Below are 57,671 nucleotides of genomic sequence, written 5' to 3'. Positions count from 1 at the left end.
GCTACTAAGCAACGTCCACCATTTCCGCACATGGAACTTTGGTTTCCATCGGAATTGTAATAGACCATTTTAAAATCAGTATCATAATCGTTTTCTAATAAAATTAGTCCGTCACCACCAATTCCAAAACGTCGATCGCATAGATGAGCAATAAGTTCGACATCTTCCTTTGGAAAAATATCCATTCGATTATCAATCATTACAAAATCGTTTCCTGTTCCTTGGTATTTATAGAATTCTATTAGCATTACATTTTAATTTAAGTTTTACAAAAATACAAATATTGCAAGTATTTAGATTCGTTTTACAACTAAGAAAACAAAAAAATTACTTTAAAGACCCAAAAATAATATTTGGCAGTTATAAGTAATCTACCCGATTAAACAAGATTTATACTGATTTACTTGAAATAAAAACCTGTCCTTTGCAACTTTGAGATAAAAACACTATCAATTTTAGTACTAAACTTCAATATATTAATGATAAGTTAAAGATTGTTAAACGAGCGTTAAACTGTTTTTTTGAAATATCAAAAAACATAACTTTACATTGTAATACTTTAAAAACGAATTAATATGAAACGATTTTCAACTCTTTTTTTAGTGTCATTGTTAAGCGGTGTCACTACACTCGGCGCCTACAAATTGTTGTTTGACGACAACGGCTATTTTTCAAAAAACCATAACAACATTACCACTTTGGCTTCAGAATATGGAGTAAAAACAGTTGGACTATCTGCTAATACGGTAGATTTTACCGAAGCTGCAGAAAAAACCATACACACGGTGGTTCACGTAAAAAATGTGTCTAGAACCACTGTTTCAAATCCATTATTAGAATATTTTTACGGCTTTAGAGGCGGTCAAGAGCAAGAACAAGTGGGAACTGGATCAGGTGTTATTATTTCTGAAGATGGGTATATTGTTACCAATAATCACGTGGTAAAAGATGCTTCGCTAATAGAAATCACATTAAACAACAAACAATCCTTCAAAGCAAAAGTCATTGGAACAGATTCAAAAATGGACATTGCTTTATTAAAAATTGATGCTGGCGAAAAATTACCTTATACGACTTTCGCAAATTCCGATTCTGTACGAATTGGCGAATGGGCATTAGCCGTTGGGAATCCGTACAATCTAACTTCGACGGTTACAGCGGGAATTATTTCGGCGAAAGCCAGAAATTTAGATACGAGTGGAATTCAATCTTTTATTCAAACTGACGCGGCTGTAAATCCAGGAAACAGTGGAGGTGCATTAGTAAATACGCGGGGTGAATTGATTGGTATTAATACCATGATTTCATCTCCTACCGGAAGCTATACAGGATATTCATTTGCAATCCCGTCGAACATAGCTCGTAAAATAATTCAGGATTTAATGGAATTCGGAAATGTACAAAGAGGAATTTTGGGTGTTGAAGGAGGTGAATTGAATGCCTTAGCATCAAAAGAATTAGGCGTTAAAGAAACCGAAGGTTTTTATATTAAAAAAGTATCTAAAAATTCTGGAGCTGAAAAAGCAGGTCTAGGCAAAGGCGATATTATTATAAAAATCGATGATCAAAACATTGCTACTTATGCCGATTTATCAGGTTATATCAACGCTAAAAGACCAAACGATAAAGTTGAAGTTACTATTATTAGGAATGAAAACACAAAAGTAGTGCCAGTTATTTTAAGTAAAAATGAAATTTTCAACACTGAATTCAAAGGATTGGAATTAGAAAATATTGATGGTCTCGACAAAAAGAAGTTCCATATTGATTATGGAGTAAAAATAAAATCGATAACCAATGAAAATTTAAAACAATATGAAAATGACCTAAAAGGAAATATCATTCTAAGTATTGATAATATTAAAGCCAAAGATTTAGAGACGGTTTCAAATATTCTAAAAAATAAAGATGAATCCCAAAGCATTCAGATGGAGATGATTAATAAAAATGGACAAATCATTAGAATAATAATTTAAATTAACAAACACAACAAACTATAGCCATCTTGAAAATAAAGGTGGCTTTTTTTATTTTAAAAAAAAGTTACGAAATCGTTTTCGTGAAAAGTAATTTAATTATACTTTTGCATTAAATTTAAAAAAAGCATTCATTTATTGCAAATCATTTTCTATATGAACAATACCCTTTTGTACGAAAAAGAAGTTTCAACTCAAACTGCCAGACGCAGAGCTGGTGTCGAATTTATTAAAATAATAAGTGACTTATGGTACGATAAATCCATTGAAATAGTTTTGTTTAGGAATCAATTAATTGATAGAAATGTAAGCGAAATTATCAACTTACACGAATATGCAAGAGAATTTGTAGGCAAACCCATTTCTATTTTTGATACGGTTGAAATTGCAAATGCAATAGTGTCATTAGATTTACCTCCTTCGAAATTAGACATTGGCAAACTAGCTTATGAATATTATTTAGAAAAAAACAATTATCAAAACGCCATTGATTTCACAATTGACAAATTAAAAGACGCAAAAGATTCCGAGGAAATACAACCGAAAGATGTTGTTCTTTATGGATTTGGTAGAATTGGGCGATTATTGGCTAGAGAATTAGCTTCAAAAATGGGAAATGGAAACCAATTGCGATTGAGAGCTATTGTTACACGCGACAAAAATGATGTGGTTTCATTAGAAAAAAGAGCTTCATTGTTGCGATACGATTCTATTCATGGCGATTTTCAGGGTTCTGTAACAGCTGATCATAAAAACAATGCTTTAATAATCAACGAAACAACGGTTCATATTATCACTGCAAATAGTCCTGAAGAAATTGATTATACCAAATACGATATTGACAATGCGCTGATTATTGACAATACTGGCGCATTTACGACGCAAGAAGCCTTGTCAAGACATTTGACTTCAAAAGGCGCTCATAAAGTTTTGCTTACCGCTCCAGGAAAAGGAGTTCCCAATATTGTACATGGCGTAAATCAAAACGAATACAATCCTGATGAAGTCGATATTTTCTCGGCGGCCTCATGCACAACTAATGCTATAACTCCAATCCTAAAAGCAGTCGAAGATACTTTAGAAGTTGTAAAAGGACATTTAGAAACCATTCATGCCTATACCAATGATCAAAACTTGGTCGATAATATGCATAAAAAATACCGTAGAGGAAGAGCTGCTGCCTTGAATATGGTAATCACCGAAACGGGAGCAGGAACGGCTGTTGCCAAAGCTTTACCTTCACTTGAAGGCAAACTGACATCTAATGCCATTCGAGTTCCTGTACCCAATGGTTCCTTAGTTGTTTTAAGTTTGGAGGTAGTTCATAAAACATCCATTAATGAAGTCAATGCCATCATAAAAAAATATGCTTTGGAAGGAGAATTAGTCGAACAAATCAAATATTCATTAAATAATGAATTAGTTTCTTCTGATATCATTGGCACATCGGCACCAGCAATATATGACAGCAACGCTACTATCGTATCAAAAGACGGAAAGAATATTGTGTTATATATTTGGTATGACAACGAATACGGCTACAGTCATCAAGTCATTCGATTAGCCAAATATATTGCCAAAGTAAGACGCTTTTCGTATTACTAAATCGCATACATTAACCAAATTTTATTAAACCAGAAAATCCGTCCTGATCACTTAGGACGGATTTTTTTTTATACTTTTAAATTGGCAAAACCGTTGTGCTTTTCACTTCTGAAATAATGAAAAAGCTACTAATCAAGGAAACACCAGGTATAACGGACAGCTTTTTTTGATGAAAATGGTGGTAACTTTCCATATCTGGCAAAATTATTTTTAGCAAATAATCAAAACTGCCTGAGATAAGATTACATTCGACTACCTCGGGCATATTCATAATCACCTGATTAAAACCTTCGGACAAATCAGATGTTTGTCTAACTAGGGTTACTTGACAAAATACCATAATGTTTTTGCCTAATTTTTTTTTGTTTAAAATCGAAACATATTTTTCAATAATCCCCTCTTTTTCTAACCGTTTCACGCGATCATGAACAGGTGTAAGCGAAAGATTTATTTTATTAGCAATATCTTTTAATGTAAGATGGGCATCTACTTGAAGTAAACGCAGGATTTTTTTGTCGGTTTCATCTAAAATCATAGTGCAAAAGGTATTAAATGAGTGATTTTTTTATATCTGAAATCAGATTTTTTTTCTTTTTTAAATGCAAAACAAAACCTAATTAAGAAAATTTTAATGTAAAACTAATAATTAAAATTAATATTTTCTGAAATGATCTTCATATAACATAAGTATTTCTTTAGGTGCTACATTTGCTTATCAATTCATTAACTCAAAAACCTGCAATTATGATAATCGGAATCCCTATAGAAATTAAAAATAATGAAAACCGTGTTGGTATGACTCCAGCAGGTGTTACCGAATTTATAAACCACGGACATCAAGTCTTTATACAAGAAGGTGCTGGTCTAAATAGTGGTTTTAGTGATGAAGCTTATATTGAAGCTGGAGCAAGATCGTTACCAACAATTGAAGCCGTATATGCCATTGCCGAAATGATTATCAAGGTAAAAGAACCTATTGCATCCGAATATAATTTAATCAAAAAAGACCAACTCTTATTTACCTATTTTCACTTTGCTTCATCTGAGCCTTTAACATTGGCAATGATAGAAAGCAAGTCTGTTTGTTTGGCTTATGAAACAGTAGAAAGAGTAGATCGCACTTTACCTTTATTAGTTCCAATGTCTGAAGTAGCAGGTAGAATGTCGATTCAGGAAGGTGCAAAATATCTAGAAAAACCATTAAAAGGAAAAGGAATCCTTCTAGGTGGCGTACCAGGAGTTCCGCCTGCAAAAGTGGTGGTATTAGGCGGAGGAATAGTAGGAAGTCAAGCAGCAAAAATGGCGGCTGGACTTGGCGCTCAAGTTACCATAATCGATGTGAGTTTGCCTCGTTTGCGCTATTTAACAGAGATAATGCCAGCAAATGTTACTACTCTAATGTCTAACCATTATAATATTTGCGAAGCCATTTCAAAAGCCGATTTAGTTATTGGAGCGGTTTTAATCCCAGGAGCAAAAGCACCGCATTTAGTTACTCGTGACATGTTGAAACTGATGAGTCCAGGAACTGTAGTAGTTGATGTTGCAGTTGATCAAGGAGGTTGTATCGCAACCTGCGTTCCTACAACTCACGAAAATCCAACTTTTATTATTGATGATATCGTTCATTATTGTGTAGCCAATATGCCAGGAGCCGTTCCTTATACTTCCACTCTTGCATTGACAAACGCAACTATACCTTATGCGTTGCAATTGGCAAATAAAGGTTGGAAAAAAGCCTGTGACGAAAACGAAGAGCTTAAAAAAGGACTTAATATAGCCAATGGAAAAGTAGTATATAAAGGAGTTGCCGAAGCTTGGGGCTTACCATTCCATGAAGTAGAAAGTGTTTTCTTTGAACCTGTTTTAGTCTAACAAATTTATTATAATCAAAATTTAATCCGTCTCCATTTTTTTGAAGACGGATTTTTTTTGGAGCTAATCCTGCTATTCGTTTCAATCTCCCGAAAAAACGGGAGGATTTCCACTGCTATCAGGGCTAAGGTATCGGCCTTGCAACTACTCTTTCTGTTTTGTCAAATAATAAACTGGAATTCCAATCAACATAATAAAAACACCCCAACCACATGTACTTGTTTTTGTAACCAATAAGGTAATCGAAATGATGGAAGAAATCACAATAAACAACATAGGTAAAAACGGATATCCAAAAGCTTTATAAGGCCTTTCTGCATCTGGCATTTTTTTACGAAGGATAAAAATACCATAAATGGTAAGAATGTAAAATATCAAAACAACAATCACAACAAAGTCTAATAAAGCCCCATATTTACCCGTTAGACACAAAGCCGAAGCCCAAATACACTGTGCCCACAATGCCCAAGCAGGAACACTCGCATCATTTAAATTTGCCGCTTTTTTGAAAAACAAGCCATCTTTAGCCATCGTATAATATACTCTTGCACCAGCCATAATCAGTCCATTATTACATGCAAAAGTCGAAATCATTATCATAAGGGCGATAATTATAGTTCCAATATCTCCAAAAATTACTTGAGAAGCCACTACTCCAACACGGTCAGATTTCGCTGTAGCAATATCTTGTAATGGCAATACGGCAATAAACATCACATTGGCCATCGTATAAATAACGCCAACAATCAATGTTCCCAGAAAAAGGCTCAAACCCACATTCCTCTTTGGATTTTTAATTTCCTCGGCAATAAACGTAACTCCTTCCCATGCCACACTCGAAAATTGAGAACCCACAAAAGCAGCCACAAATCCGGATAATAATGCGGTCCCACTTATAGGTAACCATGAACCTGTATTTACATCCAGCGATTTTGAAACCCAAGCATCTGTCCAATTCGCATTCCAAATTTCCGCTTTGGCAGCCAAGATAAAACCAAAAATAATTAAACCCAATAAAGACGATATTTTTATAACCGTTAAAACTGTTTGCATAATTTTGCTGTTTTTCACTCCGCGACTATTAATATAAGTCAGTAAAATAATAGTAATTATAGATACAATTTGAGCCGCATTGAGCACGAAACCTCCCAAGTTAATCAGAATATTTTCATCACTAAAAGAAGGAAAAATATAAGCGGCAAATTTTGAAAAAGCTACACCAACGGCAGCAATGGTACCTGTTTGAATGACGGCAAAAAAGCTCCAACCGTATAAAAACCCAATAAGCTTTCCATAGGCCTCCTTGATATAAACATATTGTCCGCCCGCTTTAGGAAACATAGCACTCAATTCACCATAACTCACCGCGGCGATAATAGTCAATAAAGCAGTAATAATCCAAATTGCAATTAGCCAACCTGCAGACCCTACTTGGCGCACCATGTCCGAACTTACTATGAAAATTCCCGAACCTATCATCGAGCCTACTACGAGCATTGTTCCGTCGAGTAATCCCAGTTCTCTCTTAAAATGATCTTGACTGTGGTCTTGCATAAAATTTAGTTTTTGGTGGGTTAAAGTTATACTTTTTTAGAAAACAGCGATGTGTTTATAACTATAAAAACTAACATTTTTTTTATTTAAATTAACCTGAATATTTTTTAAGAAATCTATTAATATTGTATTATCGTCTTTTATTTTATCTACTTTTCCCTGCTTTCCAAAGTGTTCCTTGAAAAATAATTAATCTTAAAAGTCGAGTGCGCTGCTAAGTTCATGGCTGTTACCAGTAACTTTTATGCTAAACCGAAAAAAATTGAATTTAATACCAATTATTGGTATCTTTGATAAAAAAATTTATGGCACGAAATACATCAATATTATTAGGCGACCATTTTGAAAACTTTATTAATGAACAAATTGCTACAGGAAAATATAGTTCAGTAAGTGAAGTTGTTAGAACTGCTTTACGATTTTTTGAACAAGAAGAAACCAAAACAAAATCTCTAATCAATGAGCTTAAAATTGGTGAAAAGAGTAGTAAAATCAAAAATTTTGACCGCAATAAAAATCTTGAAATGCTAAAAGCTAATTTCCAAAAATAATGTCAGAATATATAATTAGTGAAAAGACATTAGATGATATTAATAACATTTGGATTTATACAGCAAAAAATTTTTCTGTTGAACAAGCAGATAGATATTATAACTTAATTTTTGACGAAATTGAATATATCGTACTTAATATGGATATGGCTCATGATATTGGAAAAATTAGAATCTCATATCACTATTCAAAAGTAAAATCACATTTAATTTTCTTTAAAAAAGACAAAACTAATAAAATTGAAGTCGTTAGAGTTTTACACGAAAGAATGGATATCGAAAACAGATTAGCGGAATAACTAAAAAAGCTACTGCTAACACAGAGATGCTCTCTCCGAACTGTTCCTTAAAAAATAAACATACTAAAAATCCAGTGTGCTGGCGAAGTCTTCCGACTTTGTACACAGCTGTTAAAAAATTAAAATTATGGCTCTAATTAATCCTCACATTAACTTCAATGGCAATGCCGAAGAAGCATTTACATTTTATAAATCAGTATTTGGCGGAGAGTTCACAATGATTATGCGTTTCAAGGATATGTCAAGCCTTGAATTTCCAGTCGCTGAAAATGAAGCAAATAAAATAATGCACATTGCTTTGCCTATTGGCAAGAACGTTTTAATGGCCAATGACGTTCCAGAAAGTATGGGACGGACAAATGAAAATGAAAATAGAAGTAAAATTTCAATCAGTGCAGAAAGTAAAGAAGAAGCAGACAAATTATTCAGCGGACTTTCTGCAGGTGGACAAATTGAAATGCCTATTGCCGACAGCCCATGGGGTTCTTACTTTGGAATGTTTAGAGACAAATATGGAATTGAATGGATGGTTGACTTTGACCATAAATACAAAGGAAAAATATAAGCGGACCAAACAACGATTCCGCTCTTTGAAGTGTTGCTTAAAAATAAATTCACTAAAAAAGTCGCGTGTGTTGTGCATTCTATTACTACTCTAATTATTTTTGAATAACCTAAACAAATTAAAATATGAAACAAACAATTGCTAGTGTCTATATCCTTTTACTAACCTTTGGATTTAATGGATTGGCACAAAAAACGGTTACAACTGCTGCTCCAAAAGTAAAAGTAGCAGACCAAGAAAAAACGTTAAACTCACAATGGCAAGGCAAGAAGGTCGCTTTTCTGGGCGACTCCATGACAGACAAACGCCGCATTGGAACTACTTGTGTGTACTGGGAATATCTAAATGAATTGCTAGGAACAACACCTTTTGTATATGGTGTTAGTGGAAATCAGTGGAATGACATTTATAAGCAATCGGTGAAATTGCACGACGAAAAAGGAACGGACATTGATGCCATACTGATTTTTGCAGGTACGAATGATTATATGCACAATACGCCCTTGGGTGAATTTTTCAGTGAAACAACAAAGCAAACCAACTTCAACGGAAATGAAGTGATTAGAAAATACCGCACTCCAAACCTGAATGACACCACTTTTTGCGGACGAATCAACAAAGCGATGTCGTACCTGAAGAACAATTACCCACAACAACAAATTATTATCATGACTCCTATTCACAGGGGTTTAGCCAAGTTTAACGAAAAGAATGTGCAACCTGACGAAAACTATGCTAACAGCCAAGGATTGTATATTGATGCCTATGTTGCTGTTTTAAAACAAGCGGCTTCTTATTGGGCGGTTCCTCTTATCGATCTTTATTCGGAAAGTGGTCTGTTTCCAATGGCGGATTCGCAATTGCAATACTTTCATGACAAAGAAATGGATAGATTGCATCCCAATGCCTTGGGTGATTATCGCTTGGCAAAAACTATTCAATATAAATTATTGGCATTGCCTTCAGGTTTCATTACAGAATAAGGAACAAGAATGCAGCTTAACTCGAGTTTTTAATTACTTGACCAAAATCTTTTTAAAAAGTACCCCATACGCTACAGGAATTAATTTGGCAAATAATTCCATTTTGTAGCCATCGGATTTACAATTGAAATCCCTATATTAGTAAAATAGTACAGGGATTTTTTGCGTAAAAGAAATTGTTTTTAGTTAAAATAAAAACAAAAGCTGCTAGAAAACGAACCATAAGTTGATTTGAAATACATTATTAATCAAAGCAGCTTTTATTTATTATGTAAGTCCACTACGTATTTAAACTTATATTATATCCTAGTGTACATACACTTAGAACCATTTTATGCGAAAACACATAAAAAAAAACTTTTTTTATGTGTTCCAACTTATGTTATAAAAAAGCATTTTACTCTGTCTTATAACATATATCTAAGTATTACTACTTACGTACATTTGTTTCATACTAATTTAAACAATTAAATAAATATGGAACAGAATAACACTAACCAATCAAGATGCATTACATTAAATAATAAAGTAACATCTAGTAAAAACATTTCAAAATCCTTTTTTTTAGGTCTAACCTTATTAGTACTTGGTCAAAATGTAGCTCAGGCACAATTAGTTGCTACGGGTCAAATTAGAGAAAGAACCGAAGCTAGAGGAGGTCAAGGTACTTTACTAAGTAATGGCAAAAAAGGAGCTTTATTTACTTCTCAAAGAACAAGATTAAATGTAGGTTTTTCAGGATATAGATATAAAGTGTATGCTTCTTTGCAAGATGTTCGTGTATGGGGTCAAGATGCTTCAACCATAAACAGAACTACAACTGAAGCGAATGATGGCATCATGTTTCACGAAGCATGGGGAGAAGTCTTTTTAAATGACACCATTAGTACAATTCAAAATTTATCTTTAAAAATTGGACGTCAAGAAATTTCTTATGATGATCAAAAAGTTTTAGGCGGCTTAGATTGGCTGCAACAAGGACGCCGTCATGATGCCATTATCTTAAAATTTGCCAACAAAGGTTGGATTGCCGATTTTGGAGTAGCATTTAACCAAAACAAGGAGCTGGCCTCAGGAACTATTTATAATGGATTACCATCTGCAACAGCTGGATACACCGCAGGCACAAATGGTATTGCGCATGAATATAAATCTTTCCAATACGCTTATTTAGGTAGAAAATTTTTCTTTGGAGACGTATCATTCTTATTCTTCAAAGATGATTTTAGCAAATTTACCGGTACAGCAGCCGCACCAACTTTTACTCAAGGAGTTAACGCTAGAACTACAACAGGTTTCTATTATAATGTAATGCCAAATAGAAAATTGAACTTAACTGGTAGTTTATATTACCAAGGCGGTCATGATAAATTTGGAACTTCAATTAGTGCAAAATTAGCCTCAATTACAGCAACTTACCAAGTAAACAGAAAGTTTTTTATTGGACCTGGAGTTGACTTCGTATCAGGAAACGATGGTACTACAACAGCAACTCAAAACAATCGTTTTGATCCTTTGTACGGAACACCACATAAATTTTGGGGAACAATGGATTATTTTTATGTAGCAAGCCCTTTTGGTAGCCAAGGTTTATTGAACTACTTTATCAAAACCAAATACAATGCTAGTGACAAATTCACTTTATTATTAGACATTCATGGATTTGAATCTGCTAATAAACTTCCTGGAAATTTATCCAAATATTTAGGTACTGAATTTGACTTAACAGCACGATATAATTTTACAAAATTAATCAATATTGAAGGAGGCTATTCACTGATGAATGCGACTCAAACAATGGCATCAACTTCAGTAAAAAATGTTACAAATCCAAAACTGACTGCACAATGGGCTTATATATCGTTGAAAATTTCTCCAAATTTCTTGGCAACCAAAAAAATATAATTAAAATTTAAATAAAATAAAATGAAAAAATTAAACAAACAAATAGCAAGTCTTATAACGACATCGATACTAACGATGGTAGTAGCGCTAGTTTCATTCTCATCAAATGCACAATCTAAAGAGCCTATAAAATTAGGATTTATTCCACTTACCGATTGTTCTCCGATTGTTATGGCAAAGGAACTCGGATTATTCAAAAAATATGGAGTTGAAGTAATTGTAACTAAAGAATCTTCTTGGGCAAATGTTCGTGATAAAATCTTAACTGGCGAACTTGACGGAGCGCATTGTTTATATACTATGCCTTTTTCAGTATACACTGGAGTTGGTGGAAAAGCGGGATCAGAAATGAAAATTGCAATGATGTTGAGTGAAAATGGCCAAGCCATCACACTTTCAAATGATTTTTGTGGTAAGGTAGCTTTTAAACAAATGAATAAAATTGCTCCAGTTGTAGCCGCAAAAATAAAAGCGGAAAAAGAAGTAACATTCGCAATGACTTTCCCTGGTGGAACTCACGATTTATGGTTAAGAAACTGGATGGCAATTGCAGGATTGAACCAAAAAGCGGTGAAAATAATCACTATTCCGCCTCCTCAAATGGTGGCCAACATGAAAGTGGGAAATATGGATGGATTTTGCGTAGGTGAACCTTGGGGTGGAGTTGCCGTAAAACAAGGAGTTGGTTTTACTCAAATTGCAACACAAGATATCTGGAAAGACCATCCTGAAAAAGCATTGGTTGTCAATAAAGAATTTAGTGAAGACCGTAAAGAAGATCTGAAAAAAGTTATGAAAGCTATTATGGAAGCCTGCATGTGGCTAGATGTACCTGCAAATCGTAAAAAAGCTGCATCAATTATCGGAAAAGCGCCTTATGTAAATGCACCAGCTGATGTAATTGAAAACAGACTAATGGGGAATTATGATTTAGGTTGCAACCAAGGAACAGAAATTTACGACAATGATTATATGGTATTTTACAAAGGTGGAACTGTAAACTATCCACGAAAATCTTATGCAATTTGGGCGATGGCACAATTTGTTCGCTTTGGATATTTGAAAGATGCACCAAATTATAAAGCAATTGCTGATAAATTGATCCTTCAAGATTTATATGAAGAAGTAGCCAAAAGCATGAAAGTAAAAATACCTACTGATGATATGAAACCCTTTTCATTGACTATGGATAAAACCCTTTTTGACCCTTCAAATCCTGCTGCTTATTTAAAAGTAGTGAAAAAATAATTCAAACATTATATTCTATTCCCTCTCTTAAGGTGAGGGAGTAGCATACAATTAAAATACAATATTAAACTAAATCAAATATTATGTCTGACAAAAACACTTTAACCCTACAGGAAAACGACGAAACAATCAACATTTTTGAAAAATCAAATGTAAAAAGCTCAATTAGGGATTTTAAATTTAAATCAGCATTAAGCACAATACTTTTAAAAACAAAATCGTTGATTTTGGCTTGTATTGGTTTACTCTTATTTGGTGGATTATGGAGTTTATTAAGTCTTTACACCAAAGACGCACTTCCTGGACCAACAGCAACATTAACTGTTTTAAAAGAAATGATTAGTGATCCTTTTTACGATTATGGACCTAACGACAAAGGAATTGGTTTACAACTATTTAACTCCATAAAAACGGTATTACTTGGCTTTACTTTAGGTTCTTTAATTGCAATTCCAATTGGAATACTAATGGGAGCAAGCACAATTAGCAAACAAATTTTATATCCTATTGTACAATTACTTAAACCAGTATCCCCTTTGGCTTGGTTCCCAATTGGCTTAGTTGTATTTAAAGACACGGGGCTAGCAACTATTTTTATCGTATTCATAACTTCTCTTTGGTCTACCTTAATCAATACTTCGTTTGGAGTTGCCTCCATTCCACAAGATCATAAAAACGTGGCAAAAGCTTTTGGATTTTCAACAACGAGATATTTAACTAAAATATTAATCCCTTATAGTTTGCCTCATATTATTACTGGGCTACGATTGAGTATTAGTGTTGCTTGGTTAGTTATCGTTGCAGGGGAAATGCTATCAGGTGGATCAGGAATTGGATTCTTTGTATGGGATAGTTGGAATGCACTGAGTTTAGAAAAAGTAATTTCTGCAATAATCATTATTGGTGTTGTTGGATTGCTTTTCGACAGAATATTTACTTATATAGAAACTAAGGTAGCCTATAAAGCTTAACAAATTAAAACATACGACTATGAGTTATTTAGAAATTAAGGATTTGGAAATTTCGTTTCCAACACCAAAAGGAAAATATGTTGCTGTAACAGGTATTAATTTATCCATAAAAAAAGGAGAAATAATATCAATAATAGGTCATTCAGGTTGTGGCAAATCAACCATTATGAATGCCATTGCTGGAATGATAACTCCAACTGGAGGAACAGTTGTATTAGATGGTAAAACAATAAAAGGACCTGGACCAGATAGAGGAATTGTTTTCCAGAATTATTCACTTTTACCGTGGTTGTCTGTACATGAAAACATTTTTCAAGCAGTTGATTCCGTTATGGATTGCTCTAAGAAAGAAAAGCATGACATTGTAGATCATTATCTTAAAATGGTTAATTTACTTACCCATAGAGATAAATTACCCGGACAATTATCAGGTGGAATGAAACAAAGAGTGGCTATTGCAAGAGCATTCGCCATCAATCCAGGAGTATTATTATTAGACGAGCCTTTTGGCGCTTTGGATGCATTTACCAAAAGTACTATGCAGCTGGAAGTGTTGAAATTATGGAACTTAAATAATAGAGACAAAACTATTATCATGATTACACATGACATAGAAGAAGCCTTATTTTTATCCGATAGAATTGTGGTATTAAATGATGGTCCAGCTTCAACTATTAGAGAAATAGAAGAGGTTCACTTACCTAGACCTAGAAACAAAATAGAAATTGTAAAATTACCTGAATATATAGAACTAAGAGATCGATTATTACACTTATTAACAGACACCTTTTCTATTGAAGATATGGGAATGGTGTACAAAAGTTAGCGTAAAATTGGTTTTGTTTAGAATTCCTGTGATGCACTGCATTATGGGAATTTTTTATATTAAAAAAATACTGTAATTAATTTAAGAAATAGTAATGACAAGTACGATATATGATTTCGTCGGTGATAAAACTGGAGACTGGAATGTAACTTCAATGGCAACTCTTATGGGTAATCCAATACCATTAGTTTCTCACCTTTCAAAAGTACCTAGCAATTTAGCTCAAAACAATACATGAATCTCGACTCTCAAAGGAATTATCAGCAATTTATGTTACACTGAAAAAGATGACAAAGACAAATTGACTTCAATTCAAAAAGAACTTGATAGATCAAATGCTAGCCTAGCTGCTTTTATTCCGATTAAAAAATCAGAAACTTGGTGGAGAATCTGGCGCAAGATGAACGGAGGAAAATAATGGAAAACAAATCACAACATACGCAAACGGGAATGAAATATCTTCCAGCAACTGCACGCAAATTATTCCATTCACTAGATATTGGTGAACCCTTTGATTTTTTAACTTGGTTCGAGTATACTCATGCTGATGCCGATGCTTTTGAACAACTTTTATACACACTGAGGAAAACTGAAGAATGGACTTATGTGGATAGAGAAATTAATATTAGATTGGTGAAAAATAATTCCTGAATTTTATAAAACTCTACATAAAATGGTAATCGCTATCCTAAATTTTGTCTGGTCATAGAAACCGAAGAAATGGGCAAATCTGTCTTCGAGTTAAACAAAAAGTAATTGGATATAATTAAGGAGTTGTAATCAATTAATTGATTCCTTATTAAAACACAAAAGCCTTTAAAATTCTTCAAAGGCTTTTGTGTTAAACATTTATTAAAAAATTTATTTCTTTTTTGAAGATTGACGCTCCATTTGTAAGGATAAATCTTGTTGTTTTTCGTTCATCATTTTAGTAATAGTTCTGTGCATCCAAATCAAACATAACGATGAAAATACTAATACAAACATCCATGAACTCGCCCAGAAACCAGTGGCAGTCAAGAGATATCCAAAGATTATTGGTCCAAAAAATCCACCAAGTCCTCCGAGTAATCCTACCATTCCTCCTACTACACCCACTTCATTTGGAAAATAATCAGGAATGTGTTTGTAAACTGCTGCTTTTCCTATTCCCCAAGAAATACCTATTAAAATCACTAAAAATAAATACACCCACACATTTGCATCAAAATGAATATGAGTTACGCCTTTAGCTAACAATTCCTTCTTCTTCACTTCTTGGTTCTGAGCTACAACAACCTCTTGCCAAGAACTTTTAGTTGGAAAAATAGATCCTTCCATAGTTGCATCATCCTTTAATTTAACTGGAAAATCTTTGTCTCCTACTTTTATATTTGTAGCTGAAACTTCAGTAACAATTCCTTTTTTACCTGCCATAACTCCAGGACCAGCTGTAAAAACATCCATTCTAGGAATCATCAATAAAAAACTTAAAATTACCGTTGAACTAAGTACCCAATACATCACTTTTCTGGCTCCAAATTTATCCGACAAATAACCTCCAAAAGCCCGGATGACACCCGATGGCAAACTAAACATAGTGGCAAACATACCTCCCATAACAAGAGTGGTGCGATACGTATTCATAAAGTTAGGCAACAACCATTGTGAATAAGCTACAAAAAAACCAAATACTAGAAAATAATACGCTCCAAATCTCCATACACGTGGACTTTTCAAAGTCGAAAGCATTTCAGGAATTGTTTTATTCGATTTTTCCACTTTTTTGTTGGTAGTAAATATTAAAAATATTGCTCCAATAACCAATAAAGCTACACCATAAATTACAGGTAATATTTTCCAACCATTTTGAGGATCTTCTATTGCAAAATGATTCAATAAAGATGGCGCCATAAAGGTTGTTATGGCAGCTCCTGCATTTCCCATTCCGAAAATACCCAATGCTCTACCTTGCCATTCTTTAGGATACCAAACGGAGGTAAAACCAATTCCAACAGCAAATCCAGTACCTACCATTCCAAACAAGAAACTTAAAACAGCAAACATTGCAAAACTATCTGCATAAGGCAGAAGAAATAAAGGTATAGAACACAATAAAAGTAATAAACCAAATACATATTTCCCACCAAATTTATCTGTCAAAATACCCATTGGCAAACGCATAATAGATCCTGTCAAAATTGGAATTCCTAAAAGCCATCCCACTTGAACTACACTCCATTTGAAAATACCATTGTCAACCAAGAAAGTAACTAATACTCCATTTAAGGTCCAACAGGCAAAACATACTGTGAAAGCAAGTGTATTTAAAAATAAAATTTTGTGTGATTGAGATAATGATGTTTCACTTTTCATAATACTTATATTTTTTTTACAAATATAAGTAGTAAGACTTATTAAAAACCTGCGAAAACGCAGCTTTTCAATAATAATTAAGTATTTATACGTACTTTTTTAAGTTTTCATACGTATTTTTAAGTTGCAATACCTCAGATTAAAGAATATTCAGACGCTTTATTAGAAAGTTCCATTAAATTTTTTACTTTCAATTTTTTCATTAAATTAAAACGATGCACTTCTGCAGTTCGTTTGCTAATATCTAATGCCTCTGCAATTTCTTTATTTCCTTTACCCGATAATAACAAAGTAAGTATTTCTTTTTCTCTTTTGGTTATTTGCATTTCTTCGTTGATTGTCACTTTTGTCTCAGCAGAAATTGCAGTAGGATGAACCAGTTGACCTATCAAAATAGAGGAGATGTCACCACTAAAATACTTACCACCATCAGCAACGGTATTCAAAGCCTTCAGAAACTCCTCTTTGCTAGATCCTTTCAACAAATAACCATCAGCTCCTGCTTTTATTGATTTAAGTACATATTCTTCCGACTCATGCATCGAAAGCATTATTATTTTGACTTGATTGTTTTGACTTCTCAATTTTTCTACAACTTCAATACCAGTCATGTTTGGCATTCGAATATCCAGAATCAACATATCAGGTTGGTGGATTTCAACAATTTTCAATGCTTCCAATCCATCTGTGGCTTCGCCTACAACAACAATATTTACTTCGCTTTCTAATAATGATTTAATACCATCTCTTACAAAAACATGATCATCTGCTATAACAACTCTAATGGGATTATTCATAATTTACTTACTGTTAAATTTTATTATTACGTATATGTAGCTATTATATTGCTAAGATACGTATTTTCAATAACATTTTCAAAATTCAATTTCAATGGCAAAATCAATGGCAAAATCAATGGCAAATTCAATGGCAAAATCAGCGGCAAAATCAGTGGCAATATCAATGGCAATATCAATGGCAATATCAATGGCAATATCAAAAAATAATGGCAATGACAATTTAAAAAAAAACTAAATAATTTGTTCTTTGAAAATCATTTCAATATTAAAATTGTCATTGCTTTTGAAATTGAAAGTTCTTTGTTTTAAATCGGAATATTGAAAGTAATGCGAGTTCCTTCATTAACGATAGAATTGACAAAAACCCTACCATTGATATACTGAATCCGTTCTTTCATGAACAAGAGTCCCATTCCAGATTCGCTGTTTCTCTTTTTTTCTACTGCTGAAACATCGAAACCTTTTCCGTTATCATCTACTATAATACTCAAAATTGCATTACTATGAGAGAGCTGAACAACTATATGTGAAGAATCAGCATATTTTATAGCATTGTTTATCGCTTCTTGAGTCAAACGATAGATATTAATTTCGACTAACGAATCCATTCGAATATCAAAATTGGTTTTATTAATAAATAGAATATTTTTTCCAGTGAGTTTTGACAATTCTTGCGCAAGTTTGGCCAAAGCCGAATTGATGCCATGATCGCTCAATTCAGGCGGCATCAGATTAAATGTGGCCGTTCGAACACCCTTAATAATATCTAATGACAGTTTTTTGAGGTATTCAATTTTTTGAGCTGATTTTTCCTTATCATTAAGATCGATGCTTTCTAGACTAAATTTAAGTCCTGTCAGCATTTGACCAATTCCATCATGTATTTCTTTAGCAATTCTATTCTGTTCGTTTTCTTGGTTTTCGACTATCTTACTCGAAATTATCTTTTGTTGATTTATTTTGTCAGCAATATTTTCAGCATTTAATCGCTCAACTTCCTCTTCAGCTATTTTGCGTTCCGTAATATCAAAACAAATAATCAACAATTCTGACTCTTCTTTTCGAATGATTACTGGAACCATGGACATATCCAACCAAATTGACTGTCCTCTTCTTCCACTAATACTGAGTTCTCCTTGCCAACCAGTACGTTGCTTTTCTGAAATTATCCTTTCTATTAATTGCTGTTCTTTTTCTATTGGTGTCAATACCTGAGCAAAAGGTTTTTCCGATAAAAAAGGATTATAATCCAGTAGTTTAGAGAATTTTTCTCCAATATGAATAATAGAACCATCAGGTGCTACACGGCAATAAAGCAAGGTATTCTCCATGGCATAATTCAGCGACTTCAATTCTTTTACTGAATTTTCTTTTATCTCGCTTATTAATTCAGTGTCATGAGCTAATTTTATAGCCTTTTTTTCAGAGGATAAAAGTTTAGAAATTAAATTTTCAACTTTTTTGTTGGTAGGTTTGAAAATAAACAAGAATTCTAATAGTAATACTAACAGCGTAAAGAAAAGTATAAAATATTCCGTTTTGCTTTGAAGGGTTACTTTCTCATGGGCTTCCTTGTCGTATTCGCCCACAATTTGATTCATTTTATTAAGAAAAACATCTCCATTTTCTAAAATAATTTGAACTAATTCTTGATTCTCTTTGTAGTACAACCCTGCAGTTTGATTGTTTTTAAATTGTATTGCAGCGGTAACAATAGCATCAAAATTAGGTTTTATAGCAACAAATAAATGAGACAATTCCTTGCTCATTACTTTTGGAAATCCAAGGCTATCATTACCCTTTTCTAAAGCATTTTGATTAAATTTCCATAGTGTAATGATGTCATTTATGCGTTTAATTCCTTCGTCCTTTTTGTCTTTGTTGGGCACAAAGTTTAGAATCAAAATTTCTTTTGTCAATTTTTGACTCAACATACGTTGTCTTCCCGAAATATTGATAATTCGGGAGTCACTCAACTGACTTTCAAGATTATATTGTATTAGAAATTGGCTCAAAATCACCGTTACAGCAATAGTTAACAAGGCGAAAATATAAAATCGCCTTAACTTATTGAATGTAAATGTATCATTAGATAATTTGATTCCGTTTTTCATAGTAGACCAAATTACAATCCAAGAGCCTCTTTTATTAACTCAAGGTTTTCAGCACTATAATTTATCTTTAAAGCTTCTTGATGTCCATTGTCTGACATCTTATTCCAAGTTTTTAGAATAATGTTTTTCATTTTTTCTCTATCGTGTTTGTGCACGAAAGGGTCAAAATAATGCTCTAAGAAAACCAAACAAATTACATCTTCTAGGAGTTGTGTTTCTTCGTCTTTTTTAAGTAATTTTTTCTCGATTAGAAAAGAAACTCTATCGATAAACTCTTGGCTATAACCACATTCTTCAAGTATCGTTGCAGTTGTTTTTGCATGAAATTTTTTCAAATCCTCACGCCATTTTAAATAGCCAATACGATCCATTGTATAGGATTCTCGAGGCATTTTCCATCGGCAAATGTGTTGTGCTTTTGCAGCAATTTGCACTTCCTGAGAGGCATTAGGAAAAAAATCCAAAAGCTTTTCATACATTCTAGTCGAATATAATAATTCTTTTGGATATGTTTTTGATTGAACTATTTCACTGTTAGGATCTTGTGCATTTTCTGCATCAATCCTTTGACTGGCGTTCTGAAATGGTGTCATTGTCTTTTAAATTGTTTAAATTCAAAGATACATAATTATTCTAAAAAGCCAACGAATACTTCATTATCAACAATTTTTACTGGGTATGTAGCAATTGAATAATCCTCATCATTTAAATTGGTACCGTCAATCAATGAAAATGTTTTTTTGTGCATTGGGCAGGCAATTTTTGGAATTTCATTTGTAGATCCAATCATTCCTCTTGAAAGTACCATCTCCATTTTATGTGGACAAACATTCTGACATGCATACCATTCATTTCTGCGAGAGAAATTGATAACAGCAATCTGCTTATTTTTATATTTGATACATCCACCACCATCTATAGGGAAATCAGTAGTTTCTCCAGCTTTGAACCAAATTTTTACGTCGGTTAGTTGAACCGTTTCGTATTGATTTAAAATTTCTTCCATAATGTTTGTTTTTAAAATTTCCATCACTTCAACATTTTTAAATATTGACTGCGATTTGTCCGTATTAATCTGTTGAAGTTGATGGAAGAATTTATATTTATTTATTAGTTTACCAAAGTCTAGGCATTTTTTGATCTCTCATTGGGACAAAAACAATGTTTTCATCTCTTTCGTCTGTATTAATAAAATGACTGAAACGTTTTTGCATTTCAGGATCTTCGACAACTTGAGTCCATTCACATTCATACGTATCAACTAATCCTTGCATTTCTATGTCTAAAGTATTCGCAATTCCTAGGCTATCCTCTATCACTACTTCTTTTAAGTAATCCAATCCGCCTTCTAGTTTTTCCAACCAAGTAGAAGTACGTACTAATGGTCCTGCTGTACGGATATAAAACATCAAGAAACGATCTAAGTATTTCAAACAAGTTTCTTTGTCAACTTGTTCCACAAATAAAACAGCATGTTTTGGATTTGCACCTCCATTACCACAGATGTATAAATTCCATCCACCATCAACAGCTATTACACCAAAATCTTTTCCTCGAGCCTCAGCACATTCCCTGATACAACCTGAAACACCACCTTTAATTTTATGTGGAGAACGCAAACCTTTGTACCTGTTTTCCAATTCAATTGCAAAAGTAGTACTGTCATCCATACCGTAACGACACCAAGTATTACCTACACAGCTTTTTACTGTACGTAGTGATTTTCCATATGCATGACCACTTTCGAAACCATTGTCGATAAGTATTTTCCATATTTCTGGCAAGTCATTTAATTCAGCACCAAACAAATCGATACGTTGTCCACCAGTAATTTTGGTATATAGATTGTATTTTAACGCTACCTCACCTAGGACGATTAGTTTTTCGGCTGAAATTTCTCCACCAGCTACTCTTGGAACAACGGAGTAGGTTCCATTACGTTGAATGTTTGCCAAGAATCGGTCGTTTGAATCTTGTGCTTCAACATGTTTGTTAGCGGTGTCATTATAAATACTGGAAAAAATAGAAGACAAAACAGGTTTACATATTTCACAACCATCCCCAACTCCGACTGTTCCCAATACTTCATTGTGATTTGTGAATTTATTGATTTTAACAATGTCATAAAGCTCTTGTCTGTTGTAAGCAAAATGCTCACAAACCACATCCTTTACTTCTTTTCCTAATGATTTTTGAGTTGCTTTTACTAAATCAACCACCATTGGTTTACAACCACCACAACCTGAAGTGGCTTTAGTAGATTTGACTACATCTGAAAGAGTTTCGCAACTTCCTTCAGTAATAGAGCAACAGATACTTCCTTTAGTTACATTTTCACAAGAACAAATTACGGCAGTATCAGGCAAGTCCATAGCACTTCCCATTGCTGAACTTCCCCCTCCTCTTGAACCCAAAATTAAATCTTCTGGATTTTTCGGCAATTTCATCGCATTACTATAAATCTGGAACAAGCTGTTGTAATCACTCGAATCACCTACAAGAATTCCACCTAACAATGTTTTTCCGTCTTTAGTAACATTGATTCTTTTATATATTCCGCTAAATTTATTTTCATAAACAATTGCAGTTACGTCTTCATTTTCGATAAATGGGTCGCCAAAACTAGCCACTTCAACACCAATCAATTTTAATTGAGTTGACATATCAATGGTGTCTCTCATCTGCTTATCGCCCTGCATGATTTGATCGACAGCAACATCGGCCATCTCATAACCTGGAGCAACAAGTCCATAAATCATATGATTGTAAAGAGCTACTTCACCAATCGCATAAATGGATGGGTCAGTCGTTTGCATTTTATTATTTACTACAATTCCACCGCGAACTCCAACTTCTAAACCAGCAACTCTTCCTAGTTCATCTCGTGGTTTTATCCCAGCGGAAATTACAAGCATATCCACTTTCAGAAGTTTTTCACCTTCAAACATCATTCCTGTTATTGCATCTTCACCAGCGATAAATTGAGTAGATTTGTTTAGATGAATTCCAATATTAAGTTCCTCAATTTTAGACTGCAGCATATCACTAGCTCCTTTATCCAATTGTCTTGGCATTAATCGAGGTGCAAATTCAACTACATGAGGATTCAGACCTAAATCACGAACCGCTTTGGCTGCTTCTAAACCTAACAATCCACCACCAAGAACAGCGGCTTCAGTTGATCCATTTTGTTTTATTTTTTTGGCATAAGCCATAATTGCATCCAAATCTTCGATAGTCCTATACACAAAAACACCTTCTTTATCTACCCCTTCAATAGGTGGTACGAATGCGGAAGAACCGGTTGCTAAAACTAAGTAGTCATAACTGTGTGTGTTTTCTAAATGTGTATGAATCGTTTTATGCTCTCTACTAATATCTGTAATTAACTCCGAAGTATTTAAAATAATATTGTTATCTGCATACCAATTGGAAGTTGACATAGACAAATCATCTGCGCTCTTACCTGCAAAGTACTCACTTAGATGCACTCTATCATAAGCACGTCTTGGCTCTTCTCCAAAAACTGTAATTTGAAAATTTTCTTGTCCTGATTTTGCAACAAATTTTTCACAAAATTTATAACCTACCATGCCGTTTCCGACTACTATTACTTTTATCATTTCGCATTAATTAAGTATTACGTAGCAAAAGTAAGTATAATTACTTAATTATAATACTTAATTAATGATTTTTTTTTGAATTACCATTAAATAACTTAAAACATTGCACTACTTACTGTTAAAATAAAGATTAACAGTTTTTTATCGTAAAGATTAATAAGTAATTTATTATAACGATTAAAGCGCAATCAGTAATATATATGTAAGTGACATACTTATTACTGATTACGAGCATCATTTTATGATTGGAAGTAAATTATTGGACGTAGAAGTAAATAAAAATAAGTATTCGTAACTAGAAACTTGACTTCCTACTTAGTGATTATTGTGGAATAGCATTAAAGCCAATTAATTTAACGAGGTTTTCGATATCGACAACAGCGACTATTTTCGAAGTATAAACGGTGAATTCTCTTGGAAAAACAGTATTATTTATTTCAACGCGTTTTACGCCATCAATTTCTAATATACGCTTTTTGATATACAATAAATCCTGTTCTTCTACTGTATTTGTTCCAAAAAGTTTACCGTAATTTCCTGGAATAATATTATCTGATAATAAACTCATTTTATTTGTTTTAAATTAATTAAAAAGAAACCCTATTAATAGTACTTAAAGTTAGTAATTTTACTTGAATTATAAAATAAAATCTACTAATTTCAGTGTAATTTACATCAATCATTATGTCTTATATTTTTGATTTGAACAGCAGGCAACTATTAGAATAAAAAAGAACCTAATTTAAAATAATCATTTGAAATATGCTGTCTTATCGATTTTTTATTTAATATTAATGAATATTATTAAAGGTATATAAGGCTGAAAGTATCACTAAAACCGAAAGAATCACAATATTAATACTAATTATCAAGCTACTTTTATATAAGGATTTTAAAAACCCATGTTCATAAAATCGACGGTGAGCAGGAAAAAAGTAATAAATCATCCAAAAAACACCAACTGATTTTACACTTAAATGTATCCATTCTATAATTTGCGTGGATTCAAACATTAAAATGATTTTTTCTATCAAAAAAAGAATTAATGTTAATAGCAGTAAAAAGGAAAAATAATGCAATGTAAAAATTCCGTGATCAAAATAATACCATTTTTTCTTATCATGGAACAACCAAAGAACAAAGGCAAAAACAGGCATATATAAAAACAAAACTTTCGGAACATTATTCATAAAAGAATATACGAACTTTTCAATAATTTGTTCATTTGTATTTTCTTCTTTTACTTCGACATATTTTTTAAGAAACCAATATTCAGAATCACTTATTATTGGATTATTAATACTGGTGCTTTGAACCGAATCCAATTCTTTGATAGATTTGTAGCCAAAATCTGTTTCTTCTGCTTTTTTGGCTGTTTTTTCAACGCCAATTTCGTTTGTTTGTTGTAAAATCTTAATTATAGTATCCTTGTTCTTCTGGGATATAATTCCGACCTTAGTAAGACCACGAATACCTTTTTCTTCTATATGAAGAGAATCAATAGTTGGAATTACAACTTCTTTTTGATTTACCTTAATCGATATGGGCTCTACGTTATTTACAGGTAAATTTGGAAAAAGAGAAAATGTTAAAAACGTTACAAAACTAATAAAAATATACAATCGGACAGGTGCTAAATAAGTCAAGCGTTTCCCTGCCATATATTCCTTAGTTAGAACAGCAGGTTTAAAGAATAAATAAATTATGGTTTTCCAAAAGGAATTGTCATAATGAGTTAGATCTTCAAAAAAATGAATAAATATATGATGGAAAGATTTTTTGCTTTCAACATTTTCTTGTCCACAGTTTGAACAGTACCTATTTACTACTAAATGATCACAATTAAGGCAATTGTTATAATCGCGTATTTTTTCTTTTGACATCTAAACTTTATAAAATAAATTTTAAGAAGCAAAATTATAGCGTTTTGAATACTTATAAGTTACTTAATTACAGCTATTCATTGTAAAATTTACAGGTTTTATTTCAGTTATTTACCAAAGCTCAATTAAAAACAATGTTTTAATTTGTATTTAATTTAACTATAAATTTCAATTAATATAACTACATTACCCACCTCTTAATCAGATAAATAAGTAGAACAATGAAAAAGAAAGAAAAACTACCAGACTCTTTAGTTTATCCCCCAAATGAGGATATTTACAATAAATTAAAAAAAGAAATTGATATTAATCCAGAAGATATTTCCAAAAGAAAAATCTCTATTGAAATTAATAATTCTAGCAAAATGAATCAAAAAGATTTTGAGGATGATATGTCTGGGGGAGATTTAGATATTCCTGGAGCAGAATTAGACGATCAACAAGAAAATATTGGTAGCGAAGATGAAGAAAACAATGGCTATAGTATTGGAGGTGATAACCACCATAATTTAGAGGAAAATAAAGAGTAAAAAATTTTTTATAAATTGAAATATCAAAGAGACATTCCAAAACAGTAGTAAGCTCCGATTTACTACTGTTTTTTATTGCTTTAAAAGTACTCACAATCTAATTTACTATGCTAACCCAACAGTTTGCAAAAATCCATTCGAAAATAAATCATACATATCTGTAGATAACAACTTCTTCCTTTCGTCAATCCATTTTACAGCATTTTCAGCGTACATGTGATTCAATAATCCAGAAAATGCCCAGCCATTATTTTTGCCCCAATGTAATGTAAAAGGGATATTATTTTGCTGCAAAACTTCGATCATACGTATAGAAAAATGCTCTAAACTCATGATTTTCTCGCTCTCAGACCAGAGAACACCATCTATTTCTAACATGCAGGTAATAGGAAATTGGGTAAAACCCAACGTAGCTTTAGTTTGTTTGACAAATCGCATGGCAAAAATCCCCGGAATAGGCCCTTCATCACGTGTTAATTTACCAAAAAGCTCCATGGCTTTAGGAGAATCTTTATGATCTATTCCAAAGGAACACGCAAATGCTGGCCCTTGATAGGGTGCGTCCCAAAATATTTCTTTAAGCATTCCTGTTGTTTCTTCATTTACTGTTGGAAGTATCGTATTTCGTAACTGCTTTACTAAAAACGGAATGCTTTTAGGCAAATTTTCTGCTAATTTGACAAACAGATAGATAAGATCTTTATAAAGTGATTCTTTTATAATTGGAAATGGATCAGGATAATGCTTTTGATACGCTTTTTTATACATTAGTTCAACGACACAATTGGGATCATCACTATATTGATTGATGAATATTTTAAAATGATAGGGTCTTTTTCCTTTACCATCAGAATCCGTTTCTTCAGGAATAGTGAATACAGCATTTTTAAAATCCATTGTACTAGCCAATTCAAAAGCGATGTTCTTATCCATTTTTTTTACGTAGCGCTTCAATAAAAACATTGGCTCCGCCTCAATTACAATTCCGTGCAAAAAACCAAAGCCACCTAATCCAACCAAGGCGGCATAAAACATATTATCATCTCGTATCACTCTTGCATTTAACTTAGTTGCAAATTCATCACTTAATGCAGGTTTTGAATGAGGTTCTATATAAACTATATCCTCTTTGTTTGGTCCAATAATTAGATTCAATCCAACTACATAATCTTGTACTGAACCAACATCTAAAGCGGAGCCATGTACCCCAGTAGAAATACAACCAGCGATTGTTTGTCCATTACTAGCACCAGATGTTTTTAGTGACTTACCATTTTCTGCTAAAGTTTCAGATATTTCTTTTATTGTATTTCCACATTCAAATAGAAATAAATTTGTGGGATCATAATTGGAATTTAAATGGCAATCCACATCATGAATAGGCATTGAAATATTCATAAAACCATTATAATGCATTCGGTCTTTATGGCTAGCAATATTATTTAGTGACCATGCAGATCCGTATGCACGAAAACCTTGTCCAGCGTCTAAAGTTTCTTTAATTAAACGCTGTATTTCCGTTGCAACATCATTATAACGATCCATTTTATTGGGCATTACCCTTGCTTCTTCTAATTTAGTTTGATATAGAATCTTTAACGCAAATGGACCATTATTATGTAAAGTATCCCATTCTGCTAAGAATTTTGTTTTAGTGGTAGCCTTACATTTTAATTTGAAGGTTTTTCACAGACATACTTAATAGTTACTTTCCGTTTTTTTCCAAAAGTGATTGCACTTAATAATACACCACCGAAAGTATTACGATATTCAATAATATTTAACTTTCCAGATTCACAAGCTTCTTTTTCTTTGATGAGATAAGTAAAATCTTTTGAAGTAATTTTAATACTTATGATCGTATCTAATTCTACAACAGCCATACCTCTATAATAATCTTTTCTATTTGAAAACGGGTCTGGTTGAGGAGTTCCATTAACATTTCGGAGCCGCACCGAGTAACAAGAAGTTAGTATAGCGCAGCTAACAATAATTAGTAACCATTTTAATTGTTTCATTATTAATTGCTTTTAGGATAAATAATTTAACGATTTCATAAATAGTCGAATTAAAGTTTTATTAAAAATATAAATTCAATTCCAATTAAGTAAAACACATTCTACAGTTATAAGTCTAGAAAAAAAAAGAAAAAACAGACTTAGACGACTTATTACCAAGTGACTATACCAAATATAAGAAAAATTATAAATCAATTCTACATGTTCTGGGGAAATAGTATAAAGTAATTCCAATAAAAAAACCATTCATTTCTAAATGGCTTGCTTAGTAGCGGGAACAGGACTCAAACCTGTGTCTTTCGCGTTATGAATATGAAGAATCTTTTTTATTCTGTTGATATAATTAAAGTAATTTTAGGCAACTTTTTTCAGGACGAGACAGTTGGCTTATTTATGAAAATGGTTTACTTCATTTTTATACCTATATTCCTAACGCATCGTAATTTTGGATTTCTTTAAATAATGAACGATCTAAATCTACATTTAGTATAAGGAAGCATTATGATATTAAATCGAATTACGTTCGATATAATTAAATGGATTTTTGAAAATTTCTTTTTTATTATTTAATATAAGTTCCGCGGCATCTTCCCCCATTTTTTTGAAATCGGTACTGATAACCGTAATTCCTAGAAGGGCTTTCAAAGGAGTTTCATTATAGGATATTAGACCTACATCTTTGCCCATAACAAGATTTTTTTCTCTGATTTGCTGTATCAAATAGACCAACTCACCATCTTCTACTGTAATATAGACTTCTTTTGATTTAAATTCTAAATCGCCATCTATTCCATCAAGGATTTCATAATCAAATTGATGTTCTTCGCAAAATTGTTTAAAACCCACCATCACACTTGTGGGGTATGGAAAGACAGCTTTAGTAGAATAAACAAGAATTATTTTTTTATATTTTTTTAATTTTTCAAGTCCTTTTTCCAATGCATACATGATATCTTCTTTGAAATCTTGATAGATAGCCGCAAAGGAACCTGAGATTTCATTGTGAGAATTGTCAAGTATAATGAGTTTGTCTTTTGGTATAGTTTCAATAGCCTTGATTACTTTTGAGGTATAATTGACATGATTTTTTACTTTACTTCTAAAATGAGGCATGATAACAAAATAATCATAATGGGCGATGTTTTTCTTTAGCGCATTTATAAAAAGTGTCTCATCACAATAATAAAGATACATATTCACATGTCCATTGATTCCTAGAGTATCTACAAAGGCATTATAGACTTCCATTTTATAAGAGCTGGGTTTGTTAATCAGAAAAAAAACATCGATTTTGGACTCAGAAATGACATCAGTTACAAAATTACCTACGCCTTTGACCGAAAATATTAAGTTACGATCTCGGAGTATTTTATATGCTTTTTCAATAGTATCACGAGACATTGAATACTTATTACTAAGTTCTCTAATCGATGGGATACATTCTCCTAATTTTATTTTTCCTGATTTTATTTCATCAGTGATTCTATCAGCTGCCTGAATAAATTTTGGAATACTCGATTTTTTGTTTTTTTTAATTATTATGTTTTGCGGCTCTTGCTTCATATCATATAATTGTAAAGGTATATTTTGAGGTATAAATTTAGGACATATTATAGTACAGTTAAAAAATATTCGTGCTAAATATGTTTTCAGACCCATTTATTAGTTAAAATAAACTTCATTCAATTCCCATTTCCAATCCTCTTAATTCTGCCAAACCTCTCAAACGACCAATTCCTGAATACCCTGGATTTGTTTTTTTGTCCAAATCGTCAAGCATTTGATGTCCGTGTTCGGGACGCATAGGAATGATTCTTTTGGTTTCCTTTTGTTTTTTAAGAATTAATTTTACCACTTCATACATATCCACATCACCTTCTAAATGATTGGCTTCGTAAAAATTCCCTTCGGCATCTCTCTGTGCTTCTCAAATGAATAAGCAACTGGTATGATTTCACGAAGGAAATAATATAGATTTTCTTTTAATTTTGCTGCACTATTCCATCATATCCTTTCAGCACTTTCAAGAAATCTTCTACTGAATAGGATTCTTCAGCACCTGGCAAACCTGCAATTATGTTTTGTTGCAATTTGATTTTATCAGCATCAGTCAACTTTTCAAAAGTCGCTTTTGCTTGCACTTTTTGTGCTTCTGAATAGGTGTTTTCTGCTCCAGGTCTTTTTTAAATAAACAATTCAAAAGCAGCAAATTCGTTGACATCAAATCGTAATGCTTTGGACCCATTTGACTTTTCATACGCCAAGTCCGTTGTGAACCAGTCTAAAACACGCATGAAATTATAGCAAACTACATAAATACCACACTTTGCCAAATTTTTGATGCTTTGTTTATAGTTTTCAATATATTTCAAATAATCACCCGATTGTTTTTTGTTGTCTTCATGTACCGGTATATTTTCGACAACTGAAAAAGTCAATCCTGCCCCTTCTACATCATTTTTCCGTTTCATGATTTCATCTATTTCCCATACCTGCCCATTTTTGATATGATGCAAAGCTGTTACGACACCGGTTGCTCCAGCTTGTCTGGAATCTGCTAATTTTACTGGATCGTTGGGTCCATACCATATCCATATTTGTTCCATAATATTAATATGCTTATAAATTTTATTAAATACTTGAAGCTGCAAATCCACCATCTACGTGAACTACAATTCCACTTACAAATTTTGACATATCACTGCATAAAAACAACAATATACCATCTAAATCTTCTGGCACACTAAAACGTCCCATTGGGGTGTACTCGATAATTTTTTCTCCTCTTGGAGTTAAACCTCCTTCTGGTTTCAGCAACAAAGCTCTGTTTTGTTCTCCAATAAAAAATCCTGGCGCGATCGCATTTACTCGTAATCCTTCACCATATTTTCCAGCTAATTCCACTGCCATCCATTTCGTAAAATTATCAATTGCTGCTTTTGAAGCAGAATACCCTACTACTCTTGACAATGGTCTTTGAGCCGATGCTGATGAAATATTGATGATAATTCCCGATTTTTGCTTAGCAAAAACTTCCGAAAACACCTGCGAAGGCAACATCCAATAAAACCGTAAGTTGATTCATCAAGTTTTTTATTAGAATTAATAAAAGCAAATAGCTTTCAGTAGCGTTTCTCAACATATAAAAGAGATTCTAGTATTTGTGGAATCCGTTTTCAATGCTGATTTGTACGAAATCAAAACAGTTAAAACACTATGAAAAATGATTTTGAGAAATTTGAATAAATTTAAAACTTTATTATTTTTTAAAAGTTTCCCTAGGGAATGCATAGGAATTTTTCCATCCTCCCAAATCAATTAAAATTTGGTCTAACATGACACCCGAATCGACCATCCAAATTTTCAAGGTATGTTTTCCTGCCTTATTTATTATTTGTTTCGCCGATTGTACACTGGCATTTTTTAGCACATTTTGCATCCATTGATCACTTCGCCCAAAGGTTTGAAAATTCACAATGACAGGTTCTGCATTATCAATGGCTATTGCACAACGTACTCCTCGCCCATTATAATCCGCATGTGTAGGTACGGCTTGAATTCTAACATCTGCCTCCCCAAAATTGAAGCTGTAAAAATCATATTCTACCACAGGACTATTTTGCTGGATTGTTTTTAAATCAGTTTCTGGACCGGCACTTCTTGGTAAGGCGGCAATGACTTTTCCGCTATACCCTAGTCCTTCAAAAGTTTCCCATTTAGCCTCTTTTCCTGATTGATTTCGAGTGAAATTTTCGGCATTTATAGAAACAAAACCTTTGTCTTCTATAAATCCAGAATAATTTTCTAAAGCTTCAAATTTGGGATTATACACCGAAACACCAATGGTAATCGTACCGTCTTTCGTAACAAAATCAATCGCATTGTTTACTTTATAACTTGGCGGAATCAATTGAAAATCGTGTCCCAAAGGGGCTTCTTTTTTATTTTCGCCCTGAGGTACTTTTTCCCAGTCAATACTTACCCACAATCTCTTTTTTTGATTTCCAGAGCTAGCACTCAAAGTACCTTGCGCTTCTGAAATGCGAATCCAATCGGCTTTGGGAACTGCTTTCCAAGAAATACTTTCTTCTCCTTTTAAATAGACATCAATAAAATAATGATTATCAGTATATCGATTGAAAACGGGGAGTACATCGGCAAAACAATTCACAATTTCGTGATTCACTTCCATTTCATAGCCTTCCAAAGCCAAGCCTAAACTCGCTTTTTCTTTCGGATGAACCACAACAAAAGAAGGTTTGCTAAATGCTGGCAAAAATCGTGGTTCCATCGTCATGATGTGATTCCATTTCCCCTTACTCACCGTCTCATTGTAATGCTGCGTTTCTTTAACAATGCGCTCGTACGCTTTGATAGCTTGTTCGCCATCGTCATTCGCACTACGTTTATTTTGCTTGGCATCAAAATCGTTTTTGAAACTGTACAACCATTTTTGATTGATTTTTGAAGCCGCAATTACCGGGTAATACACCAATTGATAAAAAGCATCTTTGCGGAATGCGGGAATATCCGCATATAATTTTTCTACCGTATTTTCTATCGCTTGATAGTCATTTATGCGAGTGGAAACCTCATCTCCATAATGAAATTGATTCAATTCGGTTACGCCTGATTTGGTCACAGGTTCTACTTGGCTCCAAGCCATAAACTCGGGACGTCTTATAAATGCCAATCGGTTATTTTCGAATAGTATATCGGTAACTGCAGTGGCATTTTCGTTTCCAAATTCTCTTGCAGCCCAAGCATTCATATGATTCTTTACCGATGTGCTTTTTTCGAAAGCATCCATATTCCAAGCCATATCTAGGAACAATTCGATATTGTATTCGTGGGGTTTAATGTCACCACAATTCAAAATCCATAAGTCACGGGATTGAAATTCATAAGCTTTAGACATTTCCTCCCACATTAAAACTGGATTAGTAGAATTCAACCACAAATAATCATGCGGTCGTCCCCAATACGAAGTATGGTAATACACCCCTGCTCCACCTGAACGGGTTTGTTCTTTTGGATTACTAAGCTGGCGCATGTAACCGTAATTGTCATCGGTCCAAACTAAGGTGATGTCTTCAGGAAGTTGCAAGCCTTTTTGATAATAATCTAAAACTTCCTTGTAGGGAACAAAGGCTTGCGGAATCGTATTGGGTTCTTTTTTTATTTCTTTCTTTAAAATCGCTCTTTGGTCCGTAATAATATTTTCCAACAATTTCACTTGCTGATCCGTATCATCTTCGCCCACAATCATAGGTGAATCGTGTTCTCCACGCATACCTGTGGTATAAATATTTTCGAATTTTGCCGTTTCTTTGACGCGTTTGCTGAATAAATTTTTAATCACAGTAGAATTGGTGTCATAGCGGTATTCTCCCATGGTTTTATGATTCCACTCTGTATTAATATTACTTAACATCGGTTCCGCATGCGAGGTTCCAATTACAATGGCATAATCGTCGGCAACAACTTTATTTTGAGGATAGGAATAAAAAGGCTTGGTACTCGAATGCATTGCTGGCCAGATGGTATTGGCTCGCAAACGCAACAATAATTCAAAAACTTTAGCGTAGGTTTTTGGACCAATATCGCCCGTTTCTGGTTCGAAATTGAGCGCAGCCCAACGTTGTAAACCCCAATCTTCATCATTTAGAAATACTCCTCTGTACTTTACGGAAGGACTTTTGGAAACTTTATTTTCAACTGAAATTACAATCTCTGATTTTTTCTCTGGACTAACATCGGCCCACCATTCCCAAGGAGAAATTCCCATCATTCTAGACAATTCTAAAATCCCATAGGCAGTTCCTCTTCGGTCGCTTCCAACAACAACCAATGCTTTTTTTAATCCCTTCATTGGATTTTGAACGACTTGAATCGAAAAACGTTCCCATTGTCCCTTAAATTCTGAAACATCCAATTTTTTATTGGCAATCATAGCATCAATGGTGCTGTTTTTACCAATCGTTCCGGCTATAATGGTAATGTCCGACTTTTGATTTTTTACAGCAGCCGTTACTACTTTCCTACCAGAAATTTGAAACACATCATGAGCAAAAATGCCAGCGGCTATTTGAACTACTTTAAAATCTTTTTCATCTGTTAAAATGCAAGTTGATTTATTGTTTTCGACAATAGAAAACTCCGATTTAGGTTGTTGCGCCTGAACAAACAAACTAAATTGAAAAACTACTAGAAATAGAAAGGTATGTTTACACATATTAAAATTGTATCGTTTCTGGGTTTAACTTGAAATTCTTATTTTCAATTGGAATTAAATAAAAAGAATAGCTATAAACGCCTCCTTTAATTTTATATTCCGCATGCGGTTCCGCTTTAAAAGACCAAGTATTATCTCCTCCCACTCCCATCTGCATCAAATCTACATTTACAGTAAGCGCTTTTCTATCTATTAATTGATTGACATGAGTAGCATCATTAATGTTTTGTGTGCTATAAGGCCACACACTAAAATTGATTGGATTTTCGCCTTTAACTAAAAGTCCTTTGTCCGATGAATTTAACAGTTTAAACCAACGCGTTTCCATATGATTTCCATATTCTTGAGGCACAATATAGCCGTAACTCATCGTATTAGCGTTGCCTTTGTAAATTCCCATCAAAGCACCTGTATTTTTATCTTGATAATTGGCTTGTGGGCCTTTACCAAAATAACTGACATCTTGATACGCATTTGAAACATCAAACTGCATTCCTATTTTAGGTATATCTGGACTACTTTTATCAATAGTTACAGTGCTTTTTACTTTTACATAACCCTCTCCTAAAACCGTATACACCAAATTCACTTCTGTTTTAGGTTGGACAATAATCCCAGTGACATTAATTGTAACTTTTCCCTTTTCTGAGGCTACAGAAGTTTGAGTAACTTTAAATTGCTCTCCCGCATGCATCCATTCTAATTCATCACTTTTATTCATAGATCTTCGATAGGCTTTGTCATTCTCCGTTTCGGGTCTCCAAAAGTTCAATTTTAAAGGTTTTTCTAGGATATTAATTCCGTTGACTTTGTAAGTTGTAATACATCCTGTTTTCTTATCAAAAACCAACTCAACTAGCTTATTTTTTACCTCAATAGCATCTTCAGTTTGTGTTGTTGTCAATTCAATTTTACTTTGAATAGAATGTATTGCAACTGAGGGAACGTCTAATTTGAATTGCTCTTCAAAAACTACATAGCCTTTGTTTCCCCAAAGTGTATTTTCTTTCAACATTCCATTGATGTTGATAAAGTACTCACTTCCAGTTTTTGGTTTTATGTTTTTAAAATCAATCGTAAAAAGTTCCTCTTGATAAGGTTTTGTACTCATAGAAGGAATGGCTCCTGATTGAATAATTACTCCATTTTCGGTTATATTCCAAACCAAATTATAATGGGACAAATCGGAAGCATGATGACGGTTTAGAATTGAAAAGTTTCCCTTTAAAGCATCGACCGCTTTTATTACTACTGGCTGATTTACCTTTTTTGCTTCATATATTTCTGGCTTGGGAGTCCTGTCTGCTGCTACAATTCCATTGATACAAAAGCTACCATCGTTGGGAATGTCTCCAAAATCGCCACCGTAAGCAAAAAATGCTTTTCCGTTACTGTCCTTTTGCAAAATACCTTGATCGATAAAATCCCAAATAAAACCGCCCATGGCTCTATCATACTTATAAACTACATCCCAATACGTTTTGTAGTTTCCTAAAGAATTCCCCATAGCATGTGCATATTCACACATTAAAACGGGTCGTTTATCAAATTGAGTGTCTACTATTAGTTCTTCTAATTCTTCCGGTTGAGGATACATCCTACTGAGCATATCTACCCATTTAGGATCCGTTGGATTGCCTTGATTAGATGGCCAAAAGTTCTTTATGTACCTCTTATCTGATGGGTCTCCTTGCGCTCCTTCATAATGCACATATCGTGTAGGATCCAGCCCTTTTATCCAGGCCGACATAGCTGCATGATTGGGCCCCATTCCCGATTCATTTCCTAGTGACCAAATAACCACACTTGGATGGTTTTTATCCCTTTCGACCATTCTAATTCCTCTTTCTAAAAAGGCGTTGGCCCAAGCGGGATCATTGGCTAGTTTCCCTCCTAGACCATGAGTTTCAAGATTGGCTTCGTCCATCACATAAATTCCATAGGCATCGCATAAATCATAGAAATAGGGATCATTAGGATAATGCGACGTACGAACTGCATTGAAATTGAATTTCTTTATCAACTGCACGTCTTTTTCCATGTCTGCTCTTGAAACCGTTTTTCCATTGGTCATGTTATGGTCATGACGGTTGACTCCAATTAATTTTACTGGATTTCCGTTTACTAAAAACCGCCCTCTATCATCGATTTTTATGGATCTAAAACCAACTTTAGTACTTGTAGCCTAAATTAGATTCCCTTTATCATCTTTAACAGAAAAAAGCGCGGTGTACAAATAAGGTTCATCGGCCGACCATTTATGCGGATTTTTAACATCCATTTCAATCATCCCAAAACACACTTGATCTCTGGCAGGATGTTTTTCGCCTAAAGAGGTTCCTAGTTTTAGAATATTTTCTTTAATTACAACATTTCCATCAGTATCTATCAATTGTGTAGTTAAAGTCCAATCATCAACAATTGTTTTTAATGGAGTCGTATTAAAATAGCCTACTTTTTCTATAAACTTATCTGGAATATTTACCGTAAATTGAGGTCTTATTTGCAATGTCGCATTCTCGTAATTTTCATCTAAATTGGTTCGAATGGTAAAATCTGATAATCGTACTTTTGGCACTGCTTGTAAAAAAACTTCTCTTTCTATTCCGCTCAAACGCCATGTATCTTGATCTTCAAGATAACTTCCATCTGACCATCGGTATACTTTTACGGCAATTTTGTTTTCGCCTGTTTTGAGATATTTCATAATATCAAATTCTGATGGCAATCTAGTGTCTTCACTATAACCAACAAATGCACCATTTATCCAAACATAAAAAGCCGAAGAAACCCCTCCAAAATGAAGAATGACATCTTTATTTTTCCAAGATTCGTCAATGGTAAAACTTTTTACATAATGTCCAACGGGATTATCACTATGATTAATGTTGGGATAATTGCTAAAAAAAGGATAGGTAATATTGGTGTAAATGGCTTTTCCATAGCCTCTCATTTCCCAATTGGAAGGAACGTCAATGCTTTTCCACTTAGAAACATCAAAATTATTTTCCTGAAATGTATCGGAAGATTCCTCAGGTGTAGCGACCCAATTAAATTTCCAATCCCCGTTAAGTGATTTAAAAAACTTTGATTTTTCACGTTGGTTTGCTATTGCTAAATCTAAATTTTCGTAGGAATAAAATGTAGCTTTTGAAGGCAATCTATTAATTTGATTAATGGCTGGATCTTCCCAAATATTGTTTTGCGACAACAAAACATGAAAAGTCAAAAAGCAAAATAGTAATGGAATTCTTTTGATCATCTTTCTGTTTTTTTTTGTGTTTTAGTTTATTTCTATTAGCTCTGACATACCATTATCTACATGATTTTGCGAGCTATTTTTTAAAATTATTTGTCCTTTTTTGCTATCCGGTATGGCTATTTTGTTCATCGTAATATCTTGAACATCGTCAAAAACAAATGCTGGTCTAAAATCCGAATTATCCAAGGTTAACTTTATATTTTTCATAGTAATTCCATTTACATGTCTAATATAAAAACCATAAGCAGGCAATTCACCAAACATTGAAAACTCAGGATAACTTTTTACTTCTTCTGGCACTTGTTGCAAACGACTTAATGGAATATACGCCATCCCTTTTGTAGCTCTACCCGGTAAATTTATTTCTATATTTTCTAAAACCACATTTTCTATTGTATAACCTGGAATCCCCACAATAGAAGATGGAAATGGATTGTGAAAAAAGTCGACTTCGGGTCCTCTTAAATCATAATTATTATCAGGACGACCGAAAGGAACCTGCACTTTTACATTACTAATCGTAACATTTCGTATTACTCCTGGTTTTTCGCCATCTCGATGTCCCAGGCGTATAAAAATAGCATTTCCTGTATTCAATGCAGTAATATTCGACACAGATATATTTTCGATAATTCCTCCATCAACAGATTCAATTGCTATTGCAGATCGAAAAGTATCAAATACTTGAATATCTTTTATAACTACGTTTTTAAAACCTCCATAAGAGGCTGTACCAAATTTTATAGCGCTGGCGCTGGATCTTATGGTACAATTGGCAATATAAATTCCATCATTGGCATAACCTGGATAATAGGATTTTAAGCAAATACCATCATCGGCAGTGTCTAAATTGCAGTTTATCACTTTAACTTCTTTGCAATCGGTGATATCAATACCATCATTATTCCAATACGAACGGTTGACAATCGTTAATCGATCTAAAGTAAGATTCGTACATAATTCAAATGACAATCCCCAACAGGAAGCAGCACCAAGCTGTAAATCAGTTATGGTTATATCATTGCATTGCGAAAATCGAAACAACTTAGGGCGCATGGTTTCATTGGGTCTGTTTCTTCGGATGCTATAATTAGGATCAATAGCTATTCCAGCATGATGCAAACTATCAATAGTAAGGGCTAATTGCAACCCTTGTCCATCAATTTTTCCTTTTCCAAAGAGCTTTATAGCATTTGCTTTGTGGGCTAATAGTAAAGCCAACTGTGAATTATCATCTTTTTTAGGAGAGTCTGGTCTTCCTGGGAAATCCATTTTTTTATAATCTAATGGATTAGTGCTTCCTAGCAGTACGGCTCCTTCTTGCAGATTCAAGCTTACATTGCTTTTTAGTTGAATACTGCCGGATAAAAAGGCGCCTTTTGGAAAAACAACACAGCCTCCTTTATTTTTTTTGAAAGCGGCATCAATTGCTTTTTGAATGGCTTGTGTATTTAAAGTAATTCCATCTGGAACTGCTCCATATTTATTTATTAAAAACTCCTTTTGAGGTTGGGATGTTTTTTGCGCATTGGTTTTAAAACCAAATAAAAAAAGGCAGGATAATACGACTGTAAAAAACAGTTTTCCTTTAATTTTTGACATTTTATTCTTTTTTAGTATTTTTATAATCACTTCTTTTAAAACACATTAATTCGCTAAAAATGAAAATATTAGAAAATTAAATATTTATTTTCGTTAAAAAATAAACAAAAAAAAAATAGTACACAGATGACACCGATTGATCAAATAAAAGATTGATTTTCTTAATTTCAACCTAATAAAATTCGTTTCATCTGTGCACTATTTTTTGGATTTTAGAAATTTAAAATACTACAAAAAATAAAGTGCCTATTTAGCTTTATTTAATGTAAGCTTCTAATTTATCCAAGTTATTTAATTCTTTTTCTCTAGCACTTGCTGAGATAATTCTTGTCTCTAAATGTTTTGTTTTTTTAGAGATTAATAAATATTGTGTTCCGTCATCAGTATCTTTCACATAATCTTTAGGATTGTACATAATTGCTGCACCAATCCCAATCACTTCAGCAGCTACATCTTCTGGGTGTTTTCCCCAAACAGCGATGTAATTAGCTCCTTTTTTAGTTTCAAAACCTTTAAAATAATTGACTCCTGTAACAAACTGAACTTTTTTACCACTTAAGCTAAATGCTTCCACTTTAGCCTCTCTTTTCCCTGAAAACACAGTAACACGAACTTTAATATCAACAGTTTTTCCTTTATAAGGCACTCCTGTTGAGATCATTTCCATCCATGAAGTAGTAGCTGTTTTACCTACACGAGCCAAACGATTGGTTACAGGATTTAACGGAACCACTTTTTCTCCATCCCAAAGGCGTACTCCTCCTAAGCCAACAGTTGCTCCCACTTTATAATAATCTGCTCCCCAACCTTCTTTTTGTTGTTCTGGTGTTGGGTACCAATGTCCTTTTTTTAGTTCTAGACCAGGATTTGCCTTAGAATACACATCTATCGCTACTTTATCACTAAAATATATTCTCAATGCCATCCACTCGTTTTCAACCGCTGGTCCATGATGCCCAATAACGGAGTACAAATCTCCTGACTCCGAACCAATGTCAGTTAAGTAGCTTATTTTTTCGGCCTTCATATACAGACTCGTATCTGTATTATTTTGTCCAAAACAAATACAAGTAAATAGCAAAATAGCCATAAATGATAATTTCATAATTTCAAATTTTTATAGATTAAACTTAATTTTGATAAAAATAAGTAAACTTTCCATAAAGCCCGAAAAATTCTTTATTATTAACTCAATTTCATTGTATGTTGAAACGGCGTGTATCCTGTCAAATAAACATGAACTCCATCAGTGCGCAAACTACCTTGATGATAGGTATACTGTTCACTATCCAAATTATTTATATTATTATGTTCCCTCTTTCCTGGGCCAAACGATATAACATTAGATTCCATGGACAATTCACCCAATCCAGATTTCAAGTAATAATTCCCATTGGAGTCTTTTTCTACTCCCGAAAGTACACTTCCTTCTTTAAAACACATCTCAATGACAACTTCCACATTTGGTGGGCCATTAACTTTAAAATCTAAATTTAAAGTTCCATTATTTTCGGTAATTTCAATGACTGAAATTTGAGTTTTCACATTGCTTTTGGTTCTTGAATCAAAATCCATTTTATTCCAAAACCGTCCATCTTGAGAAGGAGACAGTTTATAATCTCCATCAGCACGGCGAAATTCTTCGGCAAGCGGTTGGTAATAATCGCCTTCTTTGGTTTCTGTCAAAATATATTTATTCCCTTCTTTGATTATCCCATCAGCACTGAAATACCCCATTCTAAAAAACGAAGTAGACAGACGCATGTATTTGAGAATCGCATCACCTTTTCGATACATTAAAAAATTTGGATTAGATGATCTTCCCGAAACTATCATTACAGGCTTGTCATTTCCACCAAATATAGTTATTGATGTTTTTCCACGTCGAATTCTCGCCAAATTGGAGACTGCAAAAAACTTTTCAAAATCATTTACTACATTAGCAACAAGTGAAATTTGTACTTGAAGTTCGCTATTTTCCATAAAATGCGCCAGGGAATTCGATAGAATATCAGTGGTGAAATTAGGCAGATTCTCAATTACATGAACCATATGTACAAACATTGGATTATTGGTACGAATGGCCATATAGCGGTATTGCAAATAAAATTTAGACACATTCATGTTCATAAATTGATCCTGTCTTTTTGAATCAACGGTAACCAAATCTCCATTGGTTTCTGTATAATAATAGTATGTCGTTAAGTTCTTATTTACTTTATCTAATAATTCGGGCCTATTCAACAAGCGAGCCATTGTTATAAAGGCTTTGTCAATAACAGCCGAATACACTCCACTTCGTTCCGAATAATGTCCATCAGCATTCAAATAGATTCCTTCTGCCAACCACTGGTCAATTCTTTGTAGATATCTGCCATCCGGATATAGCGCATTGATATTTGCTAAAGCTGCACAAACTACCCATCTGTGATTTGGCGTATGCACCCCTCCTGTTATCATAGCTTCCCCTGCCTTTACAATGAAAATTTTGAACTTATCTCTAAGAACTTGTAATTCTTTTTGTTTTTCTACATTTAATACTACTGCAGCCGCACAGATGTACTCCAAAACAAAAGCAGTATCAGGTGGTGATTGTCTGTTGCCTCCCGCATCAATGGTTCCCACTGGCGCTCGTTTATCGGCAACGCTGGTGCTCGTCTGCCACGAGTACCTACTTACATTAATAAACCAATGGTAGTGTTTGCAAAGCGGTTAATTAAAAACAGAGAAGATAATGAAGCTTCTGTTTTTTTTATTAAATCGGTTTCTTAAAAACGTTATATTTGATAGAAAAGCGATCTCAGAGAAATACAAAGTTATTGATAGCACTGTGCCAACATTTATAACTATAACTGTTATAGATTGGGTAGATTTGCTAACACGTCCCGTTTATTGCAACATCATAGACGAATCCTTAAATTATTGTATAAAAGAAAAAGGGTTGAGTGTGCATGCTTATGTGTATATGACAAGTCATATACACATGATAGCCACTGCTTTTGAAGGCGAATTACAAAATGTTATTCGTGATTTTAAAAAATTCACCTCTAAGAAACTAGTAGAAGCAATTCAAGAGCATCCAGAGAGTAGGAGAGAATGGCTTTTGCGTAAGTTTAGTTATGAAGCTCAAAAATCAGGAAGAGCTGACAATTTCAAATTGTGGCAAGATGGTTTTCATCCGGTTATATTAGACACCTTAGAAAAAATAGAGCAACGAGTAAATTATATTCATTATAATCCTGTAGAAGCCGAAATTGTATTTCATGAAAGAGATTATGTGAATAGCAGTTATAGGAATTATGAAGAAGATAATACCGTATTTTGTAATGTGAATGTTGAACCTTTATGGTGATTTTTATTCGAACCGCGTTGCAAACGCTCCCATTTGGGTAAAAATGTAAGTAGGTACTCGATGCAATCGAGCACCAGAGAAGGTTCATTAGATAAAACGGGAGATTTAGCTGTCTATTTGGTTGACGGCATAACTGACTTGAGTGGCAAATCAGCCTATGGAGAGACAGTTCAAACTTCGGACCAAAAACATGTACAAAGAATTAACATATGTAAAAGTGCATTATCTAGCTGGAGATTAGCGGCTTCAACTGTAGGTCACGAACTAAACCATGCTTACCATTTTATTTCAGGTGCTTATAATAGATGGAGTAAAATAAGTGCTGATTACGCATTTGCAAAATCTGAATATATCTCTCAAGCATGGGAATATATGAACGGTGGTGTTCCCACAAATAGCATAATGATGGATAATTTTAACACGATGATTTCAAAAGAATATGCAGTTGGTAGAAAAAAATAAAAACTTAAAAAAATTCTAAGATGAAAATTTTAATTTTAATTCTAGGTATAATATTAACATCATGTAACAATAAAAAATCAATTGAACCTGAAGTTTCATTTAAAATTCATAATAAGGAACTTTACAGAAATAATTTTTTAAAAATTGAAATTATAAACAAATCCCACAATGACTATTTTATCTGTTTAGACGCAACAAGTATATATTTTAATTTAGGTATTGATTACGAAACCAACGAGTTTATTCATCCTAAACCTATATTTTATTTTAATCAAGAAATTATTGAAATTGCATATCCTTCAACTAGAATGATTAAACCTATGTATAGAGATACTACTTATATTAATTGTATTAAAAGGAATGTTAAATACAAGCAAAAGGTTTGGGATGATTTGACAGAATTAAAGAAAACACTTTTGTTAAAAAAAAATACTAGTATTGTGTTAAAATTACCCTTCAATAATAGTTACACTAGGTGTAATAAACGTTATACCTATATAACTGAAAAAGGAAATTTTGAAATACAATTTAAATATAGAATGAATAGAGAATATTTTAATAAAATAATTGACAAGAAATTTTTGTTAAAATATCAAGATATAAATTTTAAACCATATTTTGGAGAAATAGTTTCAAACAAAGTTCCATATATTTTAAAATAAGTTTGGAAACCTCCAGCTGGTGCGAGCAGAAATAATCTAAACAGCTAGCGCGATGCCTCTGGCTCGTGCCCATAAACGAGATCAAAACATAAAAATGGTTTTTTGAAAGCCAAACGTTAAATTATAATGAACAAAAAAACAACAAAAAATAAACATTCAATCATACAAATATGAAAAAAACAATTTTAGGCATAGGGAATGCCTTGGCAACTATTTTATGGTCTTGCAGTAAAGAAGATACAGGAGAAAAGCAGTTACCGTTAACTTATGAAAACATAACCGGAATTTGGTATTTCAAAAGTGTCATCACAGCCGATGGTACCATAATAGAATTTTCAAATATTCAATAAAATATCAATGAATCAATATGAAATAAAAAAAATAGAGGCTACCTTTTTAGACAGCCTCTATTTAATTTCAATTTTATAAAAATACCATTAAATACTTTATTTGGTTTTTAAGAAAACTTCATTCTTAAACTCTAAAAAAGCATTAAGTTTGCGATATGATCACTAAGAAAAAAACAAACTGGTTTAGAATGCTCTTTGAATGGAATGGATCTGTGCTACCACAGCTTTTGCCGCGTTTATTTATCCTCTTTAGTTATTCGGTATTAGTAGTCTATTTTAGAGATGATTTACTTAGCTACGACATCCATATCAATCCTGCCATTTTCACTCTTTTTGGAATAGCTTTAGCACTATTTTTAGGGTTCAGAAATACCGTAAGTTACGATCGCTTTTGGGAAGGAAGGAAATTATGGGGCGCATTATTAAATGATACTCGATCTTTAGCCAGGCAAGCTCACACTCTCGTTGAAGGAGATAATTATGATAAGGAGCGGACTGATTTTATTCACTTGTTAACTGCTTTAGTACATGCTTTAAAACACCAACTAAGAGAAACTGAGGCCGATTCTGATTTGAAAAGATTGCTTCTTAAATCAGATCATGATAGAATTAAAACGGCTGTTTTTAAACCAATCATTATTTTAAAAGAATTAGGTCTTTGGGTTAATAAAGCAAAACTTTCTGGTAGAATAGATTCGATTACTCAAACTAGTTTTGATGTAAATTTGAATAAATTATCAGATATCATTGGTGGCTGCGAAAGGATTGCTAGTACACCAATTCCTTATACCTATAGTGTATTACTGCATCGAACGGTCTATATTTATTGCTTTTTACTTCCTTTTGGTTTTGTAGAATCTACGGTTTGGATTACACCTTTGGTAATTGTTTTTATCGCTTATACTTTTGTCGCTTTAGAAGCAATAGCCGATGAACTCGAAAATCCTTTTGGTATCCAACCTAATGACTTAGCCTTAGAGGCGATGTCGGAAATGATTGAAAATACTTTAGCGGAAATAGATAATAAAAAAATAGAAACAATTCCTCGGCCAAAGAGCTATTATATTATTTAGTTTAACGTTTACAACCCCAGAATTTCTTCAGACATCATAGGGCCGCCAGGATATTTAGCGGTATAGTCAAGATTAAGCCATACTTGTCCGTGTTCGTCTATATGATAATGAATTTGTTTCTTGTAACTTTCATTTATAAACAAAACATTTTTAATTAAAAAATTTACGGTTTCGAGATCATTCAGCGTTCCTATTAATATTTCTGGATAAATATGGCCTTTCGTGTGAATAAGTCTTGGAGTTCCCCCAATAGCTCTGACACTCGCCGCCATTAAAATGGAATGGTCATCACAGTCTCCAGAAAAATAACCCGATCTCTCGGAAATGAAGTAAATATCTCGCCAACGGATAGCGCAGAATTGCATTCTGTGCCCCCCGCTACCGCACGAATCCTTTCGTGTGGTACGCTAGGTTTAAGCGAATTTTTCTATATTTACGATAAAATCTAAATCTCAATAACTATGAGTAGAAATTATAAATTCCATAATCCAGAGGGTTTGTATTTTATTAGTTTTACTCATACGTTTTTATTGTTTTTTATAGGTATTCGTGCATCCGTTTCGCTCTAGTGCAGTTGTAGGTTGGCTAGATGTATTTACTAGAAATGAGTATAAAGACCTATTTATTGACAGCCTAGTTTTTTGTCAAAAAAACAAAGGATTAGAAATTCATGCTTGGTGTATTATGAGTAATCATATACATTTAGTTTTTAGGAGTATCAATGGTCAAAAACCAGAGTTATTAATTGGAGATTTAAAAAGATTTACCAGTCAATCTATTGTAAAAAGCATACAAGAAAATCCAAGGGAAAGTAGAAAAGAATTCTTGTTGGATTTTTTCAAGAAAGAAGCTGAAAAAAGTTCTAATGTAAAGCATTATCAATTTTGGAGACATGATAATAAACCTATTGAGCTTTGGAGCAATAAAGTTATTCAGCAAAAGATTGATTACGTTCATAATAATCCTGTAGAAGAAGGCTTGGTTTACAAAGCAGAAGATTATGTATATAGTAGTGCTATAGATTATGCAGGTCAAAAAGGCCTGATTGATGATATAGTAGTTTTTAGAATGTTTGACGTTTAACGATAACGAACCACACGAAAGGATTCGTGCGGTAGCGGGGGAAGAAAAAAAATATCGGATTATTCTTTACTTCAAGAAACGCGATCTATTACCATCAATCGAGAAGGTGAAGCTCTAAAAAAGACTTGGATATGGAAGCTTGCAGGAGAGAGGGATTGTCTAATCAGACAGAAAATCGAAAAACTGAATTTAAATATTTCGAAATAAGGACTTAGCTCTATGTGGCGTAATTTTGATGGATCAGGAGCAAATCCTGGGGAGAAGTTTTAGAAAAAAGAATATTTTTGTAGCATTAACATTGAGATATGACTTCTATAGACCTTTTAAAATTTATGCTCCCTGATTTTTTAATTGAAAACTTTGAAATAGTTTCTGCAACTACTTCTGAAGAAAACTTACATCTGTATTTCGAAGAAAAAGCAAAACCTCCAAAAGAGTTTGATGCTGTAGAATTAGTATCCAAAGGCTTTCTAGATGAAATAACAATCCAGGATTTTCCTCTTAGAGGTAAGTTTGTCTATTTACACATTAAACGTCGTCGTTGGACCAATAAAGCCACTAGAGAAATCATCAAAAGAGACTGGCAATTAGTAGCTAAAGGAACTCGTATGACGCAAGAATTTGCGGCTTTTTTAAAAGAAATTAATAGATAACACACCCATTAATTGTCATGTTATTGGAGGTTTCTTTGGTGTTAATGGCAAAAAACTCCAAAGACAATATAAAAAACACCTTAGTTCTTTTAGTACTTGGGAACCTAGAGAACATGCACATCAATGGATTATTTACCCAGAAAACATAGGTACTCATTTAGCCATTGACGAAGTAGCCTTATCTCAAGGTGAACTATACACTATTGTCACCAATAAAAAATCCAAAGGCAAGAAAGGTTCCTTAGTGGCAATTGTTGCAGGCACTAAGACAGAACAAGTCATTGAACAGGTCAGTAAAATTGATTCTAAGAAAAGGCAAGCCGTTATAGAAATCACATTAGATATGGCTAATTCTATGAAGTTGATAGCTAAAAAATGTTTTCCAAAAGCTATACAAGTAACCGATCGTTTCCATGTACAAAAACTAGCCTTAGAGGCTTTACAAGAAATTAGAATCAAGCACCGATGGGAAGCTATGGATATAGAGAATCAATTGATTTTACAAGCTAAATGTAAAAATGAAACATATACTCCCCAACTTTTAACCAATGGTGATACTGTAAAGCAATTATTAGCCAGAAGTCGCTATTTACTTTATAAACCCCGATCGCTCGGATATGCAGTAAACATCTCGCCAACGGATAGCGCAGATTTGCAATCTGTGCCGACAAAGTTGAGCAAGTAATACAAGTCAAAAAGCTATACCACGTTATGGCTTTTTTAATATCTTTAAAGAAAAAAAAATGTCAACAAAATATAAAGCCACAACCACAGATGAAGCTTATTTTATAACCATAACAACCGTAGGCTGGATAGATATTTTTACAAGATTGAATCAGAAATATGTTATTACTAATGCCTTGAAATTTTGTCAAGAAAAGAAAGGTTTAGAAATTTATGCCTATTGTTTAATGTCAAGTCATTTACATTTGTTATGCAAAGGCACTGAGGGTTTTATATTGTCGGATATTATGCGTGATTTCAAGAAGTTTACTTCTAAAAAGATTGTACAAACCATTCAAGACGAGCCAGAAAGCAGAAGAGAATGGATGTTGGAGTATTTTCAAAAATCTTGTGAACATCTCAAAAAAGAGCAGAAATACAAAGTGTGGCAAGGTGGTTATCATGCCGAAATAGTTCAATCAAATTGGTTTATAAAACAAAAAGTAATTTACATTCATAACAATCCAGTGAAGGAGAAAATTGTAACACTTCCAGAAGATTATTATTTTAGTTCAGCAAGAAATTATGCAGGATTAGATTATGAATTAGAGGTAATTTTATTAGATTTGTTTTGATTGCTTATAGGAGTAGGCACGGATTGCAAATCCGCGCTATCCACACAAGGACTATTTGAATATCCGAGCGATCGGGGGTTGCAAATCCGCGCTATCCACACAAGGACTATTTGAATATCCGAGCGATCGGGATGGACAAGACCAAGCGACTTTTTCTGCAGATAATACTAAATTCAGTGATAAAATTGGAAAAAGAAGTATTGAACTACATAAAAATACCATGGGCTGGTCAATATCAAATGATGATTTTAGTAAATGGAAAGCTAATGTTGGGAAAGCATTTAAAGCTCCCCAAACTAGCTTTACTCCAACAGGGAAGGGTAAATTTAATAAGTATTTTCAACCTAATACAATCCATTTAAAATCGACAGCTGTTTATGGTGGTACAATATTTTGGAAAGAGTTAAAAGGAGAATCAATAATTAAAGGAAAATGATAGTATCCAAGATGAAATATTTAATACTGGTAATTATACTTAGCATTATCAATTGTTCTGGGCAAAGTATAGAAATAGTCACAGTTGCTACAAATAATATAAATGAGGGTATATATTACCTCAACAAAAATGGATTGGTTGTAAAATTTATTTACAATGATCATTTATCTCCTAAACAATACACGGTTCTTTATACCTATTTAGAAACAAATCTTGTTGAAAAGATTAATTATTTGGGTGGTGGAGATATAGATGGATTTGATGAAAATGAAGAAAAAAAACACATTAGTGATGCCTCTTTTCAAAATAACTATTTGTTAAAAAAAGGCATTACATTTCCTCTTCCATTTGTCAACTATGAAGAATTGGGTGATATAGTAAAAATATTCTCTAGTTGTGATAAATATCAAGTAATAACTACAAATAGTGAGAAAGTATTAAGTTTTAATAATCTTAACAAAAAGATAACTTTCAGATCTAACATTGAAAAATATATTCAACATTTAACTGTAATAAAAAAATACAAAATAATTATGAAAGATAACTTCATAGTAAAAGAAGAATACACTTTTGATGGAGGTATCCTTACCCGAATTTATCATTATGACAAAATAAATAAACTGAGCTCTATTATATGGAATTGTATATATGATAATGATTCCAATAAATACACTGAAACTAAAACCTTTTCATATAAATTAGAAAGTCGCTAACCCCCCGACGGCGCGAGCATTAGGTAACACTGGGCTAGTGCCCCGATCCAGAAGGGAATATAAGCACAATGCAGTATTCTTTAGATACCGATGTCGATGGAGTAAAAGCCATCAAAACGGTTTCGGATGCCCAGCTGTCCGAAGTGTTCAATAAAAAGAAAACGTTCTTAAAACTAGCGGATTGCTGTGCGAAGCTGTGCTGTGCGAAGTCTCCCGACTTCGTACCCATTCCAATAGGCAACTTACGAGGGCAACCAAAACAAAGAATTAAGATGAAAAATAAAGCAGGAACGGCATATAGTTGTGGGTACGAAGTCGGGAGACTTCGCACAGCGTTTTGCAAGAATATTTGCGGTTACGAGAAGACCCCAGCTCTCCGAAGACTTCCCTAAAAAGGAAACGTTATTAAATCTAGGGTCGTGCTGTGCGAATGTCTCCGACTTCGCACCCGTTCCTATAGTCCACACAGTTAAGCAGGCAAAACAAATGTTTATTTGTAGTAAAAAACTATATATTTGAATAAAAAAATATGTCAGAAGGATATAAAATAAGAGACCAAACTTTGCCACATTTTGTAACGGCAACAGTTGTAGATTGGGTTGATGTTTTTACAAGAAAAAACTACAGAGACATCGTTATAGCCTGTTTAGATTTTTGCATCAAAGAAAAGGCAATGGTTTTGTATGGTTATGTGATTATGAGCAATCATATTCATATGGTAGTGCAATTTGGCGATGGCGAGTTGTCGGATTTGTTGCGAGATTTCAAGAAATTCACGGCTACAAAAATTATAGAAAAAATAAAATCAGATCCCGAAAGCAGAAGAGAGTGGATGTTAGAGCGTTTTAAATTAGCAACCGAAAGTCATTCCAGAAACAAAAATTATCAATTTTGGCAATATGGCAATCACCCAGAAGAAATTTATAGTAACAAGTTTATGTGGTCAAAGTTAGATTATATTCACTTAAATCCTGTTCGTGCAGGAATTGTAGAGAAAGCATCACATTATACTTATTCAAGTGCCAGTAATTATGTTTCGGATACAGGCTTACTAAAAATAGAAAAAGCAGATATTCCTATTGTTGATGTTTTGAATTTGAATAATTTTACAAAATATAATGAATATTGAGTTTTAGAAAATTGGAACGGCATATAGGAGTGGGTATGAAGTCGGGAGACTTCGCACAGCATCCTTCAATTGAACAATGTTTTATTTTAGAGAACGATTGGTAGAGTGATTGTTACGCTTGTGTCCGCAAACCAAGACAACAATAAAAAGGATAATTAAAAGTAAAAGTATAAGCCCGTTGTTTGCTAAAAACAACATCAAAAAGTAATACCTTAATGAAAAACCAAATCCTACTATTTTTTCTTTGCATTAGCAGTCTTGCCTATTCTCAAAAAGAAGCCAGTTATTGGTATTTTGGTGAAGGAGCAGGAATCCATTTCAATACAGACGGCTCACTAACTCCATTAACAGATGGTAAACTCATCAACCTTGAGGGTTGTGCTGCCTTATCAGACTCCAATGGCAATTTGTTGTTTTATACTGATGGTATGACGGTGTATAACAAAAATCACCTAGTAATGCTAAATGGTACAGGACTGAAGGGAGCTTGGTCAAGTTCTCAATCGGCAACCATCGTTCCCAAGCCCGGTTCTCCAAACTTGTTTTATGTCTTTACCTTAGATGATAGCGCAAAAATTAATGGCGTACAATACAGCGAAATAGACCTTACGTTAGACGGAGGATTAGGAGGAATTACAGCCAATAAAAACATCTTGGTTTATACGCCCAGTTTAGAAAAAATATCGGTAGTAAAACACGGCAATAATAACGATTTGTGGATTGTTACCCACGGCTGGAACAGCAATACTTTTTATGCCCACTTGCTTACCGCTGCAGGGTTGAGTGCAACTCCTGTTACTTCGAATGTTGGTGGAGTTATAGGAGGTTCTCAAAACAACGTACTGGGTTATATGAAGATTTCGCCCGATGGTACAAAATTAGCCGCAGGACATTGCTTTAATTTTCTGGAACTTTTCGATTTTGATGTTGCCACCGGAAAAGTGTCAAATCCGATAAGGCTCAAGTCTAGTGGTTTTGATCAATTTTACGGAGTCGAATTTTCGCCCAACAGCAAACTTTTATACCTTGCCATTTCAAATAAGCGTGAAATTTATCAATACAATTTAAACGCTCCCAACATTGTGGCCAGTGAACTACTTATAGCAAATGGAACCAATCATTTAGGTGCTTTACAACTCGGTCCCAACAATAAAATTTACATTGCCAATTATGATGTGACCAATTTAGGAGTCATAAACAATCCTGATAATGTTGGAGTGAGTTGCAATTTACAAACCAATGCCGTTGATTTAGCGGGAAAAAAATCACAAAGTGGTTTGCCTTGTTTTGTACAATCTTTTTTCAATTCTAGTTTTACCGTTAACAATCAATGTTTAGGTGATCTAACTACTTTTTCGTTGAGTGGTAATCAAATAGTAACTTCTGCTACTTGGGACTTTGGCGATGGAACTACTTCAACAACCATAAGTCCAACTCATAGTTATACAATTGCAGGAACTTACACAGTTTCAGTTACAGCTACTGGAGCAAGTGGCACGAGTACAAATACTAAAGTCATTACCATTTCAGCAGTACCCACCGCAACAAAACCGCAAGATTTACTCATTTGTGATAACAATAATGATGGTTTGTATAACTTCGATTTGACCACACAAAACACGGCTATTCTCAACAGTCAAGATCCAAATTTATACACTATAAAATTTTTTGCCAATGCCACAGATTATGCTAATAAAATTGCTATTGCTGCACCAAATAATTATATAAATAAAGCGGCTTACCAAGCGCAAACCATTATTGCTGAAGTGAGTAATAATGCAAATTCCGAATGCAAAAGCACGACCAGTTTTGATATCGATGTGTTTGATTCGCCGAAACCAAATACTGTAATTCCAAAAATTAGCAGTTGCGATAATTCCAGTGTAGGAACAGATACCGATGGTCGGGTAATTTTCGATTTAACCCAAAGAGCCACCACAATTTTGAACGGTCAATCGGCAAGCCAGTTTGTACTTTCGTATTACAAAGATTCAGCTTTAAGTCAATTGATTACTACTCCAAATACTTATGCCAATACCAATGCTTCGGAAACGATTTATGTAAAAATGACCAATAAAGACAATGCGTCTTGTTTTGCCACAACTTCCTTTTCGATCGAGGTTTTGGCTTTGCCAGTTATCACAAATGTGGTTTCTTTGAAACAATGTGACGATGATATTGATGGTTTTAGTGTTTTTAATTTGGAAGAAGCTATTGGAAAAATCACGACAAACGCTGCCAATAAGACCATTGCTTTTTTCAAAACCCAAACTGATGCGCAAAACAATACAAACCCAATTGCAAACCCAACCACTTACACCAATCAGGTCGTTAGCAATGATGCGGTTTATGCCAAAGTATCCAACGGCAACGGCTGTTTTCGAATTGCAAAAGTCAATTTATTGGTTTCTACTACCCAAATTCCATTGAACTATGCCAAATCCTTTACCGAATGTGATGATGCCTTTTTAGGCACAAATACAGACGGCATTGCTAGTTTTGATTTTAGTAGCGTGACGAATGATATTCAGAATATTTTTCCCGCAGGTCAATTGTTAGACATTCGTTATTTTAGAAACCTTGCCGATGCTTTGGCAGAAAAAAATGCTATTACAGATATTTCAAATTATCGAAACATTGGTTATCCGAATACTCAAAAAATCTATATTCGGGTAGATAGTCAAGTCAATAATGATTGTCTGGGATTAGGCAATCATATTACCTTAAATGTAGAACGTATTCCTATTGTACAATCCTTGACACAAATTCATTGTGATGATGACCAAGATGGAAAATTTGCTTTTGATACTACCAATCTGCAATCGCAATTAATAAACGGATTGACGGATGTCACAGTCACTTATTTTGACGGAAACAACGTGCAATTGTCAAGTCCATTGCCCAATCCATTTGTGACGGCTTCACAAACACTGAAAGTTGTTGTGACTAATAATACCGCAAAAGCCTGCTCGTACAATTCAACACTACAATTTGTCGTGGATGATTTACCCGAAGCTTTTCCAGTTCCAACAATTTTAACAACCACTTGCGATGATGAAGCAGACCCTAGTTTACAAGATGGAAAATATGCTTTTGATACGGCCACTTTTCAAAACACCATTTTAGGAGGACAAACGGGAATGATTGTTAACTATTTTGATCAAAATAACAATGCATTGCCTAGTCCGCTGCCGAACCCTTTTGTAACGACAACCCAAAATGTGAGAGTTGAAGTCATCAACCCAGTAAACACAACTTGTACTGCAACAATAACGCTGCCCTTTGTTGTGCATCCAGTTCCTAAAATCGCTTTAAAAGGAGATGAATTAGTATGCAGTGATTTACCTTCGTTTACCAAGGATTTGGATGCTGGACTTTTGGACGGTTCGGATACAAATGACTATACTTACACCTGGTCGTTTAACGGAAACGCAATTGCGGGAGAAACGAATTACATTTTAACCGTAAACACGGCAGGTCTTTATACAGTAAAAGTTACCAACGCTCAGGGGTGTTCGAGAACGAGAACGTTTACTGTTCTAGCCTCGGATAAAGCGAATATTACCGATGTGAAAATTGTAGATTTAGCCGAATCAAATAGTATAACGGTAAGTGTCGCTGCTAGTTTGGGCAATTATATATATACTCTCGATGATGAAAACGGTAGCTATCAAACGGACAATGTTTTTACCAATGTGAGTGCTGGAATCCACACCGTTTATGTTAAAGATTTGAATGGTTGTGGTATAAAACGAAAAGAAGTTGCAGTTCTTGGAATTCCTAATTATTTCACGCCAAATGACGACAGCTATAACGACTATTGGAACATCAAAGGCGTAAATGCCTCCTTCAATACTAATACAATTATCCATATTTTCGACCGATATGGAAAATTAGTGAAACAAATCAGTCCATTAACCCAAGGCTGGGACGGCACTTTCAACGGACAGCAAATGCCAGCAGCGGATTATTGGTATTCCATTCAATTAGAAGACAGTCGGGTTATTAAAGGCCATTTTGCATTGAAGAGGTAGAAAAATATATTTTTACAAATAACACTAAAACAAAAATACTATCATCCTAATTTGAGCTGTACTATTTGATCTAAAAAAAGCAATATAAAAATGACGTTTGTTATAATTACATTCAACAAATTACAATAGTAAAGCTATAATCACAACTTACTAATTTACCGAAGTAAAAGTCAAATATTTTTTAGTTTTATAGAAAAAAGACATAATGCAAAAACTTCAAAAACTACCTTTGGCATAGCGTAAAACCCAACAAAACAAGGAGCTTACAGAATACTAAAACAAAAATTTGTGAAGAATAAATTTTTGTGATATTTTTTTATCACAAAATTATCACATTTTTATCACAATTATTCCACATTTTTATCATCGTGTTTTATTTAAATTTTGGTTGCAAAATAACTATTCATCTCATTTAAAATAAAACTCTCGAGCTTCTCATAATCAAATCCTGGCGTAGTGTAACTTTGCCCACAAAATTTAAAGAAACGAAACGAACTTGTATCACCCTGAACTCTGATCAAATCCATTAAAACCTTGTCAAATTCAATAACGAGCGAATCTGGCAAAATACCTTCTAGCTTTTTAATGGTTCTTATATAGCGATTTAATTGATCGTTTGTAGCTATACATTTTTCGTTTTTCCTTTTACTAAAAACCCAAACGACCAATTGCAAAAATTCGTTTGAATTAATCAATTCATGGCTATGGTCAAAAACGATTTCTTTTTCAAATAATTTTCCAGAATAAAAATCATCCAAGTGATTTCTCAAATAATTCGAAACGGTAACATTTAATAGTTCTGCTTCCTTTGCTACTTGAGCTCTTAACTCTTTTGGTAACCTAAAATTTAAAGATGGATCTTCATTTTTTATGTTTTGTTTTTTCATTGGCTTTTCATTAAAGGAAAATAGTCCTGTTTATTATTTTGAATCTAACTTCATATTAAACACCGTTGTCAATATAAAATCTTCTACTTCCGCATCTAAAAGTAGAGGTTCTTTTTTTACTCTCTTTTTAGAAAACGCATCACTTTTAGGTGTTTCTGATTCAGCAATTTTATTGTCATTCTGGTTATTTGAGTTAGGAAATTCAGTTTCAGATTCAGTCGTTAGCTCTTTATAATAGATCCCTAATCTTGATGTAAAGTCAGGTAAGTAGGTTAATAACAATTCATCATAATCATAATGTTCTTTAACAACAACTTCTTTCTCTTTATAAAAGCGACTTATCAATTCCAAAAGATGACTTTTGTATATATTAAATTGAATTTCAAAAGAGCCCTTTACACTAAAATCAACTGTATCCTTAAAGTAAAAACCCAATTTACCACTTAACAAACTAACTGCTTTACAATAAAAATTAACTTTATCAAAATACTTTTCAAGTATATAATCGAATGCAGCTTCCCCTAATTCATCTCTCTTTTGAAGAAGTTGAATGATATTGCTCTCAAATAATCGAGGCTTTTCCGCAAGCTTCTCCATAAATAGATTGTTATCAAAAAACATCATTCCGTTTTTTAAATCCAAATAAAAAAGTTCATCAAAAAAATGTTCAGGAAAATCAAAGCCCATTTTCTCCAGCACTATTTCAGGAAAAATTGATTTTGGAATATAAAACCCAAGATCTTTTACTAGTACCTGAACTAAATGATCTAAAAAAGTTTCTATTGATTGTTCCTTCATTTTAATTGGCTTTGCCTTATTATTATACTTGTGTACTCTATTTTAAACTTTTCGAATAATCTTCTGGCAACTCTGCATCTATTTCACGTAAATATTTGCTTAAGGCTTCCATTGAAGTATGTCCTGTGATCAGCATCAATTTGCTTTTGGTTTCAAAAGGTGTCATCGTTTTAGCAAAATCTTTGTATAGTTTGGTAATAAATGTATGTCTAAAACTATACAAGCCATAATCCACTCCTAGATTGAAATGATCTTTGATTACCGACTTGAACCTTTTGGAAAAATAATCCCTTTTATTATCAATTCGAGTGCTCCACTCTCCTCCTATTTTCTCTGGCGTGAATAACACTAAATCCTTTCCTAACATAGAAAGATCTGGTAAATCATTTAGTAATATCTCTGGAATGATCTTCGTTTTAAAGGAACTATTCTTTGCTTTAAATTGAATCGTTTTATTAGTTAAATTTAAATCCCCCACCTTTAACCTGCAAACTTCAATAGGACGCAAAAAATTATAGGAAATAAACTTGATAAAGAGCAATAAAATAGGATCATGCTTTTCGAGATAAGTAAAAATATCTTCTTGCTTTTCTGTAGTGTAAGTTTTGTTACGTTCGGGAATTGATTTTAAGACTGGTATACTTTTAACAAAATTGAGTTCAATGATATCATTATCTTCCAAGGTTTGCATTAAACTACTAAGATCCACTCTAGAATTATTTCTAGAACGGGCTGAAGTCCTATAAAGTTCTTCATTTAAGAATTGAATGACATCTTTTTTCCCTAATTGATTTATGCTCTTGATCTCAGGACGATTTGTAGTTAACCATTTTAAAAAGTTATCGACCCTGTTTTCGTCATTGCTTTTCGTTTTAGGACTAATCAGTTTCTCTTTCAATTTAAGACTCAAATCGAAAGCTTCTCTTAAAGACATTTTAGGCTCTTCTTCAACTGCAGTAATACTTACAGGAGATTCTTCCATAACGGGTGGCGCAACACTTTCTTTCTGTACTCTTTTAGCATATAACTCCGCATTATCTTCAAAGGGATTAAAACCAGCTTTTAAAAGCGTTACCAATTTTTTGGATCAAGTCTAAAAGTTGTGGGGAAATATTAAATTTCGATATTTGTATTTCAAAATTATATAGAAATGCAAGACTCTTTTATTGAACTTCTCAAATTGTTATTACCTGAAATTATTGTTGATTATTTCGAACTTACTTCCTATAAAAAAGGGGAAGAAATTCTTCATCTTTATTTAAAAGAGATCAATTCTATACCCAAAGAATATCGTCAAGCTAAATTAAGCTCCAAAGGTTTTTTTGATGAGATAACTGTTCAAGACTTTCCTATTCGTGGACATCAGGTTTATCTRCACATCACTCGCAGAAGATGGCTTAATGAAGATACAGGAAAAGTCGTTTTTAGAGATTGGAATTTAGTAGCAGACGGAACTCGGGTAACACAGGAGTTTGCGTCTTTTTTAAAAGAAATCAATAGATTCTAAGCCTAATGATTGCAATGCTATTGCTTCTTTCTACGGTGTAAGCGGTAAGAATCTACAACATCAGTACAAAGATTTCTTAAGTGATTTTAAAATGTGGAATCAAAAACCACACGCAAAAAAATGGCTTATTTTCCCAGATAACATTGGAAAACGAYTATCAATAGACGAAACCTCCTTATCTAATGGCGAACTCTATACAATTCTAACTAATAAGTCAGCCAAAGGTAAAAAAGGAACTATAGTAGCAATGGTTGCTGGAACTAAAGCTGAAACTGTGATTGCTATCATTGAAAAAATACCGCTTAAACAACGAAATCTAGTTACCGAAATAACCCTAGATATGGCAGGAAATATGGGACTCATTGCCAAGAAATGCTTTGCTACTGCAACTCTTGTTATCGACCGATTCCATGTTCAAAAACTAGCTACAGAGGCTTTACAAGAAATAAGAATC

Annotated in this window: 55 protein-coding genes and 2 pseudogenes (1 of these 57 running past the window's edge); 29 read left to right on the top strand and 28 right to left on the bottom strand. The window is 33.4% G+C overall.

What is annotated here, in order from left to right:
• Positions 1-248, bottom strand: partial view of a diaminopimelate epimerase gene (dapF, locus tag E0F76_RS17090; RefSeq protein WP_132009023.1) — the 5' end (the start) only. 535 nt of this gene lie to the left of the window's left edge; the window shows 248 of its 783 coding nt (coding positions 1-248); the start codon lies at positions 246-248; its stop codon lies beyond the left edge, outside the window.
• Between the two features lie 327 nt (positions 249-575).
• Between dapF and E0F76_RS17085 the strand changes: the two genes are divergently transcribed.
• Both E0F76_RS17085 and E0F76_RS17080 read left to right on the top strand, forming a co-directional pair.
• The gene (locus tag E0F76_RS17085; protein WP_132009020.1) at positions 576-1,976 is read left to right on the top strand and encodes a trypsin-like peptidase domain-containing protein; all 1,401 of its coding nucleotides are present in this window, start codon (positions 576-578) and stop codon (positions 1,974-1,976) included.
• 156 nt (positions 1,977-2,132) lie between these two features.
• Positions 2,133-3,581: a glyceraldehyde-3-phosphate dehydrogenase gene (locus E0F76_RS17080; protein ID WP_132009017.1), complete on the top strand. Its 1,449-nt coding sequence runs from the start codon at positions 2,133-2,135 to the stop codon at positions 3,579-3,581.
• A gap of 76 nt (positions 3,582-3,657) precedes the next feature.
• On the opposite strand, the gene E0F76_RS17075 is transcribed toward E0F76_RS17080, so the two are convergent.
• The gene (locus E0F76_RS17075; RefSeq protein WP_132009014.1) at positions 3,658-4,116 is read right to left on the bottom strand and encodes an Lrp/AsnC family transcriptional regulator; all 459 of its coding nucleotides are present in this window, start codon (positions 4,114-4,116) and stop codon (positions 3,658-3,660) included.
• Positions 4,117-4,325: 209 nt separating this feature from the next.
• On the opposite strand from E0F76_RS17075, the gene ald reads away from it, so the two are divergent.
• On the top strand, positions 4,326-5,456 hold the full coding sequence (gene ald, locus E0F76_RS17070; RefSeq protein ID WP_132009011.1) for an alanine dehydrogenase: 1,131 nt from the start codon (positions 4,326-4,328) through the stop codon (positions 5,454-5,456).
• Positions 5,457-5,600: 144 nt separating this feature from the next.
• Here ald and E0F76_RS17065 read toward each other — a convergent pair whose 3' ends face one another.
• Positions 5,601-7,010: an APC family permease gene (locus tag E0F76_RS17065; protein ID WP_132009008.1), complete on the bottom strand. Its 1,410-nt coding sequence runs from the start codon at positions 7,008-7,010 to the stop codon at positions 5,601-5,603.
• Between the two features lie 305 nt (positions 7,011-7,315).
• On the opposite strand from E0F76_RS17065, the gene E0F76_RS17060 reads away from it, so the two are divergent.
• The 10 genes from E0F76_RS17060 to E0F76_RS19490 all read left to right on the top strand — a co-directional run bounded on the left by E0F76_RS17060 (position 7,316) and on the right by E0F76_RS19490 (position 15,009).
• The gene (locus E0F76_RS17060; RefSeq protein ID WP_132009005.1) at positions 7,316-7,561 is read left to right on the top strand and encodes a type II toxin-antitoxin system ParD family antitoxin; all 246 of its coding nucleotides are present in this window, start codon (positions 7,316-7,318) and stop codon (positions 7,559-7,561) included.
• Positions 7,561-7,860 (top strand): type II toxin-antitoxin system RelE/ParE family toxin, encoded by a 300-nt coding sequence (locus E0F76_RS17055; RefSeq protein ID WP_132009002.1) that lies wholly within the window; start codon positions 7,561-7,563, stop codon positions 7,858-7,860. Before E0F76_RS17060 ends, E0F76_RS17055 begins: the two co-directional genes overlap by 1 nt.
• 127 nt (positions 7,861-7,987) lie before the next feature.
• On the top strand, positions 7,988-8,425 hold the full coding sequence (locus tag E0F76_RS17050; RefSeq protein ID WP_132008999.1) for a VOC family protein: 438 nt from the start codon (positions 7,988-7,990) through the stop codon (positions 8,423-8,425).
• A gap of 125 nt (positions 8,426-8,550) precedes the next feature.
• A complete protein-coding gene (locus tag E0F76_RS17045; protein ID WP_132008996.1) occupies positions 8,551-9,408 on the top strand; it encodes an SGNH/GDSL hydrolase family protein in 858 nt (285 codons plus the stop codon).
• A gap of 477 nt (positions 9,409-9,885) precedes the next feature.
• On the top strand, positions 9,886-11,313 hold the full coding sequence (locus E0F76_RS17040) for an alginate export family protein (RefSeq protein WP_132008993.1): 1,428 nt from the start codon (positions 9,886-9,888) through the stop codon (positions 11,311-11,313).
• Positions 11,314-11,334: 21 nt separating this feature from the next.
• Positions 11,335-12,561 (top strand): CmpA/NrtA family ABC transporter substrate-binding protein, encoded by a 1,227-nt coding sequence (locus E0F76_RS17035; protein ID WP_132008990.1) that lies wholly within the window; start codon positions 11,335-11,337, stop codon positions 12,559-12,561.
• A gap of 83 nt (positions 12,562-12,644) precedes the next feature.
• Positions 12,645-13,532, top strand: coding sequence for a nitrate ABC transporter permease (gene ntrB / locus E0F76_RS17030; protein ID WP_132008987.1), 888 nt, complete (start codon positions 12,645-12,647; stop codon positions 13,530-13,532).
• A 19-nt stretch (positions 13,533-13,551) separates the two neighbouring features.
• Positions 13,552-14,358 carry an ABC transporter ATP-binding protein gene (locus tag E0F76_RS17025; protein WP_132008984.1) on the top strand — a complete coding sequence of 269 codons (807 nt, stop codon included), beginning with the start codon at positions 13,552-13,554 and terminating at the stop codon, positions 14,356-14,358.
• A gap of 94 nt (positions 14,359-14,452) precedes the next feature.
• Positions 14,453-14,596 carry a hypothetical protein gene (locus E0F76_RS19495; RefSeq protein ID WP_220398943.1) on the top strand — a complete coding sequence of 48 codons (144 nt, stop codon included), beginning with the start codon at positions 14,453-14,455 and terminating at the stop codon, positions 14,594-14,596.
• A gap of 212 nt (positions 14,597-14,808) precedes the next feature.
• A complete protein-coding gene (locus E0F76_RS19490) occupies positions 14,809-15,009 on the top strand; it encodes a hypothetical protein (protein ID WP_246022097.1) in 201 nt (66 codons plus the stop codon).
• Between the two features lie 210 nt (positions 15,010-15,219).
• Here the strand turns inward: E0F76_RS19490 and E0F76_RS17015 are convergent, their stop codons facing one another.
• From E0F76_RS17015 to E0F76_RS16980, 9 genes are all read right to left on the bottom strand, one after another.
• Positions 15,220-16,713, bottom strand: coding sequence for an MFS transporter (locus E0F76_RS17015; RefSeq protein WP_132008981.1), 1,494 nt, complete (start codon positions 16,711-16,713; stop codon positions 15,220-15,222).
• A 134-nt stretch (positions 16,714-16,847) separates the two neighbouring features.
• Positions 16,848-17,510 carry a response regulator gene (locus E0F76_RS17010; protein WP_132008978.1) on the bottom strand — a complete coding sequence of 221 codons (663 nt, stop codon included), beginning with the start codon at positions 17,508-17,510 and terminating at the stop codon, positions 16,848-16,850.
• A gap of 78 nt (positions 17,511-17,588) precedes the next feature.
• Positions 17,589-17,732 (bottom strand): hypothetical protein, encoded by a 144-nt coding sequence (locus E0F76_RS19395; protein WP_165932732.1) that lies wholly within the window; start codon positions 17,730-17,732, stop codon positions 17,589-17,591.
• Between the two features lie 86 nt (positions 17,733-17,818).
• Positions 17,819-19,627 (bottom strand): sensor histidine kinase, encoded by a 1,809-nt coding sequence (locus tag E0F76_RS17005; protein ID WP_132008975.1) that lies wholly within the window; start codon positions 19,625-19,627, stop codon positions 17,819-17,821.
• A gap of 11 nt (positions 19,628-19,638) precedes the next feature.
• Positions 19,639-20,220 (bottom strand): DUF4202 domain-containing protein, encoded by a 582-nt coding sequence (locus E0F76_RS17000; protein WP_132008972.1) that lies wholly within the window; start codon positions 20,218-20,220, stop codon positions 19,639-19,641.
• A 35-nt stretch (positions 20,221-20,255) separates the two neighbouring features.
• A complete protein-coding gene (gene nirD / locus E0F76_RS16995) occupies positions 20,256-20,633 on the bottom strand; it encodes a nitrite reductase small subunit NirD (protein WP_132008969.1) in 378 nt (125 codons plus the stop codon).
• Between the two features lie 109 nt (positions 20,634-20,742).
• Positions 20,743-23,250 carry a nitrite reductase large subunit NirB gene (nirB, locus tag E0F76_RS16990; RefSeq protein ID WP_132008966.1) on the bottom strand — a complete coding sequence of 836 codons (2,508 nt, stop codon included), beginning with the start codon at positions 23,248-23,250 and terminating at the stop codon, positions 20,743-20,745.
• A gap of 322 nt (positions 23,251-23,572) precedes the next feature.
• Positions 23,573-23,818, bottom strand: coding sequence for a heavy-metal-associated domain-containing protein (locus tag E0F76_RS16985; RefSeq protein ID WP_132008963.1), 246 nt, complete (start codon positions 23,816-23,818; stop codon positions 23,573-23,575).
• A gap of 223 nt (positions 23,819-24,041) precedes the next feature.
• Complete coding sequence (locus E0F76_RS16980) at positions 24,042-25,133, bottom strand: DUF3667 domain-containing protein (RefSeq protein WP_132008960.1); 1,092 nt, start codon at positions 25,131-25,133, stop codon at positions 24,042-24,044.
• 221 nt (positions 25,134-25,354) lie between these two features.
• Between E0F76_RS16980 and E0F76_RS16975 the strand changes: the two genes are divergently transcribed.
• Positions 25,355-25,663 carry a hypothetical protein gene (locus E0F76_RS16975; RefSeq protein WP_132008957.1) on the top strand — a complete coding sequence of 103 codons (309 nt, stop codon included), beginning with the start codon at positions 25,355-25,357 and terminating at the stop codon, positions 25,661-25,663.
• A gap of 105 nt (positions 25,664-25,768) precedes the next feature.
• Here E0F76_RS16975 and E0F76_RS16970 read toward each other — a convergent pair whose 3' ends face one another.
• From E0F76_RS16970 to E0F76_RS16920, 11 genes and pseudogenes are all read right to left on the bottom strand, one after another.
• Entirely contained in the window at positions 25,769-27,220 is a 1,452-nt protein-coding gene (locus tag E0F76_RS16970) for an FAD-linked oxidase (RefSeq protein WP_181954050.1), read from the bottom strand.
• 113 nt (positions 27,221-27,333) lie between these two features.
• On the bottom strand, positions 27,334-27,681 hold the full coding sequence (locus E0F76_RS16965) for a hypothetical protein (protein ID WP_132008954.1): 348 nt from the start codon (positions 27,679-27,681) through the stop codon (positions 27,334-27,336).
• A 507-nt stretch (positions 27,682-28,188) separates the two neighbouring features.
• A complete protein-coding gene (locus E0F76_RS16960) occupies positions 28,189-29,244 on the bottom strand; it encodes a GntR family transcriptional regulator (RefSeq protein WP_132008952.1) in 1,056 nt (351 codons plus the stop codon).
• 115 nt (positions 29,245-29,359) lie between these two features.
• A pseudogene (gene uxuA / locus E0F76_RS16955) lies at positions 29,360-30,287 on the bottom strand (mannonate dehydratase).
• 25 nt (positions 30,288-30,312) lie between these two features.
• Positions 30,313-30,741, bottom strand: coding sequence for an SDR family oxidoreductase (locus E0F76_RS16950; RefSeq protein ID WP_246022096.1), 429 nt, complete (start codon positions 30,739-30,741; stop codon positions 30,313-30,315).
• A gap of 199 nt (positions 30,742-30,940) precedes the next feature.
• A complete protein-coding gene (locus E0F76_RS16945) occupies positions 30,941-33,916 on the bottom strand; it encodes a glycosyl hydrolase 115 family protein (protein WP_132008950.1) in 2,976 nt (991 codons plus the stop codon).
• Position 33,917: 1 nt separating this feature from the next.
• Positions 33,918-36,065, bottom strand: a complete 2,148-nt coding sequence (locus tag E0F76_RS16940; RefSeq protein ID WP_281275295.1) for a glycoside hydrolase family 2 TIM barrel-domain containing protein — start codon at positions 36,063-36,065, stop codon at positions 33,918-33,920.
• Positions 36,066-36,101: 36 nt separating this feature from the next.
• Positions 36,102-37,178, bottom strand: coding sequence for a sugar-binding domain-containing protein (locus E0F76_RS16935; RefSeq protein WP_132008944.1), 1,077 nt, complete (start codon positions 37,176-37,178; stop codon positions 36,102-36,104).
• A gap of 21 nt (positions 37,179-37,199) precedes the next feature.
• Positions 37,200-38,780, bottom strand: coding sequence for a glycoside hydrolase family 28 protein (locus E0F76_RS16930; RefSeq protein ID WP_132008941.1), 1,581 nt, complete (start codon positions 38,778-38,780; stop codon positions 37,200-37,202).
• A 256-nt stretch (positions 38,781-39,036) separates the two neighbouring features.
• Entirely contained in the window at positions 39,037-39,885 is an 849-nt protein-coding gene (locus tag E0F76_RS16925) for a DUF4861 family protein (protein WP_132008939.1), read from the bottom strand.
• An 80-nt stretch (positions 39,886-39,965) separates the two neighbouring features.
• Positions 39,966-41,405, bottom strand: a complete 1,440-nt coding sequence (locus E0F76_RS16920) for a hypothetical protein (RefSeq protein WP_132008936.1) — start codon at positions 41,403-41,405, stop codon at positions 39,966-39,968.
• A gap of 109 nt (positions 41,406-41,514) precedes the next feature.
• On the opposite strand from E0F76_RS16920, the gene E0F76_RS16915 reads away from it, so the two are divergent.
• The 5 genes from E0F76_RS16915 (at position 41,515) to E0F76_RS16895 (ending at position 44,679) form a co-directional block, all read left to right on the top strand.
• A complete protein-coding gene (locus E0F76_RS16915; protein WP_246022095.1) occupies positions 41,515-42,132 on the top strand; it encodes a transposase in 618 nt (205 codons plus the stop codon).
• Between the two features lie 60 nt (positions 42,133-42,192).
• Positions 42,193-42,594 (top strand): hypothetical protein, encoded by a 402-nt coding sequence (locus E0F76_RS16910; RefSeq protein ID WP_132008933.1) that lies wholly within the window; start codon positions 42,193-42,195, stop codon positions 42,592-42,594.
• Positions 42,595-42,614: 20 nt separating this feature from the next.
• Complete coding sequence (locus tag E0F76_RS16905; RefSeq protein ID WP_132008930.1) at positions 42,615-43,256, top strand: hypothetical protein; 642 nt, start codon at positions 42,615-42,617, stop codon at positions 43,254-43,256.
• Positions 43,257-43,426: 170 nt separating this feature from the next.
• Positions 43,427-43,606 carry a hypothetical protein gene (locus tag E0F76_RS16900; protein ID WP_132008927.1) on the top strand — a complete coding sequence of 60 codons (180 nt, stop codon included), beginning with the start codon at positions 43,427-43,429 and terminating at the stop codon, positions 43,604-43,606.
• A gap of 155 nt (positions 43,607-43,761) precedes the next feature.
• Positions 43,762-44,679 carry a bestrophin family protein gene (locus tag E0F76_RS16895; protein ID WP_132008924.1) on the top strand — a complete coding sequence of 306 codons (918 nt, stop codon included), beginning with the start codon at positions 43,762-43,764 and terminating at the stop codon, positions 44,677-44,679.
• An 8-nt stretch (positions 44,680-44,687) separates the two neighbouring features.
• Here the strand turns inward: E0F76_RS16895 and E0F76_RS16890 are convergent.
• Positions 44,688-45,002, bottom strand: a pseudogene (locus tag E0F76_RS16890) (transglutaminase); the annotation flags it as partial.
• A gap of 226 nt (positions 45,003-45,228) precedes the next feature.
• Between E0F76_RS16890 and E0F76_RS16885 the strand changes: the two are divergent.
• The 6 genes from E0F76_RS16885 (at position 45,229) to E0F76_RS16860 (ending at position 48,862) form a co-directional block, all read left to right on the top strand.
• Entirely contained in the window at positions 45,229-45,762 is a 534-nt protein-coding gene (locus tag E0F76_RS16885) for a transposase (RefSeq protein WP_342773099.1), read from the top strand.
• 305 nt (positions 45,763-46,067) lie between these two features.
• Positions 46,068-46,415, top strand: coding sequence for an ISAon1 family transposase N-terminal region protein (locus tag E0F76_RS16880; RefSeq protein WP_132008921.1), 348 nt, complete (start codon positions 46,068-46,070; stop codon positions 46,413-46,415).
• Positions 46,408-47,100 carry an ISAon1 family transposase gene (locus E0F76_RS16875; protein WP_132008918.1) on the top strand — a complete coding sequence of 231 codons (693 nt, stop codon included), beginning with the start codon at positions 46,408-46,410 and terminating at the stop codon, positions 47,098-47,100. Before E0F76_RS16880 ends, E0F76_RS16875 begins: the two co-directional genes overlap by 8 nt.
• Before the next feature lie 58 nt (positions 47,101-47,158).
• Entirely contained in the window at positions 47,159-47,713 is a 555-nt protein-coding gene (locus E0F76_RS16870; RefSeq protein WP_132008915.1) for an REP-associated tyrosine transposase, read from the top strand.
• A 55-nt stretch (positions 47,714-47,768) separates the two neighbouring features.
• Entirely contained in the window at positions 47,769-48,149 is a 381-nt protein-coding gene (locus tag E0F76_RS16865; protein ID WP_132008912.1) for a hypothetical protein, read from the top strand.
• The gene (locus tag E0F76_RS16860) at positions 48,146-48,862 is read left to right on the top strand and encodes a hypothetical protein (protein ID WP_132008909.1); all 717 of its coding nucleotides are present in this window, start codon (positions 48,146-48,148) and stop codon (positions 48,860-48,862) included. The genes E0F76_RS16865 and E0F76_RS16860 overlap by 4 nt, the downstream gene beginning before the upstream one ends.
• Positions 48,863-48,896: 34 nt before the next feature.
• Here the strand turns inward: E0F76_RS16860 and E0F76_RS16855 are convergent, their stop codons facing one another.
• Entirely contained in the window at positions 48,897-49,205 is a 309-nt protein-coding gene (locus E0F76_RS16855) for a hypothetical protein (RefSeq protein WP_132008906.1), read from the bottom strand.
• A 186-nt stretch (positions 49,206-49,391) separates the two neighbouring features.
• Here E0F76_RS16855 and E0F76_RS16850 point away from each other — a divergent pair, with 186 nt between their 5' ends.
• Together E0F76_RS16850 and E0F76_RS16845 are read left to right on the top strand one after the other, a co-directional pair.
• Positions 49,392-49,991: an REP-associated tyrosine transposase gene (locus E0F76_RS16850; protein WP_132008903.1), complete on the top strand. Its 600-nt coding sequence runs from the start codon at positions 49,392-49,394 to the stop codon at positions 49,989-49,991.
• A gap of 215 nt (positions 49,992-50,206) precedes the next feature.
• On the top strand, positions 50,207-54,025 hold the full coding sequence (locus E0F76_RS16845; RefSeq protein ID WP_132008900.1) for a T9SS type B sorting domain-containing protein: 3,819 nt from the start codon (positions 50,207-50,209) through the stop codon (positions 54,023-54,025).
• A 377-nt stretch (positions 54,026-54,402) separates the two neighbouring features.
• Here E0F76_RS16845 and E0F76_RS16840 read toward each other — a convergent pair whose 3' ends face one another.
• Genes E0F76_RS16840 through E0F76_RS16830 form a run of 3 tightly spaced genes read right to left on the bottom strand, consistent with a single transcriptional unit; the run spans position 54,403 to position 56,788 of the window.
• The gene (locus tag E0F76_RS16840) at positions 54,403-54,912 is read right to left on the bottom strand and encodes a hypothetical protein (protein WP_132008897.1); all 510 of its coding nucleotides are present in this window, start codon (positions 54,910-54,912) and stop codon (positions 54,403-54,405) included.
• A 33-nt stretch (positions 54,913-54,945) separates the two neighbouring features.
• Positions 54,946-55,710, bottom strand: coding sequence for a hypothetical protein (locus E0F76_RS16835; protein WP_132008894.1), 765 nt, complete (start codon positions 55,708-55,710; stop codon positions 54,946-54,948).
• Between the two features lie 37 nt (positions 55,711-55,747).
• Positions 55,748-56,788 (bottom strand): tyrosine-type recombinase/integrase, encoded by a 1,041-nt coding sequence (locus E0F76_RS16830; RefSeq protein ID WP_132008891.1) that lies wholly within the window; start codon positions 56,786-56,788, stop codon positions 55,748-55,750.
• 72 nt (positions 56,789-56,860) lie between these two features.
• Here E0F76_RS16830 and E0F76_RS16825 point away from each other — a divergent pair, with 72 nt between their 5' ends.
• Together E0F76_RS16825 and E0F76_RS16820 are read left to right on the top strand one after the other, a co-directional pair.
• Positions 56,861-57,217 carry an ISAon1 family transposase N-terminal region protein gene (locus E0F76_RS16825; RefSeq protein WP_132008888.1) on the top strand — a complete coding sequence of 119 codons (357 nt, stop codon included), beginning with the start codon at positions 56,861-56,863 and terminating at the stop codon, positions 57,215-57,217.
• 91 nt (positions 57,218-57,308) lie between these two features.
• Positions 57,309-57,671: transposase (locus tag E0F76_RS16820; RefSeq protein ID WP_246022094.1), on the top strand; the 363-nt coding region annotated here is incomplete at its 3' end.

This window comes from Flavobacterium cellulosilyticum, from assembly GCF_004349355.1.
GTDB lineage: Bacteria > Bacteroidota > Bacteroidia > Flavobacteriales > Flavobacteriaceae > Flavobacterium > Flavobacterium cellulosilyticum.
This window is presented reverse-complemented; position numbering and strand designations above follow the sequence as displayed.

Excerpts from the sequence above, each read along its gene's own strand:
- E0F76_RS17085 (WP_132009020.1), top strand. The coding sequence starts at position 576 with ATGAAACGATTTTCAACTCTTTTTTTAGTGTCATTGTTAAGCGGTGTC.
- E0F76_RS17080 (WP_132009017.1), top strand. The coding sequence starts at position 2,133 with ATGAACAATACCCTTTTGTACGAAAAAGAAGTTTCAACTCAAACTGCC.
- E0F76_RS17075 (WP_132009014.1), bottom strand. The coding sequence starts at position 4,116 with ATGATTTTAGATGAAACCGACAAAAAAATCCTGCGTTTACTTCAAGTA.
- ald (WP_132009011.1), top strand. The coding sequence starts at position 4,326 with ATGATAATCGGAATCCCTATAGAAATTAAAAATAATGAAAACCGTGTT.
- E0F76_RS17065 (WP_132009008.1), bottom strand. The coding sequence starts at position 7,010 with ATGCAAGACCACAGTCAAGATCATTTTAAGAGAGAACTGGGATTACTC.
- E0F76_RS17060 (WP_132009005.1), top strand. The coding sequence starts at position 7,316 with ATGGCACGAAATACATCAATATTATTAGGCGACCATTTTGAAAACTTT.
- E0F76_RS17055 (WP_132009002.1), top strand. The coding sequence starts at position 7,561 with ATGTCAGAATATATAATTAGTGAAAAGACATTAGATGATATTAATAAC.
- E0F76_RS17050 (WP_132008999.1), top strand. The coding sequence starts at position 7,988 with ATGGCTCTAATTAATCCTCACATTAACTTCAATGGCAATGCCGAAGAA.
- E0F76_RS17045 (WP_132008996.1), top strand. The coding sequence starts at position 8,551 with ATGAAACAAACAATTGCTAGTGTCTATATCCTTTTACTAACCTTTGGA.
- E0F76_RS17040 (WP_132008993.1), top strand. The coding sequence starts at position 9,886 with ATGGAACAGAATAACACTAACCAATCAAGATGCATTACATTAAATAAT.
- E0F76_RS17035 (WP_132008990.1), top strand. The coding sequence starts at position 11,335 with ATGAAAAAATTAAACAAACAAATAGCAAGTCTTATAACGACATCGATA.
- ntrB (WP_132008987.1), top strand. The coding sequence starts at position 12,645 with ATGTCTGACAAAAACACTTTAACCCTACAGGAAAACGACGAAACAATC.
- E0F76_RS17025 (WP_132008984.1), top strand. The coding sequence starts at position 13,552 with ATGAGTTATTTAGAAATTAAGGATTTGGAAATTTCGTTTCCAACACCA.
- E0F76_RS19495 (WP_220398943.1), top strand. The coding sequence starts at position 14,453 with ATGACAAGTACGATATATGATTTCGTCGGTGATAAAACTGGAGACTGG.
- E0F76_RS19490 (WP_246022097.1), top strand. The coding sequence starts at position 14,809 with ATGAAATATCTTCCAGCAACTGCACGCAAATTATTCCATTCACTAGAT.
- E0F76_RS17015 (WP_132008981.1), bottom strand. The coding sequence starts at position 16,713 with ATGAAAAGTGAAACATCATTATCTCAATCACACAAAATTTTATTTTTA.
- E0F76_RS17010 (WP_132008978.1), bottom strand. The coding sequence starts at position 17,510 with ATGAATAATCCCATTAGAGTTGTTATAGCAGATGATCATGTTTTTGTA.
- E0F76_RS17005 (WP_132008975.1), bottom strand. The coding sequence starts at position 19,627 with ATGAAAAACGGAATCAAATTATCTAATGATACATTTACATTCAATAAG.
- E0F76_RS17000 (WP_132008972.1), bottom strand. The coding sequence starts at position 20,220 with ATGACACCATTTCAGAACGCCAGTCAAAGGATTGATGCAGAAAATGCA.
- nirD (WP_132008969.1), bottom strand. The coding sequence starts at position 20,633 with ATGGAAGAAATTTTAAATCAATACGAAACGGTTCAACTAACCGACGTA.
- nirB (WP_132008966.1), bottom strand. The coding sequence starts at position 23,250 with ATGATAAAAGTAATAGTAGTCGGAAACGGCATGGTAGGTTATAAATTT.
- E0F76_RS16985 (WP_132008963.1), bottom strand. The coding sequence starts at position 23,818 with ATGAGTTTATTATCAGATAATATTATTCCAGGAAATTACGGTAAACTT.
- E0F76_RS16980 (WP_132008960.1), bottom strand. The coding sequence starts at position 25,133 with ATGTCAAAAGAAAAAATACGCGATTATAACAATTGCCTTAATTGTGAT.
- E0F76_RS16975 (WP_132008957.1), top strand. The coding sequence starts at position 25,355 with ATGAAAAAGAAAGAAAAACTACCAGACTCTTTAGTTTATCCCCCAAAT.
- E0F76_RS16970 (WP_181954050.1), bottom strand. The coding sequence starts at position 27,220 with ATGCCCAATAAAATGGATCGTTATAATGATGTTGCAACGGAAATACAG.
- E0F76_RS16965 (WP_132008954.1), bottom strand. The coding sequence starts at position 27,681 with ATGAAACAATTAAAATGGTTACTAATTATTGTTAGCTGCGCTATACTA.
- E0F76_RS16960 (WP_132008952.1), bottom strand. The coding sequence starts at position 29,244 with ATGAAGCAAGAGCCGCAAAACATAATAATTAAAAAAAACAAAAAATCG.
- E0F76_RS16950 (WP_246022096.1), bottom strand. The coding sequence starts at position 30,741 with ATGTTGCCTTCGCAGGTGTTTTCGGAAGTTTTTGCTAAGCAAAAATCG.
- E0F76_RS16945 (WP_132008950.1), bottom strand. The coding sequence starts at position 33,916 with ATGTGTAAACATACCTTTCTATTTCTAGTAGTTTTTCAATTTAGTTTG.
- E0F76_RS16935 (WP_132008944.1), bottom strand. The coding sequence starts at position 37,178 with ATGATCAAAAGAATTCCATTACTATTTTGCTTTTTGACTTTTCATGTT.
- E0F76_RS16930 (WP_132008941.1), bottom strand. The coding sequence starts at position 38,780 with ATGTCAAAAATTAAAGGAAAACTGTTTTTTACAGTCGTATTATCCTGC.
- E0F76_RS16925 (WP_132008939.1), bottom strand. The coding sequence starts at position 39,885 with ATGAAATTATCATTTATGGCTATTTTGCTATTTACTTGTATTTGTTTT.
- E0F76_RS16915 (WP_246022095.1), top strand. The coding sequence starts at position 41,515 with ATGAAGCTTCTGTTTTTTTTATTAAATCGGTTTCTTAAAAACGTTATA.
- E0F76_RS16910 (WP_132008933.1), top strand. The coding sequence starts at position 42,193 with ATGCAATCGAGCACCAGAGAAGGTTCATTAGATAAAACGGGAGATTTA.
- E0F76_RS16905 (WP_132008930.1), top strand. The coding sequence starts at position 42,615 with ATGAAAATTTTAATTTTAATTCTAGGTATAATATTAACATCATGTAAC.
- E0F76_RS16900 (WP_132008927.1), top strand. The coding sequence starts at position 43,427 with ATGAAAAAAACAATTTTAGGCATAGGGAATGCCTTGGCAACTATTTTA.
- E0F76_RS16895 (WP_132008924.1), top strand. The coding sequence starts at position 43,762 with ATGATCACTAAGAAAAAAACAAACTGGTTTAGAATGCTCTTTGAATGG.
- E0F76_RS16880 (WP_132008921.1), top strand. The coding sequence starts at position 46,068 with ATGACTTCTATAGACCTTTTAAAATTTATGCTCCCTGATTTTTTAATT.
- E0F76_RS16870 (WP_132008915.1), top strand. The coding sequence starts at position 47,159 with ATGTCAACAAAATATAAAGCCACAACCACAGATGAAGCTTATTTTATA.
- E0F76_RS16860 (WP_132008909.1), top strand. The coding sequence starts at position 48,146 with ATGATAGTATCCAAGATGAAATATTTAATACTGGTAATTATACTTAGC.
- E0F76_RS16850 (WP_132008903.1), top strand. The coding sequence starts at position 49,392 with ATGTCAGAAGGATATAAAATAAGAGACCAAACTTTGCCACATTTTGTA.
- E0F76_RS16845 (WP_132008900.1), top strand. The coding sequence starts at position 50,207 with ATGAAAAACCAAATCCTACTATTTTTTCTTTGCATTAGCAGTCTTGCC.
- E0F76_RS16840 (WP_132008897.1), bottom strand. The coding sequence starts at position 54,912 with ATGAAAAAACAAAACATAAAAAATGAAGATCCATCTTTAAATTTTAGG.
- E0F76_RS16835 (WP_132008894.1), bottom strand. The coding sequence starts at position 55,710 with ATGAAGGAACAATCAATAGAAACTTTTTTAGATCATTTAGTTCAGGTA.